The 56,169-nt window shown below is 64.2% G+C and carries 56 protein-coding genes (1 of these 56 only partly in view); 40 read left to right on the top strand and 16 right to left on the bottom strand.

Features of this window, described 5'->3' with window-relative positions; all coding sequences use genetic code 11:
* The 5 genes in view from atpD to OCL88_RS07745 are tightly spaced (at most 10 nt apart) and all read left to right on the top strand, a layout consistent with a single transcriptional unit that may run on beyond the window.
* On the top strand, window positions 1-878 hold the 3' portion of the coding sequence (gene atpD / locus OCL88_RS07765) for a F0F1 ATP synthase subunit beta (protein ID WP_264962128.1). 574 nt of this gene lie to the left of the window's left edge; 878 of the gene's 1,452 nt are visible here — the last part of the coding sequence; the start codon falls outside the window, past its left edge; the stop codon is at window positions 876-878.
* 1 nt (window position 879) lies between these two features.
* Window positions 880-1,164, top strand: a complete 285-nt coding sequence (locus OCL88_RS07760; RefSeq protein WP_021470992.1) for a F0F1 ATP synthase subunit epsilon — start codon at window positions 880-882, stop codon at window positions 1,162-1,164.
* Window positions 1,165-1,174: 10 nt separating this feature from the next.
* Window positions 1,175-1,606, top strand: a complete 432-nt coding sequence (locus OCL88_RS07755; RefSeq protein WP_071416302.1) for a DUF2550 domain-containing protein — start codon at window positions 1,175-1,177, stop codon at window positions 1,604-1,606.
* A gap of 4 nt (window positions 1,607-1,610) precedes the next feature.
* Window positions 1,611-2,909, top strand: coding sequence for an alpha/beta hydrolase (locus OCL88_RS07750; protein WP_264962127.1), 1,299 nt, complete (start codon window positions 1,611-1,613; stop codon window positions 2,907-2,909).
* Entirely contained in the window at window positions 2,891-5,407 is a 2,517-nt protein-coding gene (locus OCL88_RS07745; RefSeq protein ID WP_264962220.1) for a bifunctional lysylphosphatidylglycerol flippase/synthetase MprF, read from the top strand. Before OCL88_RS07750 ends, OCL88_RS07745 begins: the two co-directional genes overlap by 19 nt.
* 192 nt (window positions 5,408-5,599) lie before the next feature.
* Here the strand turns inward: OCL88_RS07745 and OCL88_RS07740 are convergent, their stop codons facing one another.
* The 3 genes from OCL88_RS07740 to nucS form a co-directional block, all read right to left on the bottom strand.
* A complete protein-coding gene (locus tag OCL88_RS07740; RefSeq protein WP_017199737.1) occupies window positions 5,600-5,803 on the bottom strand; it encodes a cold-shock protein in 204 nt (67 codons plus the stop codon).
* A gap of 274 nt (window positions 5,804-6,077) precedes the next feature.
* Window positions 6,078-7,322: an N-acetylglucosamine-6-phosphate deacetylase gene (locus OCL88_RS07735; RefSeq protein ID WP_264962126.1), complete on the bottom strand. Its 1,245-nt coding sequence runs from the start codon at window positions 7,320-7,322 to the stop codon at window positions 6,078-6,080.
* Between the two features lie 45 nt (window positions 7,323-7,367).
* Entirely contained in the window at window positions 7,368-8,063 is a 696-nt protein-coding gene (nucS, locus tag OCL88_RS07730; protein WP_062097160.1) for an endonuclease NucS, read from the bottom strand.
* A gap of 48 nt (window positions 8,064-8,111) precedes the next feature.
* Here nucS and OCL88_RS07725 point away from each other — a divergent pair, with 48 nt between their 5' ends.
* Entirely contained in the window at window positions 8,112-8,444 is a 333-nt protein-coding gene (locus tag OCL88_RS07725; protein WP_021470986.1) for a hypothetical protein, read from the top strand.
* 19 nt (window positions 8,445-8,463) lie between these two features.
* The gene (locus tag OCL88_RS07720; RefSeq protein WP_264962125.1) at window positions 8,464-9,258 is read left to right on the top strand and encodes an alpha/beta hydrolase; all 795 of its coding nucleotides are present in this window, start codon (window positions 8,464-8,466) and stop codon (window positions 9,256-9,258) included.
* A 90-nt stretch (window positions 9,259-9,348) separates the two neighbouring features.
* On the opposite strand, the gene OCL88_RS07715 is transcribed toward OCL88_RS07720, so the two are convergent.
* Entirely contained in the window at window positions 9,349-10,641 is a 1,293-nt protein-coding gene (locus OCL88_RS07715) for an AI-2E family transporter (protein ID WP_264962124.1), read from the bottom strand.
* Window positions 10,642-10,859: 218 nt separating this feature from the next.
* On the opposite strand from OCL88_RS07715, the gene OCL88_RS07710 reads away from it, so the two are divergent.
* From OCL88_RS07710 to OCL88_RS07675, 8 genes are all read left to right on the top strand, one after another.
* Window positions 10,860-12,611: a hypothetical protein gene (locus OCL88_RS07710; protein WP_264962123.1), complete on the top strand. Its 1,752-nt coding sequence runs from the start codon at window positions 10,860-10,862 to the stop codon at window positions 12,609-12,611.
* Between the two features lie 36 nt (window positions 12,612-12,647).
* A complete protein-coding gene (locus tag OCL88_RS07705; protein ID WP_264962122.1) occupies window positions 12,648-13,634 on the top strand; it encodes a tetratricopeptide repeat protein in 987 nt (328 codons plus the stop codon).
* Entirely contained in the window at window positions 13,634-14,734 is a 1,101-nt protein-coding gene (locus tag OCL88_RS07700) for an NADH:flavin oxidoreductase/NADH oxidase (RefSeq protein ID WP_264962121.1), read from the top strand. The genes OCL88_RS07705 and OCL88_RS07700 overlap by 1 nt, the downstream gene beginning before the upstream one ends.
* Window positions 14,735-14,773: 39 nt before the next feature.
* Entirely contained in the window at window positions 14,774-15,640 is an 867-nt protein-coding gene (locus tag OCL88_RS07695; RefSeq protein ID WP_264962120.1) for an ABC transporter ATP-binding protein, read from the top strand.
* Window positions 15,622-17,193, top strand: a complete 1,572-nt coding sequence (locus tag OCL88_RS07690; protein ID WP_264962119.1) for a transporter — start codon at window positions 15,622-15,624, stop codon at window positions 17,191-17,193. The genes OCL88_RS07695 and OCL88_RS07690 overlap by 19 nt, the downstream gene beginning before the upstream one ends.
* A gap of 99 nt (window positions 17,194-17,292) precedes the next feature.
* Window positions 17,293-18,075: a glucosamine-6-phosphate deaminase gene (gene nagB, locus OCL88_RS07685; RefSeq protein ID WP_264962118.1), complete on the top strand. Its 783-nt coding sequence runs from the start codon at window positions 17,293-17,295 to the stop codon at window positions 18,073-18,075.
* Window positions 18,076-18,083: 8 nt separating this feature from the next.
* A complete protein-coding gene (locus OCL88_RS07680; RefSeq protein WP_031216063.1) occupies window positions 18,084-18,410 on the top strand; it encodes a DUF3039 domain-containing protein in 327 nt (108 codons plus the stop codon).
* 115 nt (window positions 18,411-18,525) lie between these two features.
* Entirely contained in the window at window positions 18,526-20,298 is a 1,773-nt protein-coding gene (locus OCL88_RS07675; RefSeq protein ID WP_071416313.1) for a DEAD/DEAH box helicase, read from the top strand.
* 172 nt (window positions 20,299-20,470) lie between these two features.
* On the opposite strand, the gene OCL88_RS07670 is transcribed toward OCL88_RS07675, so the two are convergent.
* Both OCL88_RS07670 and OCL88_RS07665 read right to left on the bottom strand, forming a co-directional pair.
* Complete coding sequence (locus OCL88_RS07670; protein WP_264962117.1) at window positions 20,471-21,097, bottom strand: isochorismatase family protein; 627 nt, start codon at window positions 21,095-21,097, stop codon at window positions 20,471-20,473.
* Window positions 21,097-22,452, bottom strand: coding sequence for a nicotinate phosphoribosyltransferase (locus tag OCL88_RS07665; protein WP_410868064.1), 1,356 nt, complete (start codon window positions 22,450-22,452; stop codon window positions 21,097-21,099). Before OCL88_RS07665 ends, OCL88_RS07670 begins: the two co-directional genes overlap by 1 nt.
* 11 nt (window positions 22,453-22,463) lie before the next feature.
* Between OCL88_RS07665 and clpS the strand changes: the two genes are divergently transcribed.
* From clpS to rdgB, 6 genes are all read left to right on the top strand, one after another.
* On the top strand, window positions 22,464-22,826 hold the full coding sequence (gene clpS, locus OCL88_RS07660; protein ID WP_021470973.1) for an ATP-dependent Clp protease adapter ClpS: 363 nt from the start codon (window positions 22,464-22,466) through the stop codon (window positions 22,824-22,826).
* The gene (locus tag OCL88_RS07655; RefSeq protein ID WP_264962115.1) at window positions 22,819-23,385 is read left to right on the top strand and encodes a DUF2017 domain-containing protein; all 567 of its coding nucleotides are present in this window, start codon (window positions 22,819-22,821) and stop codon (window positions 23,383-23,385) included. The genes clpS and OCL88_RS07655 overlap by 8 nt, the downstream gene beginning before the upstream one ends.
* Before the next feature lie 106 nt (window positions 23,386-23,491).
* Window positions 23,492-24,487 carry a glutamate racemase gene (murI, locus tag OCL88_RS07650; protein WP_264962114.1) on the top strand — a complete coding sequence of 332 codons (996 nt, stop codon included), beginning with the start codon at window positions 23,492-23,494 and terminating at the stop codon, window positions 24,485-24,487.
* Window positions 24,484-25,281, top strand: a complete 798-nt coding sequence (locus OCL88_RS07645; RefSeq protein WP_021470970.1) for an MBL fold metallo-hydrolase — start codon at window positions 24,484-24,486, stop codon at window positions 25,279-25,281. Before murI ends, OCL88_RS07645 begins: the two co-directional genes overlap by 4 nt.
* 42 nt (window positions 25,282-25,323) lie before the next feature.
* Entirely contained in the window at window positions 25,324-26,082 is a 759-nt protein-coding gene (gene rph, locus OCL88_RS07640; protein ID WP_021470969.1) for a ribonuclease PH, read from the top strand.
* On the top strand, window positions 26,079-26,741 hold the full coding sequence (rdgB, locus tag OCL88_RS07635; RefSeq protein ID WP_264962113.1) for an RdgB/HAM1 family non-canonical purine NTP pyrophosphatase: 663 nt from the start codon (window positions 26,079-26,081) through the stop codon (window positions 26,739-26,741). Before rph ends, rdgB begins: the two co-directional genes overlap by 4 nt.
* A gap of 44 nt (window positions 26,742-26,785) precedes the next feature.
* On the opposite strand, the gene OCL88_RS07630 is transcribed toward rdgB, so the two are convergent.
* Window positions 26,786-27,550 (bottom strand): DedA family protein, encoded by a 765-nt coding sequence (locus OCL88_RS07630; protein WP_264962219.1) that lies wholly within the window; start codon window positions 27,548-27,550, stop codon window positions 26,786-26,788.
* Window positions 27,551-27,678: 128 nt separating this feature from the next.
* On the opposite strand from OCL88_RS07630, the gene OCL88_RS07625 reads away from it, so the two are divergent.
* From OCL88_RS07625 to OCL88_RS07605, 5 genes are all read left to right on the top strand, one after another.
* Window positions 27,679-28,080, top strand: a complete 402-nt coding sequence (locus OCL88_RS07625) for a GntR family transcriptional regulator (RefSeq protein WP_031216060.1) — start codon at window positions 27,679-27,681, stop codon at window positions 28,078-28,080.
* 5 nt (window positions 28,081-28,085) lie between these two features.
* A complete protein-coding gene (locus OCL88_RS07620) occupies window positions 28,086-29,012 on the top strand; it encodes an ABC transporter ATP-binding protein (RefSeq protein ID WP_410868067.1) in 927 nt (308 codons plus the stop codon).
* Complete coding sequence (locus OCL88_RS07615; protein WP_264962111.1) at window positions 29,009-29,695, top strand: hypothetical protein; 687 nt, start codon at window positions 29,009-29,011, stop codon at window positions 29,693-29,695. The genes OCL88_RS07620 and OCL88_RS07615 overlap by 4 nt, the downstream gene beginning before the upstream one ends.
* 108 nt (window positions 29,696-29,803) lie before the next feature.
* Entirely contained in the window at window positions 29,804-30,817 is a 1,014-nt protein-coding gene (locus tag OCL88_RS07610; RefSeq protein WP_264962110.1) for an exonuclease domain-containing protein, read from the top strand.
* Window positions 30,818-30,893: 76 nt separating this feature from the next.
* Window positions 30,894-31,463 (top strand): DUF4395 domain-containing protein, encoded by a 570-nt coding sequence (locus tag OCL88_RS07605; protein ID WP_264962109.1) that lies wholly within the window; start codon window positions 30,894-30,896, stop codon window positions 31,461-31,463.
* On the opposite strand, the gene OCL88_RS07600 is transcribed toward OCL88_RS07605, so the two are convergent.
* Window positions 31,453-32,511 carry an ADP-ribosylglycohydrolase family protein gene (locus OCL88_RS07600; protein ID WP_264962108.1) on the bottom strand — a complete coding sequence of 353 codons (1,059 nt, stop codon included), beginning with the start codon at window positions 32,509-32,511 and terminating at the stop codon, window positions 31,453-31,455. The genes OCL88_RS07605 and OCL88_RS07600 overlap by 11 nt on opposite strands.
* An 80-nt stretch (window positions 32,512-32,591) precedes the next feature.
* Between OCL88_RS07600 and OCL88_RS07595 the strand changes: the two genes are divergently transcribed.
* From OCL88_RS07595 to OCL88_RS07570, 6 genes are all read left to right on the top strand, one after another.
* Window positions 32,592-32,948 carry a YidH family protein gene (locus OCL88_RS07595; RefSeq protein ID WP_264962107.1) on the top strand — a complete coding sequence of 119 codons (357 nt, stop codon included), beginning with the start codon at window positions 32,592-32,594 and terminating at the stop codon, window positions 32,946-32,948.
* Between the two features lie 2 nt (window positions 32,949-32,950).
* Window positions 32,951-33,310 carry a DUF202 domain-containing protein gene (locus OCL88_RS07590; protein ID WP_264962106.1) on the top strand — a complete coding sequence of 120 codons (360 nt, stop codon included), beginning with the start codon at window positions 32,951-32,953 and terminating at the stop codon, window positions 33,308-33,310.
* A gap of 104 nt (window positions 33,311-33,414) precedes the next feature.
* Window positions 33,415-34,320, top strand: coding sequence for an MIP/aquaporin family protein (locus OCL88_RS07585; protein WP_264962105.1), 906 nt, complete (start codon window positions 33,415-33,417; stop codon window positions 34,318-34,320).
* 68 nt (window positions 34,321-34,388) lie between these two features.
* Window positions 34,389-35,561, top strand: coding sequence for an exonuclease SbcCD subunit D (locus tag OCL88_RS07580; RefSeq protein WP_264962104.1), 1,173 nt, complete (start codon window positions 34,389-34,391; stop codon window positions 35,559-35,561).
* Window positions 35,558-38,647 carry an AAA family ATPase gene (locus tag OCL88_RS07575; RefSeq protein ID WP_264962103.1) on the top strand — a complete coding sequence of 1,030 codons (3,090 nt, stop codon included), beginning with the start codon at window positions 35,558-35,560 and terminating at the stop codon, window positions 38,645-38,647. Before OCL88_RS07580 ends, OCL88_RS07575 begins: the two co-directional genes overlap by 4 nt.
* Window positions 38,648-38,733: 86 nt before the next feature.
* A complete protein-coding gene (locus OCL88_RS07570) occupies window positions 38,734-40,098 on the top strand; it encodes an MFS transporter (protein ID WP_264962102.1) in 1,365 nt (454 codons plus the stop codon).
* A 21-nt stretch (window positions 40,099-40,119) separates the two neighbouring features.
* On the opposite strand, the gene OCL88_RS07565 is transcribed toward OCL88_RS07570, so the two are convergent.
* Complete coding sequence (locus OCL88_RS07565; protein WP_264962101.1) at window positions 40,120-40,857, bottom strand: IclR family transcriptional regulator; 738 nt, start codon at window positions 40,855-40,857, stop codon at window positions 40,120-40,122.
* A 126-nt stretch (window positions 40,858-40,983) separates the two neighbouring features.
* Between OCL88_RS07565 and OCL88_RS07560 the strand changes: the two genes are divergently transcribed.
* On the top strand, window positions 40,984-42,318 hold the full coding sequence (locus tag OCL88_RS07560) for an MFS transporter (RefSeq protein ID WP_021470953.1): 1,335 nt from the start codon (window positions 40,984-40,986) through the stop codon (window positions 42,316-42,318).
* A 76-nt stretch (window positions 42,319-42,394) separates the two neighbouring features.
* Here OCL88_RS07560 and OCL88_RS07555 read toward each other — a convergent pair whose 3' ends face one another.
* Window positions 42,395-43,051: a phosphoribosyltransferase gene (locus OCL88_RS07555; RefSeq protein WP_264962100.1), complete on the bottom strand. Its 657-nt coding sequence runs from the start codon at window positions 43,049-43,051 to the stop codon at window positions 42,395-42,397.
* A gap of 88 nt (window positions 43,052-43,139) precedes the next feature.
* Here OCL88_RS07555 and OCL88_RS07550 point away from each other — a divergent pair, with 88 nt between their 5' ends.
* On the top strand, window positions 43,140-43,553 hold the full coding sequence (locus OCL88_RS07550; protein WP_264962099.1) for a MarR family transcriptional regulator: 414 nt from the start codon (window positions 43,140-43,142) through the stop codon (window positions 43,551-43,553).
* Between the two features lie 22 nt (window positions 43,554-43,575).
* Here OCL88_RS07550 and OCL88_RS07545 read toward each other — a convergent pair whose 3' ends face one another.
* The 5 genes from OCL88_RS07545 to OCL88_RS07525 all read right to left on the bottom strand — a co-directional run bounded on the left by OCL88_RS07545 (window position 43,576) and on the right by OCL88_RS07525 (window position 48,385).
* Window positions 43,576-44,406 (bottom strand): alpha/beta fold hydrolase, encoded by an 831-nt coding sequence (locus tag OCL88_RS07545; protein WP_236593325.1) that lies wholly within the window; start codon window positions 44,404-44,406, stop codon window positions 43,576-43,578.
* Window position 44,407: 1 nt separating this feature from the next.
* Complete coding sequence (locus OCL88_RS07540; RefSeq protein ID WP_062097124.1) at window positions 44,408-44,737, bottom strand: biotin/lipoyl-containing protein; 330 nt, start codon at window positions 44,735-44,737, stop codon at window positions 44,408-44,410.
* Window positions 44,730-45,785: an alpha-ketoacid dehydrogenase subunit beta gene (locus tag OCL88_RS07535; protein WP_264962098.1), complete on the bottom strand. Its 1,056-nt coding sequence runs from the start codon at window positions 45,783-45,785 to the stop codon at window positions 44,730-44,732. Before OCL88_RS07535 ends, OCL88_RS07540 begins: the two co-directional genes overlap by 8 nt.
* Complete coding sequence (locus OCL88_RS07530) at window positions 45,778-46,815, bottom strand: thiamine pyrophosphate-dependent enzyme (RefSeq protein ID WP_264962097.1); 1,038 nt, start codon at window positions 46,813-46,815, stop codon at window positions 45,778-45,780. Before OCL88_RS07530 ends, OCL88_RS07535 begins: the two co-directional genes overlap by 8 nt.
* Window positions 46,816-46,987: 172 nt before the next feature.
* Window positions 46,988-48,385, bottom strand: coding sequence for an amino acid permease (locus tag OCL88_RS07525; protein ID WP_264962096.1), 1,398 nt, complete (start codon window positions 48,383-48,385; stop codon window positions 46,988-46,990).
* A 173-nt stretch (window positions 48,386-48,558) separates the two neighbouring features.
* Here OCL88_RS07525 and OCL88_RS07520 point away from each other — a divergent pair, with 173 nt between their 5' ends.
* The 6 genes from OCL88_RS07520 to OCL88_RS07495 all read left to right on the top strand — a co-directional run bounded on the left by OCL88_RS07520 (window position 48,559) and on the right by OCL88_RS07495 (window position 54,918).
* Window positions 48,559-49,032, top strand: a complete 474-nt coding sequence (locus OCL88_RS07520; protein ID WP_021470945.1) for an Lrp/AsnC family transcriptional regulator — start codon at window positions 48,559-48,561, stop codon at window positions 49,030-49,032.
* Window positions 49,033-49,133: 101 nt separating this feature from the next.
* Window positions 49,134-49,853: an NUDIX hydrolase gene (locus OCL88_RS07515; protein WP_021470944.1), complete on the top strand. Its 720-nt coding sequence runs from the start codon at window positions 49,134-49,136 to the stop codon at window positions 49,851-49,853.
* The gene (nadA, locus tag OCL88_RS07510; RefSeq protein ID WP_264962095.1) at window positions 49,850-51,157 is read left to right on the top strand and encodes a quinolinate synthase NadA; all 1,308 of its coding nucleotides are present in this window, start codon (window positions 49,850-49,852) and stop codon (window positions 51,155-51,157) included. Before OCL88_RS07515 ends, nadA begins: the two co-directional genes overlap by 4 nt.
* A 47-nt stretch (window positions 51,158-51,204) precedes the next feature.
* Entirely contained in the window at window positions 51,205-52,869 is a 1,665-nt protein-coding gene (nadB, locus tag OCL88_RS07505; RefSeq protein ID WP_264962094.1) for an L-aspartate oxidase, read from the top strand.
* Complete coding sequence (gene nadC, locus OCL88_RS07500) at window positions 52,862-53,758, top strand: carboxylating nicotinate-nucleotide diphosphorylase (RefSeq protein WP_264962093.1); 897 nt, start codon at window positions 52,862-52,864, stop codon at window positions 53,756-53,758. Before nadB ends, nadC begins: the two co-directional genes overlap by 8 nt.
* On the top strand, window positions 53,755-54,918 hold the full coding sequence (locus tag OCL88_RS07495) for a cysteine desulfurase family protein (protein WP_264962092.1): 1,164 nt from the start codon (window positions 53,755-53,757) through the stop codon (window positions 54,916-54,918). Before nadC ends, OCL88_RS07495 begins: the two co-directional genes overlap by 4 nt.
* A gap of 40 nt (window positions 54,919-54,958) precedes the next feature.
* Here OCL88_RS07495 and OCL88_RS07490 read toward each other — a convergent pair whose 3' ends face one another.
* A complete protein-coding gene (locus tag OCL88_RS07490; protein WP_372512818.1) occupies window positions 54,959-55,987 on the bottom strand; it encodes an IS30 family transposase in 1,029 nt (342 codons plus the stop codon).
* Window positions 55,988-56,169 lie beyond the last annotated feature (182 nt).

The raw sequence follows: 56,169 nt of genomic DNA, 5'->3' as shown, positions 1-56,169 counted from the left end.
CGGTATTCGCCGGTGTTGGCGAGCGTACCCGTGAAGGTAACGACCTCTGGGTTGAAATGGAAGAGGCAGGCGTTCTCAAGGACACCGCCCTTGTCTTCGGCCAGATGGATGAGCCGCCGGGAACGCGCTTGAGGGTCGCACTGTCTGCGCTCACGATGGCGGAGTACTTCCGCGATGTCCAGAACCAGGACGTGCTGCTCTTCATCGACAATATCTTCCGCTTCACGCAGGCAGGTTCGGAAGTTTCCACGTTGCTCGGCCGTATGCCGTCCGCCGTGGGCTACCAGCCCAACCTTGCTGACGAGATGGGTCTGCTCCAGGAGCGCATTACGTCCACCAAGGGCCACTCGATCACGTCCATGCAGGCAATCTACGTGCCCGCTGACGACTACACCGACCCGGCGCCGGCAACCACGTTCGCCCACTTGGATGCCACCACGGAACTTTCCCGTGAAATCGCATCCCGTGGCCTGTACCCGGCTGTTGATCCGCTGACGTCCACGTCCCGTATTCTGGACCCGCAGTACATCGGCAAGGACCACTACAACACGGCTGTTCGTGTTAAGCAGATCCTGCAGAAGAACAAGGAACTCCAGGACATCATCGCCATCCTCGGTGTTGACGAATTGTCCGAAGAGGACAAGATCGTCGTGTCGCGTGCACGCCGTATCCAGCAGTTCCTCTCCCAGAACACCTACACCGCCAAGCAGTTCACCGGCGTCGAGGGCTCCACCGTTTCCATCAAGGACACGGTCGAAGGCTTCACCGCTATCTGCGACGGCGAGCTGGACCACATCGCAGAGCAGGCGTTCTTCAACGTCGGCGGCCTGGATGACGTCGAGCGCAACTGGGCCAAGATCCAGGAACAGACCAAGTAATATGGCTGAGCTTGAGGTTGAGATTGTCGCGGAGGACCACTTCGTGTGGTCCGGCGCGGCCAAGATGGTGAAGGCCCGCACCAGCGATGGTGAAATCGGAATCCTGCCGGGCCACTCGCCCCTTCTGGCCATTTTGGCTGAGGGTGAGTTGGCAATCCAGCCGGTTTCCGGTGACCGGATTGCGGTAGTGGTCGATGGCGGGTTCTTCTCCGTCGACAACGATCGTGTGGTCATTGTTGCTGACAACGCCAACTTGGGCGAAGCGGCTACAGCGGGGATCCGATAGCTAGACCTTGATGGACGATTCCCTTATTCCGTTCATCGCCTTGGCAGCGGCGTTTGCGTTGCTTGTTTTTTCACTGTGCCTTTTCGGGGTGCGCCGCTTCAATCTGCGGCGCGCCCTGGGCACGGTCGACGCCTCCATTTGCATGGCTGGAAACAGCTGGCAGATGGGGGTTTGTCGTTATCAGGACATGGAACTCGAGTGGTTCCGTTTAATGTCCCTCAGCGTGGTACCTAAGTACCGTTTCAAGCGCAGCTCGCTTGAGCTTCTTGGCAGGCGCAAGCCCACTGAAGAAGAGCTTGTCCAAGTACAACCCGATGTGGTGGTGGTCGAGCTTCAGTACGAGGGCAAGAAGTTCCTGCTGGCCATGAAGTTCGAAGCCTACGCGGGGCTTTCTTCCTGGCTGGAGGCCGGTCCGGTTATCGGCGTCGGCACCTGGCGATAAAAGCATGGACTTCCTGTCCGACCTCCGCCTCGTGGATGGTCCGTTCTTCTGGTTTGCATGGATGTGCGGCCTGGCCGGTGGAATAGTCCTCCTGTGGCGCCGGCAACGTACGTGGCCCGTCGTCGTGCTCGGAGCAGCCGTCCTGGCTGTCGTTATCCTGGCCCTGGTGCACTGGGTTCTTGTCGACCTCCTGGCAACGTTCTCGGAAAATCTTCCCTTTGAGGTGCTGGCGTGGTCCGCGCCCGGAGTGGCGGCCGTCTTGCTGTGTGCGGTACGGCTTCGGCATTCTTCGTGGAAAGGACGCGCGGGCAGTGTCACGGCTGCCTTGGGCGTGATTCTCCTGAGCGCGGTCCAAGTGAATCAATACTTCGGACTCAACAACACGGTGGCCGACCTTTTGGGCACGGCTGTCGCCCGGATCCAGCCGCTGGACGCCGGCCTGCAACGAGCGCCCGGCAGCGCACCGGGTCCGTCCGTCACATCGTGGAAGGCCCCCGACGGCATGCCGGAGGGCGGCATACTTCGTCGCGCGAGCATTCCGGGCGCCGAGTCAGGCTTCACCGCGCGCGAGGCCTACATCTATCTACCGCCTGCCTACCTGGCGTCACCCCGCCCAAGCCTTCCTGTACTGGTCCTGTTTTCCGGCCAGCCGGGTGGTCCCTCGGATTGGCTGACGGGCGGGCAGCTACGTGCTCAACTGGACAGGTTTGCGGAGCATCATGACGGTATCGCGCCGGTGACCATAGTTGTTGATCCCAACGGCTCCGGCAATGCCAACACCATGTGCATGGACAGCCGTATTGCCCAAGCCGATACCTACCTTTCCAAGGATGTCCCTGCATGGATCAGTAAAACCTTGGATGTCTCCACGGCTCCCGGGCAGTGGGCTGTGGGAGGCTTCTCCTTCGGCGGAACCTGCGCTGTCCAAATGGGTACAGCCCATCCGGAGCTCTTCACCTCCGTCCTCGGTTTTTCAGCCGAGCAGGAACCTGCCCTTGCCAAGGACCGGAACAAGACGATCGCTGACTCGTTCGACGGCGACGCCGCAGCTTTCGAATCCCGGACGCCTTTGGTACTCATGCAGGAGCGACAGTACCAAGGCAGCGGTATGTACCTCACCGCCGGTGCCACTGACAACGAATTCCTCGGCTACATGCATGTGCTTGCGGAAGCTGCCCGTTCCGCGGGCTTCGACGTGGAGGACCACTCCATTGACCACGCCGGGCATTCCTGGGACAGTGTTGTCCGCGGGATGCCAGGTGCCCTCGATTTCCTTGCCGGCCGCTGGGGACTCACCCCGTGAGCCTGGCCGTCCAGGGTGTCCTTCAACCGGTGATCCGTCAAGCGGTGAGGCATGTGCAGTCCACACCGTTTACGTTGTTCGTCGTGGCTGTCTTCCTCACAGTCGCCGCGTTGTCGGGGAGCATCCTTTCCGGGCCGCCGGAGTCCTTGCTGCCGATAGCCGGAGTCACCCTGGAGGGTTTGAAAGCGGGGGAGTGGTGGTCCATCTGGACCTCCCTGCTGTTCACGACGAACGTTCCCGCGTTCATCGTGGCGGTGCTCATGGTGTTGATTTTTCTCGGCTTCTCGGAACGCCATCTAGGCTCCCTGCGGACCGCGGGCCTGTTTCTTGGGTGCCAGTTCGCGTGTGTCACGGCCTTCCTGCTGGTGACCCAGGTGGCGCAGTACGTCAACGACGGTTGGCTCTCGGCCATGGTGGATCATCGGCTCATTGGTCCGTACGGGGCGGTCCTGGCCACCGGCCTCGCCGCCAGTGCCAAGCTCACGGCGCTCTGGCAGCGCCGTTTTCGCACGGTTGCTTTGTCCTTGACGTTGCTGTTGGTCCTGTACGTGGGGCATCCGGAAACTGTGGTCGGGTTCCTGGGCGCGCTGGTGGGCTTGGTGGTTGCCTGGTGGGCCCAAAGCAATGAGGGCAGCCTCCATTTGCACCGTTCCACCGCACGCGAGGTCAGGACCCTGCTCTCGCTGACCACTGCCATCTTCGCTGTCGGGCCCCTTCTGACGACGGTAGCGAAGGGTCCTTCCGGTCCTCTGGCGTTGCTGCGGGACGTTATCCTCAACCCTTTGCCCACGCTGAGCCAATTGGAGACCAATTGTGGAGGCAGCATCGATGTTGCCTGCCTTGAACTGGCCCGGCAGGGGTACACGGGGCCTTTTGGGCTGGCTTTGGCGGTGGTGCCCATGGCCTTGCTGCTCATCTGTGCCGATGGCATGCGCAGGGGACGTCGGCTGGCCCTGGGCATAGCCATAGGCGTCCAAGTGGTGGTGGTGGCGCTGTCCACGGTCTACCTCGCACTGTTTGCGAGCATGCCGTTGAACATCGCCCGTCCCCGGACCGGGCTGCTGGGGTCAGCGGTGGCGCACATCGTCCCGCTGGTGTTGGTGCCGTTGATCCTCGCTGTCCTGCTCTTTGCCTACCGTGGCCACTTCCGCGTGGACTCTTCCGTGCGGCTCCGCCGCAGGATCTTCTGGGTGGTGGGGCTCACCGGAGGGGTACTTTTGCTTCTCTACGTCGCGGTATGGTTCGCATCCGGCGGGATGACGCGCGACGGCGGCCTGCTGGGTCTGGGTGCCGAGCTCGCACGTCAGTACCTGCCGGTTCCGCTGCCCGGGGTCTACCGAAGGGTTTTTGCCGAGCGCGATGCCCTGGAAGCTTTCTTGTTCTCGTACTCCGGAACGGTCTTTTGGCTGGTGGCCTTGCTGGGGGTGTGGGTCTTGCTGGTCCGGGGACACCACGCCGGTGGCCTGGACCGGGAGTCCCGGGAACGCGCCAGGAAACTGGTGAAGGCAGGCGGCGACTCCCTGTCATGGATGACCCTGTGGGAGCCCAGGAAGTACTGGTTCACTGACGACGGCCATGGGGCTGTGGCCTTCCAGCAACACGGCAATGTGGCTTTGACCCTGGCTGGGCCCATCGGACGGTCGGAGCACCACAGGGATACAGCCCTCGGTTTCCTGGATTATTGCGCGCAGCACGCGTTGGTCCCTTGCCTCTATTCGTGCACGGAGGAGTTGTGGCCTGTGCTGCGGACGAGAGGTTTCCGGCGTGTGGCGGTAGCCCAGGAGACAAGGTTGAGGATCCGGGGCCTGGAGTTCCGCGGCAAGGAATGGCAGAACGTCCGCACGGCCCTCAACAGGGCGGCCAAGATGGGAATTACTGCGGTATGGGGCAGCTACCCGACCCTGCCGCACGGATTGCGGGCGCAGATCGGCGAAGTCTCCGAAGAATGGGCTGCACAGAAGCGGGTGCCTGAAATGGGCTTCACGCTGGGCAGCCTTGACGAGCTGGACGACCCCGAGGTCCTGTGTTGCGTGGCCGTGGATGAAAACGGCCTGGTGTACGGAGTCACCAGCTGGCTGCCCGTGTACGACGACGGAAAGGTGGTGAGCTGGACCCTGGACTTCATGAGGCGCCGTGGCGATGCCTTCCCGGGAGTCATGGAATTCCTTATCGCCTCGGCCGTGCTGCATCTCAGGGATTCCGTGGAAGTTATTTCGCTGTCAGGTTCTCCACTGGCAAGGGAGAAGGAAGAGATGGACCAGCGGCCGGAAGGGCTGGCCGGAATCCTGGACTTGGTGGGACAGGCTTTGGAGCCGGTTTATGGCTTCCGTTCCCTGGCTTCCTTCAAATCACGCTTCCAGCCGGACTATCGCACGCTCTACATGTATTACCAGGACCCGTTGCACCTCCCGGCCATGGGAAGGGCACTAAGTCGCGCTTACCTTCCGGGTTTATCAGTGCGGCACACTGCAAGGCTGTTGCGTACTTTGGTTGGTTGAATTGTCAACACCCATTCCCGGTGCGCATGCTATTCCACGCAGTTTGTGACCAGGTTTGTTGAGATCGGACATATCCGGCATTAAAGGTGCTGCCTTAAAACAGCTTGGCCCCGGTGCGAAACCGGGGCCAAGCTGGTGTGAAACTGCGTTCGGCCTGTCCTAAAACGGGCCCTGGCAGATTTCGGTGGCTAATTAGACAACGGTAACGCCGGTTGCCTGCGGGCCCTTTGCGCCCTGGCCGATCTCGAACTGAACGCGCTGGTTCTCATCGAGGGTCTTGAAACCGCCGGTCTGGATCTCGGAGTAGTGAACGAAAACGTCGCCATCCGCGTCATCCGGGGTAATGAAGCCGAAGCCCTTTTCAGCGTTGAACCACTTAACGGTTCCCAGTGCCATGTATTTCTCCTCATTATGGAACTTCAGTCCGATACACCTCGTACCGGCTTTGTTACTCCGCGAGAAGATCCGCAAACCGACTGGGGCACAGTTGGATTTGCAGGAGCTTCACGCTCGCAACCCGTCTTGCGAGCATGAAAACCACCTACACAAAGACTGCTACAACACTTTCATGAGCGCTGCCGGAGGTCAACGGTCTTTTAGGCAATTTGGCGAAAATTTTCGGTAAAAAGGAGGTAACGCGACACCCTAATTCGCGGGGCGTCGTATGGCGTCACGACAACCATTCACCATTACGCATCACGCCGGTCAGGCCCAGTTCCTGGTCTGTCGTCACAACGTCCGCACGGAGCCCCCGCCGGAGACCCCCGATCTCGTCGGAAAGGCCCAGGACGGCGGCAGGTACCGAGGTGGCTGAGCACACGGCTTCGGGCAAGCCGACCCCGGCGGCGACGGTCCTTCGCACTACATCCAGCAGGGTAGAGGTTCCGCCGGCGATGGACCCGGTGGCATCCAGCGTGGCAACGCCGTTGGTGACGGTCACCGGGGACGGGCCCAGCATGTAGTTGCCGTCCGCCAGCCCCGCAGCGGCCATGGAGTCGGTGACCAGGAGGATGTTCGGAGCGCCGACCAACTGGAAGACGGTCGCCACCATGGCGGGGTCAAGGTGGGTGTCGTCGGCAATGAGTTCCACCACCGCTTTGCCTTCCTGCGCCATCCGCAGGCAGGCGGCCACAGGACCCGGCGCACGGTGGTGCATCGGAGGCATGCCGTTGAAAAGGTGGGTGACGGTGGGCAGCGAGCTGACGCCGTCGAACCCTGCCGACTCCAGGCCTTCCCTGGCCGCGGCGAGGGAGGCGGCCGCAACGGCGTAATCGCAGTCGGTGTGACCCAGGGACGGGGTCACGCCGTGGGACGTCATCAGGTCAACCAAGGCAGCAGCGTCGGGGAGTTCCGGCGCGTAGGTCATGGTGGCGAGCTTGCCGGCGGCAGCGAACACCAGCTCCTCCATCAGTTCCAGGTCCGGATCCAACAGGTAATCCGGGTTCTGCGCGCCGCACCTGGCATGCGACAGGAAGGGTCCCTCGAGGTGGATGCCGCCAACAACACCTTCGTCCGCAAGCTTCACGTAAAGCTCTATGCCGCGCAGTAGATCCTCCCGCGGGGCGGTGACCATGCTGGCCAGGAATGTGGTGGTTCCCGAACGGTGGAGGAAAGCGGCTGCCTTCCGGGCGGACACTTCCTCGCCCGTGGGAAAGTCCCCGCCGTCTCCGCCATGGCAATGGACATCCACCAGGCCTGGAAGGATCAGGTGGCCGGTTGGCACTCCGTGCCGGATCGCGGTGGCGAAGCCGGGGAAATCCTCGGCGTCGAAGTCGGCGGCCGGTCCGGCGTAAGCGATGCGGTCGCCGTCGATGGCCAGGAGGCCGTCCTCGATGACGGAGCCGTCCGTGACCAAAGTTCCCGCGAGGATCTGGAGGCTGGGCGCGGAAGGGGCAGTGTGCTCTGCGGCAGTCATGGTTTCGATTCTAGTGGCCTGCGGCACAGCACCCGGGAAGGGGCGTCAGAAGAGCCGGGACTCACTGTCATCCACGCCTCGCATGGCGTCATAATCCAAGGTGACGCAATCAATGCCGCGGTCGTTGGCCAGAACCTTGGCTTGGGGCTTGATCTGCTGGGCGGCAAAGATGCCCCGTACGGGAGCAAGAAGCGGATCGCGGTTGAGCAGTTCCAGGTAACGGGTCAACTGTTCCACGCCGTCAATATCGCCGCGGCGCTTCAACTCGATGGCTACCGTGCCTCCGTTTGCGTCCCTGGCAAGGATGTCTACAGGCCCGATTGCCGTGAAGTATTCCCGCCGTATCAACGAATAGCCCGGTCCCAACGTCTCGATCTGCTCGGCGAGCAGGCGCTGGAGGTCGGCTTCGACGCCGTCCTTAATGAGGCCCGGGTCCACTCCCAATTCATGGGAGGTGTCATGGAGGTGTTCATAGATGTTGATGATGAGGCGGTCATCGGTTTTGGCGGACTGGACTGTCCACTGCTCCACCACGCCTTCCTCCACCTCGGTCTCTTCCGGGGAGATAACCCGGAGGGTGGCCGGTGGGCTCATCCAGTTCAAGGGCTTGTAGGAGCCGCCATCGGAATGCACCAGGACGGAACCGTCAGCCTTCACCAGCAGGAGCCTTGTGGCCAGCGGCAGATGGGCCTTAAGGCGGCCAACATAATCAACAGAACAACGGGCTATGACAAGTCGCACCCGCCCCACATTACCGCTTGGGTGCCGGCGGCAGGGCAGAATGGATGCATGCCCCGCTCCAACAGGCCCCGTCGCAACGCGTCCGGCATGCGTTCCAGCAAATGGGCCGGCGAGCCTCCTGATCTGGACCTTGAAAGAGCACGGGCAGGTATCGCGAGGCGGGAAAGCGCACCCGACGGCGACTGGATGGTCCGGACCATGACCGCCCGGAAAGCGGAGAAGCAATACATCTGCCCGGGTTGCTCCACCGCCATCATGCCCGGCATTGCGCACCTGGTAGTGTGGTCGGACAGCCACCTGTTCGGTGAAGCCGCGGGCCTGGCCGAGCGGAGGCATTGGCACACCAATTGCTGGACTACCCGGACCTACCGCTACCGCTGATTCGCTTAGGCTGGATGCCATGACTTTCGATCCCGCCAGCTTCGTCTTCACGCCCCAGGATGCTCCATCGGAAATCCGTGCTTCCACTGTGCTTCCCGCCCGGCGGGAGAATGTGGAGTTCACCACAGAGGACGGAAAAGTCCTGGTAGGGGAGTTGGCTCTGCCGGAGTCCGGGGAGATTTCGGCCACGCTCATTACCCTCCACCCGCTGCCCACCCATGGCGGATTCATGGACTCGCACGTGTACCGCAAAGCCTCCTACCGCTTGCCGGCGCTCTCCGGGGTTGCGGTCCTGCGGTTCAATACGCGCGGGACCAGTTCCCCGCGGGGTACCAGCGACGGCGGGTTCGAAGAGGGGATCGGGGAGCGCTACGACGTCGAAGCCGCCGTCCGCTTCGCCGTGGAGCGCGGGCTGCCGAACCGCTGGTTGGTGGGGTGGTCCTTCGGAACCGAGCTGGCGCTGATGTATGGGGCCGTGGAGCCGGTTGCTTCACAGGTGGAAGGGGCAATCCTGTTGTCGCCGCCCCTGCACCGTGCCACCGATGTGCATCTGAAGGAGTGGGCTGCAGCCGGCAAACCGCTGACAGTGCTTGTCCCGGAGCATGACGACTACCTCCAGCCTGCCGAGGCCGCCCAGCGCTTCAGTCTGGTGCCGCAAGCGCGGCTGGTGGGAGTCGACGGCGCCAAGCACCTCTGGGTCGGCGAGAAGTACGCCGCGCGCGTCTTGGATGAAATCGTCGACGACGTTACGGAAGCGGGTGCGGGCGCGGACGGATTGCCGCGGACCTGGGCGGGGCCGGTAGCACAGGGTTAGGGGCCGGTAGCGCAGGGTTAGGGCCCGGTAGCGCAGGGTTAGGGCCCGGTAGCGCAGGGTTAGGGCCCGGTGGCTCAGGGCTAGTGCCCGTCAGTGCCGGTCTTGCCGGACGATGAACACTTCCTTGATCAGCAGCATGATGGCTGCCGCCGTCGGGATGGCGATCAGGGCTCCCAGGACGCCCAGGAGGCTGCCGCCGGCGATGACGGAGATCACCGCAACGGCCCCCGGCACGGCTACCGCCCGCTGCATGATGCGCGGGGAGATGAAGTATGCCTCGAACTGCAGGTAGGCAAAGTAGGCGATCGCGTAAATCACGGCCGTCTGCCATCCGGCCGTGAGTGCCACCAGGATGACCACGACGGCGGCGATCATGCCGCCGACCAGCGGAATGAACGCCAGCAATGCCACCACAAAGGCCAGCAGGACGCTGAAGGGGATGCCCAGGATAGTCATCACGATGAACGCGAACAGTGCATTCAGGAGTGCCACGCAGGCCTGGCCTATGACGTAGTTGCCCACGGAATCGGTGATGGCCTCTGACAGGGCTTCGACCCGCGGCCGGCGTGAACGAGGAGCCAGGCGGTAGGCCCACCTCTTCATGGAGGGAAGAGCTGCCAGGAAGTAGAGGCTGAGTACCAGGACGATCAGCGTGCCGAACAGGCCGTTGGCCACGGACGAGCCGAAGCCCACTACGCCGCCGAAGATTCCGCCGACTGCCTCGGAGTTTTGGCCGAACTTGTCCAGTTCAGTAGTGATCCTCTCCCGGAGGCCAAACTGGTTGTCCACCGTCCGGAAGAAGTCGGAGTTGAGGAAATCGCGGATCCAGTCGGGAGCCTGGCGCACAATTTCCGATACCTGGCCCACGATGGTGGGGATCAGGGTGGCGAAGAAACCGGCGACGGCGAGGACCAGCACGGATACAGAGATGAGGATTCCGGCAGGGCGGGGAATCTTGCGGGATTCGAGCCAGCGCACCACGGGGTCGAGCCCCAGGGCTATGAACAGTGCGGTGACGATCCACAACAACAACTGCGTCGTATTGCTGGCGATGTAGTACACCAGCAATGCCACCCCGACGCCGGCAGTACCCATGAACCCGACGTACAAGGGATGCTGCGAGGACATCCTGGGGCCGGGGGCCCCGAAGTTGCCTTCGTCCTCTCCCTTTAAGCGCTCCGCGTACTCATTGGATTCGTCCTCGGGCGGCATTTCGAACCGGACCCGCGTCCGGGCGCCGGGTATGGGCTGGCGCAGCTTACGGCCCAAAGCCGCCCAGCGTCCCGTCCGCACCGGGACCGTCACGGAGGTCCCCTCGGCGGGGGCGTCCACGCCGGGCGTACCGGATCCGTCGACGGGCCGGGGGTCCAAGTGGTCTTTCACGCGGGTCGGGTTCCTTTGCTCGCTATCGACGGTTATGTCATCTCGGAGGCATTTCCCGGCCTAAAAGCAGCCCGGGTACCATGATGATCGCCACACTATCAGGAGCCTGTATTTGCGCTTTGGCAGCGCCGTTACGGGGATTCGGGTGTGTCCGGGCCCGAGGCCCGATCTGACTCTTTGATAACAAAACGGTTACCCTTGAAGTTCAACGACCGCTGATGATAGGTGATCCTGTGCGTTTGAAGACTGCAGCCTCGCTGGTGCTGCTGGGCCTGCTGACGATGCTGGCCGGCATTGGCCAGCTGACTTTCTGGGCCCCCTCCGAGACCGTGACGGCCTCGGTACCCAGCGACACAAAAGCTGCCCCGTTGACGGTAATCGACCAGAAGTTGATTGCCCTCCACGAGGGTCCGGTGAAGATTAAGATCCAAGGTGAAGGAAACTTCATCGTCGCCACGGGACGGCCCGACGACGTCGAAGCCTGGGTGGGCGAAACCGCCCACAACACCCTCACCGGGGTTTCGCAGGACCAGAAGTCGCTGGAAGTCACCGCGGAGGATGGCGAGGCTACGGCCCCCACCCCGGTAGGTTCGGATCTTTGGGTCAACACCGAAGAAGGCAGCGGCGAGCTCGACTACACGTGGAACCCGCCGGCCGGCGGCGAGTGGTCGCTGCTGGTAGCCAGCGACGGAACCAAGCCCGCGCCGTCGTCGATCTCCATGACGTTCCCGAACAACGCCACCACACCGTGGGCTGTTCCGCTCATCGTCCTGGGCATCATCATCATCCTTGTCGGCGCGGCACTGCCGTTTGTCGCCAGGGCACTGGCCGCACGCCGCAAGGACAACGACGACGACGCCCCCCGTGATGGCGGAAAGACCACCGCCCTTCCGGTGCAGTCGCCCGCAGACAGCGCCGACCGCCGTCGTACGCCAGGTACAGAAGGGTCCGCCCTCCGCATCACTGCCGTTGCCGGTGCCCTCGTGGCCACGCTGGTGGGCGGGACGGCCGTCGCGGCTCAGGCCGTGCCGGCATCGAACCCGGGTTCCCCGAGCGCCCCGGCAGCCGAAGGCGGCGACGCGCAACCCGTCATGCTCGAGTCCCAGCTCCAGCGCATCCTCGAGCAGGTTGCCAGCACTGTGGATGCAGCCGATGCCGCCAAGGACGCCGCCAAGCTGGCACCGCGCGTGGATAAGATGGAACTCCAGGTCCGCACGGCCAACTACAAGATCCGCTCCGCGGTGTCGGCCTACGAGGCACGCATGCCTGTCCGGGCCACCAAGCTGCAAAGCAGCGTTATCAGCACCAAGCGCGACTGGCCGCGTACGGTCTTCGCACTGACCCAGGGCGACGGCAACGTGGTCCCGCAGGTGCTGACCTTGGTCCAGCTCTCGCCGCGCGAGAACTACAAGCTATGGGGAACGGCTCCCCTTCAGCCCGGCACCAACTTCCCCTCCTTCCCGGTGCCCCGTGAAGGAACCGCCCCTGCCGCTGCCGATGACAAGACAGGCCTTGCCTACAGCGGCAACGAAGCTCTGGGCATCCTTGGTGAGATGCTGACCACGCCGGACTCGCCCAACCGCAGCAAGCTTGCTGACGGGCAGTCCTCGCCTTACATCGCCGGTGCCCTGACGTACCAGGCGGAGACGGTCAAGAACGGCACCAGCGCCAACTTCAAATTCACCCACACCCCGGTCACCAACCAGACGGTAGTGCTTCGCACGGCCGACGGCGGTGCCCTGGTAGTCGGCCGCCTGGACTTCTCCTTCGAGGGAACTCCCAAGGCCGCCGGTGACAAGCTGATCCTTGAAGACGATTCAGCCGTCTTTGCCGGAGGCAAGGAAACCACGACGGGTATGTCGCTGAACTTCGCAGAGTCGGTGGCGGTCTACATTCCGCCGGCCGGTTCCTCGGATCCGATGAAGCTCGTGGCTGCGACCCGTGGCCTTGTGGGAGCCAGCTTCAAGTAGCCTTCCCACGGCATGGCAGCGGCTAGAGTGGTCGGTATGAGTTCGCCCGGATACCGTCCCACTCCAGCCGCTGCCAGTCAGCTCAACCTTCGTGGCGCCGTCGACCTCTCGTCGTTGCGCCGGCCTCCCGCACCGCCGCAGCCGCCTGTCGCGTCCGCCTCTCCGGAGGCCGCGGACAACGGTGAAGCTGCGGCCGGAGGCCCGTCGCTGCGCGTCGACGCCACGGAAACAAATTTCCAGGACTTGGTGCAGCTGTCCGCCCAAGTGCCTGTGCTCTTCCTTCTGTGGTCGCGGTACGCGGCCGATTCGCCCGGCGTGCTTGCCGCAGCGCAGCGCGTCGTGGAAAGCTTCGGGGGCAGGCTGGTCCTCGCTGCTGCGGACGTAGACACCTTCCCGCAGCTTGCCCAGGCATTTCAGGTACAGGCCGTTCCCACGGCCGTTGCCGTGGTCAAAGGCCAGCCGGTTCCCCTCTTCCAAGGGCCTGCCGACGACGCCCAAATCAAGAGCCTTGTGGAGGAACTCCTCCAGGTGGCAGCCGCCAACGGCGTGACCGGAAGCATCGGCGACGGCACGCAGGGTGCTGAAGCAGAGCCGGAGCCCCTTCCGCCGCTGCACCAGGCAGCCATCCACGCGGTTGAAGCCGGCGACTACGCCGGTGCAGCCGCTGCGTACAAGCAGGCGCTCCTCGAACAACCGGCCGATGCTGATGCGAAGGCGGGACTGGCCCAGGTCGAGCTGATGGCCAGACTGGAAAAACTGAGCGCGGCAGATGCCGAAAGCCTCAGGGAGCTTGCCGCACAGGAGCCTGACAACGTCCACGCCCAGCTGGGCGTCGCCGATCTGGATGTGTCCGGCGGGCACGTCGAGGACGGCTTCAACCGCATCATTGCTTTCATTGGCCGGAACTTTGGGCAGGAAAGGGAAGCAGCCCGTGTTCGGCTCCTTGAGCTGTTCGAGGTAGTGGGTGTTACCGACGAACGTGTTGCCAAGGCGCGGCAAGGATTGGCGAGGGTGTTGTTCTAGTGCCGTCCGCGCTGTTCAGCCCGCTCCAGCTGCGTTCCCTCACCATCGCGCATCGCGGCTGGGTTTCTCCCATGTGCCAGTACAGCTGCATGCCGGAGACGGGGGAGGGGGTGCCCAACGACTGGCACCTGATGCATCTTGGTTCATTTGCGGCCGGAGGTGCGGCCCTGATCATGAGCGAGGCGGCAGCGGTCAACGCCGCCGGACGGATCAGCCCGCGCGATGCCGGCCTGTACTCCGATCAACAGGCGGCCGCGTGGGAGCGCATCGTCGGGTTTGTCCATGCCCACGGGGCCGTGGACTGCAAGATCGGCGCACAGCTGGCCCACGCCGGGCGGAAGGCCTCTACCTATTGGCCCTTCTCCGGGAAATCCGGGACCGTTCCTGCTGCTGACGGTGGTTGGCCAACGGTGGGGCCCACAGCGGATGCTTTTGACGGCTACGCAGCGCCGGCGGCGATGACGGAAGAAGAGATTCTTGGCGTTGTGGCGGACTTTGCAGCTGCAGCGCAACGAGCGGTGTCGATCGGTTTCGACACCGTTGAGATCCATGGCGCCCACGGCTACCTCCTGCACCAGTTCCAGAGCCCCCTGATCAATACCCGCTCGGACGCGTGGGGCGGGGACGAAGCCGGCCGCAACCGCCTCATGCTCGCCGTGGTGGACGCAGTACGCGCTGTGATCCCCGATTCGATGCCGTTGCTCCTGCGGATCTCCGCATCGGATTGGGCCGACGGGGGAGTCGACGTGGAGGCCTCCGTCCGCCTCGCCCGTGCCGCCGCAGAGCGCGGCGTGGACCTTGTTGACGTTTCCAGCGGCGGGGCGGTGGCCCACCAGTCCATTAAGGCCGTGCCCGGCTACCAGGCCGGCTTCGCCGAGCGGGTAAAGCACGACGCCGGTGTTCCCACCGGAGCTGTGGGGCTGCTGACCAGCCCCACCCAAGCAGAAGACATCGTCGCCAACGGGCGGGCCGACGCCGTTTTCATGGCCCGCGCTGCACTACGGGACCCGCACTGGTGGTTGCGCGCTGCATACGAGTTCGGGCACGGAATTTCATGGGTTCCACAATACGAACGGGCCATTCCGCGCCACGGCTTTTAGCTCTGACGGAGGCGGACAGTGCCCGGCTAGGCTGGAGGCATGAGGGAACCAGACCATGAAAACAGCAGCCAGTCCCTGCCCGCTCAGGAGCCGTCGGTAACGGCCCACCCGCAGGAGGTATACGGGGCGACACAAACTCCCGGGGTCCAGCAGCCTTCTGCGTTGTCCATCCGCGGACTCGCCAAGCGCTTTGGTGACAAAATCGCCGTCGACGGTGTGAGCCTCGAAGTTCCGGCCGGGTCGTTTTATGGAATGGTTGGCCCCAACGGGGCCGGCAAAACCACCACGTTGTCCATGGCCACCGGACTGCTCCGTCCGGATTTCGGCACCGCACTGGTACACGGGGTGGACGTGTGGGCACGTCCCTTGGAAGCCAAGAAGCTCATGGGAGTGCTGCCGGACGGTGTCCGCTTGTTTGACCGGCTCACCGGCGAACAATTGGTGACCTACGCAGGTCTGCTGCGGGGTATGGACCGGGACGTGGTTAAGTCCCGGGTGGGTGAGCTGCTGGCAGCCTTCGACCTGCAAGCTGATGCGGGTTCGCTGGTGGTGGACTATTCAGCGGGCATGACCAAGAAGATTGCGCTGGCCTCTGCCTTGATCCATGCGCCCCGGCTCCTCGTCTTGGACGAGCCCTTCGAGTCCGTGGACCCTGTTTCCGCGGCCAACATCAGGGGAATCCTGGACGGCTACGTAGCCTCCGGGGGAACCGTCATCGTCTCCAGCCACGTCATGGACCTCGTGCAGCGCATGTGCAGCCACGTAGCCGTGGTTGCCGGTGGCCGGGTCCTGGCTGCCGGTTCCGTGGACGAGGTCCGCGCAGGCTCCACCCTGGAAGAACGCTTTGTCCAGCTTGTGGGTGGCGGTCACCGGACGGAGGGGCTCGAATGGTTGCGCACCTTCTGAGGCTCAAGTGGCGGCTGCTGCTGAACGGCTTTAGACGCAGCCCGCTTCAATTGATTGGTATGGGCCTTGGCCTGCTTTATGCCCTCGGCATGCTAACGCTCCTTGTCGGGGGCCTGATTGCGCTTCGCTGGGCTGATGCCGGGATTGCCCACACCGTGGTGGTGTTGGGAGGTGCGGCGGCCATCCTTGGGTGGGGAATCATCCCGCTGGTGGCTTCCGCTGCGGACATGACGCTGGATCCGGCGCGGTTCAGCAGTTACGCCATTCCGCCAAGGCAATTGCTCGCGGGCCTGGCATTGGCCGGGTTCATCGGCATCCCGGGACTGGCAACACTGCTGGCAGCCCTGGGCACGGTAGGGACATGGTCCCGGAGTTTTCCGGCTGCCGTGGGAGCCTTGATCGGTGCTCTCCTGGGTGCCTTGACGTGCATAGTGCTGTCCAAGGTCGTCACGACGGCGACGGCCGGGCTGGCGTCTTCGCGCCGGTTCAAGGATGTTAGCAGCATCATCGTCTTCATTCCCTTGGTGCTTCTGGGGCCCATCATGATGGGGATCGTGGAGGGCATCCGGGGCAGTGGGGATTACCTGCAGGCACTTGCCCGCTCCGTGTCCTGGACGCCGTTGGGTGCGGCCTGGTCCCTTGGTGGCGACCTGGAAGCCGGGAACTTCGCGGCTGCAGGACTTAAGGCGGTCGTTGCCCTGTCCACCCTTGCGTTGTTGCTGTGGTGCTGGCACGTCCTGTTGCAACGGGCCCTGGTCACGCCGCCGTATTCCGGCGGCTCCGCAAAGAAGGGCGGCAAACTCGGCCTGTTCGGGGTGCTTCCCGGCACGCCCGCCGGAGCGGTGGCCGCGAGGGCACTGGTGTACTGGCTGAAGGACCCGCGATACGCCGGCTCCTTGGTGGTAATACCGCTGCTTCCGGTGATCTTCTTCTTCAGCGGAAGCCAGACGGGCAGCTATGGAATGCTGATGATCCTCGGCCCGCTGACGGCGTTCATGATGGCTTGGTCCATTTCCGCCGATGTCTCCTACGACAACACGGCTTTCGCTTTGCACCTGGCTTCCGGTGTCCGTGGCGTGGATGACCGACTGGGCCGCGCGCTGGCTTGCCTTGTAATTTCCTTGCCCGTGGTCCTGGTCTTCACCATTGGCCCTATCGCCGTCACCGGAGACTGGATCTGGCTCCCGAATCTTCTGGGGCTCGCTTTGGGAACGTTGTTCACCGGCCTTGGATTGTCGTCGGTCATTTCTGCCCGCTACAACGTCGCTGTTCCTCTGCCCGGCGACAGCCCGTTCAAGAAGCCGCCTGGCAATGTGGCCCAGACACTCGCGGTGCAGGGCGTGGGCATGCTGGTCCTTACCGTCCTGTTGCTGCCCGAGTTGGCATTGGTGCTGGTTCAAGTCATCGCAGGCGGGCCGGAGGCAGGATGGATCAACCTTGCCGTAGGACCGTTGCTGGGGATCGCCCTCCTCGTAACAGGTGTGCGGCTGGGCGGGAGATGGCTGGACGTCCGTGGTCCTGAACTATTCGCGCAATTGAGCGTGAACCGGTGAGCGCATGTCACAACCCTGCCAGCATCATGATTAGTTATAGGACATGGGATATCCTCGAGAGTAGTTTGTAAGCATCCGCAACCGTTGAAAGGCCCGACGATGGAAGTTGTCATTCTCCCCGGCACCAAACAGATAGGCGCTTTGGCTGCCGACGCCATTGAGGCGCTCGTCAGGAGGAAGCCCAACGCGGTGCTGGGCTTGGCCACGGGCTCTTCGCCGCTGCCCATCTACGACGAACTCGCCCGACGCTACGAAGCCGGCAACCTGGACTTCAGCCAGGCCCATGGATTTGCGTTGGACGAATACGTCGGGCTTGAGGCTGGCCACCCGGAGTCATACCGCGAGGTTATTCGGCGCGAGTTCACCAGCCGGGTGAACATCAAGCCTGAGAATGTCCACAGCCCGGACGGTACCGCGGCGGATCTGGTAGCCGCCTGCCAGGCCTACGAGGATGCCATCAAAGCAGCCGGTGGGGTGGATCTGCAGATATTGGGCGTGGGGACTGACGGCCACATCGGGTTCAACGAACCCGGCTCCTCGCTTGCCTCGCGCACTCGTATCAAGACCCTCATTGAGCAAACCCGCAAGGACAACGCCAGGTTCTTCAGGAACATCGATGAAGTTCCGCACCATGTGGTCACCCAGGGCCTTGGCACCATCATGGACGCCAAGCATGTGATCCTGGTGGCAACGGGTGCGCAAAAAGCCCAGGCCGTGCGGGATTTCGTCGAGGGGCCGGTGGCGGCGATCTGTGCCGCATCCGTGCTTCAGATGCACCCCCATGCCACCATCCTGGTTGACGAAGCCGCGGCGTCCTCGCTGAAGTTGGCCGATTACTACCGCCACACCTACGACAACAAGCCGGAGTGGCAGGGGCTTTAGCCGGTAGGATGGATGGCATGACTACGCTTCCTCCGGATCCATTCGAGAACGACCCCATGCGAGAGCTTTCCGGAGCCGGAACGTCCACTGCCACCATTGAGCGCGAGGAAACGCGCCAGGAAGTGGAACCCGGCGATCGTGAGCGGTTTGCGCACTACGTGCGGAAAGAAAAGATCATGGAGTCAGCAATGACCGGCGAGCCCGTCATTGCCCTCTGCGGCAAGGTATGGACGCCCGGGCGTGATCCCAAGAAGTTCCCTGTCTGCCCGGAATGCAAGGAGATCTATGAAGGCCTCCGTCCGGGCAATGACGGCGGCCCGGGCGACTCCAAGTAGTGGCCGGGAAGTCACACCAAGCCCTCTTTGATCACTGCCGCTTAGCGGCTTGCCGCCCCGTTTCCGCCGTGAGGCCGGAAATGACGGGCGCTGCCATTTGCCTGGGGGACCTCGCATGACAGAAACACTCTTTGGTGGCCCATCCCTGCCTCCCGCCTATCCGGAACGCGCTGCGTGGGGCACCGCCCCGAAGCTGCGCGCCTGGCAGCAGGAGGCCCTGGACCTCTACATGACCCGCAGCCCCAAGGACTTCCTTGCCGTTGCTACGCCGGGTGCAGGTAAGACGACCTTCGCGCTGCGGATTGCCACCACTTTGCTCGACAGCGGCGTGGTCAACCGCGTGACCATCGTCGCGCCGACCGACCACTTGAAGAGGCAGTGGGCAGATGCCGCCGCCCGTGTCGGAATTGCCATTGATCCCAACTTCAAGAATTCCGATGGCCAGCACGGCCGCGGATTCGTTGGTGTTGCCGTGACCTACGCCCAAGTGGCCAGCAAGCCCATGCTGCATCGGGCCAAGACCGAAGCCGCACGCACGCTCGTGATCCTGGACGAGATCCACCACGGCGGCGAGGCGCTGTCCTGGGGTGACGGGCTGCGCGAAGCCTTTGACCCGGCCGCGCGCCGCTTGTCCCTGACGGGTACGCCCTTCCGCTCGGATACCTCTCCCATTCCGTTCGTGGAGTACGCGGAGGACCGGGACGGAATCAGGCGTTCCAAGGCCGATTACACCTACGGGTACGGTGACGCACTCCGCGACCACGTGGTGCGTCCCGTGCTCTTCATGGCCTACTCGGGCCAGATGCGCTGGCGCACCAGTGCCGGTGATGAGATGGCGGCCTCGCTCGGCGAAGCGGCGGTCACCAAGGACATCACGTCCCAGGCATGGCGAACAGCACTGAACCCGGCAGGTGAATGGATTCCTGCTGTACTCGCTGCGGCTGACAAACGCTTGAGCGAGGTCCGTCGGACCGTTCCCGACGCCGGTGCACTGGTCATTGCCACGGACCACGAGGATGCGCGTGCCTACGCCGGGCAGTTGAAGAAAATCACCGGCGAATCGCCCACGGTGATCCTTTCAGATGACTCCAAGGCATCGAGCAAGATCGAGGAATTCTCCGCAGGAAACCAGCGATGGATGGTTGCGGTCCGCATGGTGTCGGAAGGCGTCGACGTTCCCCGCCTGGCGGTGGGTGTCTATGCGACGTCAACGTCCACGCCGCTCTTTTTCGCCCAGGCAGTAGGTCGCTTCGTGCGTGCCCGCAAGAGGGGAGAGACGGCGTCGGTCTTCCTGCCGTCCGTACCGCCGCTGATGGTCCTCGCGAACTCGATGGAGGCCGAACGCGACCACGCGCTTGACCGGCCGGAGAAGGACGACGACGGCCTCTTCAACCCTGAGGAAAACCTCATGGCGGAGGCCAACCGTGAGGACAAGGCCTCTGACGAACTCACCAAGGGGAAGTTCGAGGCCCTGGACTCCCAGGCCTCGTTTGACCGGGTCCTGTTCGACGGCGGCGAGTTCGGCACCGGGGGAGACATCGGTTCGGACGAGGAGCTCGACTTTCTGGGCATCCCGGGGCTCCTTGACGCGGACCAGGTGGGCATGCTGCTCCGCCAGCGCCAGCACGAACAGCAGTCGCGCAGGAATCGGAAGGCGCCGGCAGCGGAAGCAGCCCCCGCCATACCGGATCACCGCATGCTGATGGATCTGCGGAACGAGTTGGCCAAGAACGTCTCCGCCTGGTCCGCGCGGACTGGAACGCCCCATGGCGTGGTCCACACCAAACTGCGCGAACTGTGCGGTGGCCCGGCCGTGGCGCAAGCGAACGAGGAGCAGCTGCAGGCGCGCCTGCGCAAGCTCCAGGACTGGTTCATCGGACGCAAGTAGCCCGCCCCCGCGCTTCCTCTATCACGTCCCGACGTGTTGGGGCGCTTCCTCTCTCCCTGGTGCCTTCAAGAAAATGACGAAACGCTCCCCAAAACGGGAGCGTTTCGTCGTCTCACAGCTAATACGCCTGTGATAGAGCGTTGGGGGAGGTGGGGTGGGATGTGATAGAGCGTCAGGGGCGTGCGACTTCGACCCCGGAGGCTTCCAACTCCTCGAAGACCTCCTCCGGGTCCTCGGTTATCCCCGCCGTAAGCTCGGCAATGACCGTGGTGTTGTACCCCGCCTGCACGGCATCCAAGGCAGTGGCCCGGACGCAGTAATCGGTGGCCAGGCCTACCACCACGACGTCTTCCACATCGTGGCTTTGCAACCAGTCATCCAGGCCGATCGCGTCCTCATCCAGCACTTCAGTGACCGCCTGTCCCGCTTTCAAGTCACCGGAAGGAACGTCGTCTTCCGGGGCGAGCACACCCTCGAATCCGGAATAAGCGGCGGTGTACTGCCCCTTCCGGAAATACGCCTGGATGAATTCGGGGTCGAGGTCCTCGTGGATTTCGGCGCCCTTGGTCCGCGCGCGGCAGTGCGGTGGCCAGGAGTCCACCATGTCCGGAGTCTCGGAGAAATGGTCGCCGGGCTCGATGTGCCAATCCTGCGTTGCCACAATGTGGTCGTACTGCTGCTGGTTCGCGTCAAGGTATTCGCTGATAGCGGCCGCCACTGCGGCTCCGCCCTGAACAGCCAGTGAGCCGCCCTCGCAGAAGTCGTTCTGGACGTCGACGATGATCAGTGCCTTGGACATCAGTTCTCCTCGTACACGGTGGGGATCGCTGCTTCGCCACGCTGCAGCCGGTTCACGACGGCGGGCAGTTCAGCCATGCTGGCGGCGTGGCGCTCCTTGGCCCGGATGACGCCTTCGGGGCCTGTCCATCCCGGGAGGACCTCGCCGTTTTTCACGAACTGCTGCAGGAGCGAACGGTCGTTTCCGTCATCCTCGGGCCGGTGTCCGATGCCCACGATCTCCTGCGTTGCCTTGCCGCGTTCATTGAGTTTGCGCAGTGCATACTTGCGTCCGCCCACGCTGGTCTTGTTCTTGGCGGCTTTCGCAACCGAAATGAACTCGCCGGCGTCGTTGGTGCGGCTGACCAGTTTGTAGACCATGCTGGCCGTGGGTGCTCCGGAACCGGTGACCAGCGAGGTGCCCACGCCGTAGGAGTCCACGGGTGCGGACTGGAGGGCGGCAATGGCGTACTCGTCCAGATCGGAGGTCACCACGATCCGGGTGTTGACGTTCCCCAGGTCATCCAGCAGTTGCCGGACCCACTGGGCCTGTGCCACAAGGTCTCCGGAGTCCAGGCGCACGGCGCCCAGTTTGTCGCCCGCGAGCTCGACGGCGGTGCGGACCGCCGTCTCGACGTCGTAGGTATCCACCAGCAGGGATGTTCCCGGGCCGAAAGCCGCGATCTGGGCCTCGAAGGCCTCCCGCTCTGTGTCGTGGAGGAGCGTGAAGGAGTGGGCCGCCGTGCCCACGGTCTTGATCCCGTAGCGCCTGCCGGCTTCCAGGTTCGAGGTGCTGGCAAAGCCGGCGATGACAGCGGCACGTGCTGCCGCCGTCGCCGATTCCTCCTGGGTGCGCCGGGAGCCCATCTCGATGCACGGGCGGTTCCCGGCCGCCGACGTCATCCTCGAGGCGGCCGAGGCGATGGCGCTGTCGTGGTTGAGGACCGAGAGTATGTAGGTCTCCAGGATGCAGGCTTCGGCGAACGTGGATTCAACAATGAGGATGGGGGAGTTGGGGAAATAGGCGTCCCCCTCCGCATAACCCCAGATGTCTCCGCTGAATTTGTAGTTGCCGAGGTAATCCAGTGTTTCCGGGTTGACCACCTTGTTCTTCGCCAGGAATTCAAGCTCGGCGTCCCCGAACCGGAAATCGGCGATCCCCTCAAGCAGGCGTCCGGTCCCGCCGACCACGCCGTACCGGCGTCCGTCGGGGAGGCGGCGGGCGAAAGCCTCGAATACCGAACGGCGGTGCGCGGCCCCCGAGTGGAGTGCCGCCTGCAGCATCGTCAGTTCGTAATGGTCTGTGTACAAGGAAGTTGCGGGGTGGTCCCACGACGTGGCTCTACTCACGAAATTCACTCTAGTGCGAGCCGCCATAGAATGGACAGATGAGCCCTAGCGTTGCGTTTGGTACGGATATTGATGAACGGACGGAAGCTTCAGAGTTGGCTGCCACTGATGTCCTGACCGCCCCGGACATCCCCTGGAACCTTGTGATCTGGAACGACCCCGTCAACCTCATGAGCTACGTCAGCTATGTTTTCCAGAGCTACTTTGGCTATTCCGAGTCCAAGGCACACAAACTCATGATGGAAGTCCACCGGAAAGGCCGGTCCATTGTGGCCCACGGGAGCAAGGAGCAGGTTGAGCAGCACGCTGTAGCCATGCATGGCTTCGGATTGTGGGCCACCGTGGAAAAGGCCGCCAGCGGCAACGAAACACCCGGAAAGGGCGGCCGCCAGAGTGGCTAAGGCATTCAAATACGGACTCAAGGGCATCACCGGCTACCTCGAACCGGCCGAACGGGACCTTCTTCGCGGACTCCTGGACGACGTCATTTCCATGCTCGAGACCGAGGCCAAGGAGAATGAAGATCCGTTGGCGGCCATGATCGGCCTGGACATGGACGTGAAGCAGCCAGCCGACCGTGCCCTCCTGCGGTTGCTGCCCAACGTGATGAAGGACGACGACGCCGGCTCGCTCGAGTTCCGGCAACTCACCGAGCGCTCGGTGCGGGAAAGCAAAATCGGGGCCCTGCGGGCCACGGCGATGGGGTTGGACAAGGACGACCTCGTCCTGACGCCGGCCGATGCCCAGCGTTGGTCCATGGCGCTGAACGATATCCGCCTTGTCCTGGCCGAGCGCCTCGACATCCGGGACGAGGCTGACGCCGACCATGTCCACAGCATGCAGGACTGGAGCCAGGCGGAGGATGTCGAGAGCTACCTGGCCTTGGTCTACAACTTCACCACGTGGCTCCAGGAGTCGTTGGTTCAGTCGATGTTGGCCGCACGGCAGGCGAAGCCCTGAGCCGCGCGGACGGACGCTGCCGCCGCTCTCGTGTGACAAATCAGACACGGGCGGGGAGACGCAGCTAATGGCCGCGCACCAAGGGAAGCCTTATTCTCGAATAATCATGACTTCACCATCGGGCAACTCAACAGGCGTTTCCACTGAGCTTATGGGCGCGCGTCCGATCGGTGTTTTCGATTCCGGTGTTGGTGGCCTGACGGTGGCCCGCTCCATCATCGACCAGCTCCCCAACGAGTCAATCCTGTACGTGGGGGACACCGCCCATGGACCCTACGGGCCGTTGCCTATTGCCGAGGTCCGGGCCAATGCCCTCGGCGTCATGGACGAACTGGTGGATTCCGGCGTCAAGCTGCTCACCATCGCCTGCAATTCCGCCTCGGCGGCCGTGCTTCGGGACGCCCGGGAGCGCTATACGGCCCGTTACGGAATTCCGGTCATCGAGGTGATCCAACCGGCGGTCCGGCGCGCAGTGTCCGCCACCCGGACCGGGCGCATCGGAGTCATAGGGACATCTGCCACTGTGGGTTCCAGAGCCTACGAGGACACCTTTGCCGCGGCTCCGGACCTTTCGATTACGTCCGTGGCCTGCCCCTCGTTCGTAAACTTCGTCGAGGCGGGAATCACCACCGGCCCGGAGCTCCTGGCGGCAGCAAACGAATATCTCGAGCCGCTCAAGCAGTCCAACGTGGACACCGTAGTCCTGGGCTGCACGCACTATCCCTTGCTCACCGGCGTGATCTCGTTCGTGATGGGTGAGGACGTCACCCTCGTCTCCAGTGCGGAGGAGACCGCCAAGGACGTCTACCGGGCCCTGGCGAACGGCGGCATCCAGCGGACGGAGGCAAGTGCGCCCAGCCATGAGTTCATTGCCACCGGTGACGCAGCCCAATTCGAGACCCTTGCCCGCAGGTTCCTTGGGCCGGAAGTTCTCTCGGTCAAGCATGTAGACCATGTCTCCGCCCAATATCCAACAGGTAGCCTTGCCCGCATCACGCCGGAGATGCTTGCAGCGGCCAGAGCCGGGGCGGGCTTGGCGCGCCGGTCCTATTTCGTCCAGCCGGACAACGGTACGCGGGCTGCGACGGAGAGTGGACTATGAAGCTGACGATCGTGGGCTGCACGGGCTCATTCCCGGGACCCGGCTCGCCGGCGTCGTGCTATTTGGTGACCGCCCACGACGGTGAGCGCGAGTGGAAAATTGTCATGGACCTTGGCAGTGGCGCTCTGGGGGCCATCCAGCGGTACACCGACCTTGAGGACATCGACGCCATTTTCCTGACCCACCTGCACCCGGACCACTGCATGGACCTCTGTGGCCTGCATGTTGCTGTCCGATGGAAGCCGGGCGGTTGGGGCCGTGACCGTCTTCCCGTGTGGGGTCCTGCTGCGACGGCGGACCGGATGGCAACCGCGTACGGGCTCGACCTCGATCCCGGCATGCACGAGGAATTCGACTTCACCAACTGGGCGGAGCAAAAGCCCGTGACGGTCGGACCCTTCACCGTGACCCCGTACGGCGTCAACCATCCGGTGGAAGAGTGCTACGCATTGCGTGTCACCGCAACAGAGCCGGGCAAGGACGGCACGCCGGTGACCCGGGTGTTGACGTATTCCGGAGACACCGATTCCTGCCAAGGCCTGGAAGACGCGGCGCAGGGGGCAGACCTTTTCCTCTGCGAAGCGGCCTTCGAGGAAGGCCGCGATGACGCCATCAAGGACGTCCACCTCACCGGGAAGCGTGCCGCGGAGGCTGCGGTGAACGCCGGAGCCAAGCGGCTGCTGCTGACCCACATCCCCGTCTGGACGTCCCAGACGAAAGTGATGGCTGAGGCCAAGCCGGTGTTCAGCGGCGACGTCGCTGTGGCTGTGGCAGGGGTCCACTACACGGTCTAGCCCAACTGGGCCGCAGCCCTGCATCCTCGATAGGCTGGGGGCATGACTTCAGAAGCAACAGCCGCCCCCGTCATCCGTGCCGATGGCAGGACCCCCGATCAACTCCGCCCCATCAGCATCACCAGGGGATGGTCAAAGCAGGCCGAAGGGTCCGCGCTCATCGAGTTCGGCAACACGCGTGTGCTGTGCACTGCTTCCCTCACGGAAGGCGTCCCGCGGTGGCTCAAAGGCGAAGGCCGCGGCTGGGTCACCGCCGAGTACGCGATGCTGCCCCGGGCTACGAACACCCGGTCGGACCGTGAATCCGTCAAGGGCAAGATCGGCGGCCGCACCCATGAGATCTCCCGCCTGATCGGGCGGTCGTTGCGCTCCATCATCGACACCAAGGCCTTGGGCGAGAACACCATTGTCCTTGACTGCGATGTCCTCCAAGCCGACGGCGGAACCCGCACCGCGGCGATCACCGGTGCCTACGTTGCGCTTGCCGAAGCCATCCGCTTCGCCCGGGAGAACAAGCTCATCTCCCGGCACGCAGAACCCCTGGTGGACACTATTGCAGCTGTTTCCGTGGGGATCATCGACGGCGTTCCAATGTTGGACCTTCCCTATGTGGAGGATGTCCGGGCAGAGACGGACATGAACGTGGTGGTCACCGGTTCCGGTAAGTTCGTGGAAGTCCAGGGCACTGCCGAAGGCGCTCCTTTTGACCGTGATGAACTCAATGCCCTTTTGGACCTTGCCTTGATCGGGACGGGCCAGCTGGCAGCCATCCAGCGCGAAACCCTGGCTGAGGCGCCGTGAGCGGCACCAACCCGCAGGACGGTGGCCCGGTGCTGGTTTTGGCCACGCACAACAAGGGCAAACTGAGGGAGCTCAGGGAGTTGCTCCGCGGGCAGGTGCCCGGCGTGGATGTGGACACCCAAGTGGTGGATGCAGCCGCCGTAGGTGCCCCTGACGTTGCCGAGACGGGCGTTACCTTCGCGGAGAACTCACTCCTGAAGGCCCGGGCGGTTGCCGAAGCCACCGGACTGGTTGCCATTGCTGACGATTCCGGCCTTGCCGTGGACGTCCTGGGAGGGGCTCCGGGGATCTTCTCTGCGCGCTGGTCGGGCAAGCACGGTGATGACGCTGCGAACCTGCAATTGCTGCTTGCCCAACTCTCCGATGTTCCTGATGCCTCCAGGGGCGCTGCGTTTGTGTGTGCGGCAGCGTTGGCAGTGCCCGGCCCGGCAGGGATCTCCCGTGAGACGGTTGAGTACGGCCAGCTTGAAGGTACCCTGCTTCGCGAACCACGCGGGGACGGCGGTTTTGGTTACGATCCCATCCTGCAGCCCAAGGGCATGGACCGCAGTTGCGCAGAGCTGGGCTTCGAGGAGAAGAACGCGATCAGCCACAGGGGACAGGCGTTCCGCGCCCTTCTTCCTGCGATCGTTGAGGCCCTCTCCAAACCCCGCGGTTAGTTTCAGGGCATAGACAAGAAAGGCGCCCCTCGGGGCGCCTTTCTTTAGTGCTCGCCGTGCTTTTCGGGTTCGTGTTCTTCGATGAATTCTTCCACCGGGTCCGTGCCCTCGGCTTCTGCCTTGCGCTTTGCGATGAAGCCACGGCCTACTTCGATGAAGACCGGAATCACCGAAATCAGGACGATGACAATGAAGATGATGTCCAGGTTGTCACTGACCCACGGCACGCGGTCGCCGAGGAGGTAGCCCAGGAGCGTCACGCCACCGCCCCAGAGGACGGCGCCAATGACGTTGAAAAGGAAGAACTTCCGCTTGTCCATCTGGGCCACGCCGACGATCACGGGGACGAAGGTCCGGATGATGGGGACGAAACGGGCCAGGATCAGTGCTTTGCCGCCATGCTTTTCGAAGAAGGCATGGGCGCTTTCGACGTTCTCCTTCTTGAAGAGGCGGGAGTCCGGCCGGTTGAAGATTGCCGGGCCCGCTTTGGAGCCTATGAGATAACCGGTCTGGTTGCCGACGATCGCGGCCACGATGATCAGACCGGCCAGTGCCCAGATATTGAACTTGATAGTGTCCGTTGCCACGAGGAGACCCGCCGTGAAGAGCAAGGAGTCCCCGGGCAGGAAAAACCCGACCAGCAGCCCGGTCTCGGCAAAGACGATGCCGCACACCAGCAGCACAACCCACGGGGCAAGTGCGGGGTCGGCAAGGAAGACCTGGGGGTTCAGCCAGTCCGGCAGGAATGACGCCATGGGTGGCCGTACCGGTCCCGCGCCTCCAAAAGTGGATACGGCAAAGTCGCTCATCGCAGTAAAGATCACCCATCAAGCCTACTGGAACTGCGGTGGGCCGTTTTTCGGGAAGACCTTGACGTGTGGTGTCTTGCTTGTATGGTTAGTTACATGAGTAATGAACCAATGATGGTGTGCCGCCGGTGATTGACGACAGCAAACCGATCTTCCTGCAGATTGCGGAACTCATTGAGAACGGGATCGTGGACGGAACCATGCCGGAGGAGTCGCAAGTGCCCTCCACCAACGAGTTCGCGGCCTTCCATCGCATCAACCCGGCCACAGCCGCCAAAGGAGTGAATGTGCTGGTGGACTCCGGGATTCTTTACAAACGCAGGGGGATCGGGATGTTCGTTGCCACAGGGGCCCGCGCGCAACTCATAGCGCGGCGGACCGAAGAGTTCTTTGAGCAGTACGTCAGGCCGCTGACCGTTGAGGCCCGCAAATTGGGGATTTCGGCCGAACAGTTGAACCACATGATTGAACGCGGCGCCAGGCTGGCTCCTGATGCCGGAAACGACAAGGAAAGGAGCGCGGCCCTGTGAACGAGATGATCGTCGAGGCCCGTAACCTGAGCAAGCGCTATAAGGACGTCAACGCGTTGGAGGACGTCAACCTAAGCCTCGCCGCCAACCGGATCTACGGTCTCCTGGGCCGCAACGGCGCTGGGAAGACCACGCTGATGTCCATCCTGACGGCCCAGGCCTTCGCCACTTCCGGGGATGCGCTGGTTTTTGGAAAAGCGGCTTATGAGAACGACGCCGTACTTTCCCGGATCTGCTTCATCCGCGAGTCGCAGAAGTACCCTGATGATTTTCAACCCCGCCATGCGTTCCGTTCCGCTGCCCTGTTCTACAAGAACTGGGACCAAGGCTTTGCGGAACTGCTGGCCGAAGAGTTCCAACTCCCGATGAAGCGCCGGATCAAGAAGCTGTCCCGCGGCCAGCTCTCTGCCGTGGGGGTCATCATAGGCCTGGCATCACGGGCGGAGCTCACGTTCTTCGATGAGCCCTACCTCGGCCTCGATGCTGTTGCGCGCCAGCTGTTCTACGACCGGCTGGTACAGGATTACGCGGAATTTCCCCGCACGATCATCCTCTCCTCGCATCTGATTGACGAGGTGGCAAACCTCTTGGAGCACGTGGTGGTCATCGACCGCGGACGGATCATCATGGATGCCGACGCCGACGACATCCGTGGTTCGGCCGTCACCGTGTCCGGATCCGCGGATAAAGTGGACGCTTTCCTTGCCGGCCGCCCCGTCCTCCACAGGGAAACCTTGGGATCCCTCGCCTCGGTCACCGTGGACCAGGCGCTGGACAGGCAGGCGAGGGCAGAAGCGGAGGAATTGGGGCTCGAGTTGTCCCCGGTTTCGCTGCAGCAACTGGTGGTACGCAAGACCATGGCCCGCACGGGATCAACGGCTTCACAGCCCCAATCCGAATTCGCAGATGGCACGATGGAGGCAACCCGATGAGCCGGTCAATGGCAGTTGCACGAATGCAGCTGATCAACAGATGGACGTTTGTCGGCTGGCCCCTGGTGATCCTCGTCGCCTCGTTCCTGATGTCGTTGGCCATCTTTGCCCTGATTCCCGTCGACGAGGCAAAGTACGGCGGCGGGAGCCAGGCACCACTGTGGTACTTCATGGTCCTTGGAATCCAGAGCATGACGCTGGTGTTCCCCTTCTCCCAGGGCCTCAGCATCAGCCGCAAGGCCTTCTACGCCGGTTCCTTGGGCTTGTTTGCAGTGATCGCCCTGGGCATGTCGGTGCTGTACCTCCTTGGCGGGGTTATCGAGAAGGCAACCAACGGCTGGGGTGTCTCCGGATACTTCTTCAACATCCCGTGGATCACTGACGGACCGTGGTACTCCACCGCCGCGTTCTTCTTCGTCGTGATGATGCTGATGTTCATCGTCGGTTTCTGGTTCGCCACGATCTTCAAGCGCTGGGGGACCGCCGGAGTGCTGATCTCCACCTTGGGGACGGCCATGGTACTCGTGGGCTTCGTGGCACTGGCTACCGTCCAACAATGGTGGGGCTCGGTTGGTGCGTGGTTCGCCCAGCAAAGTCCGTTGAGCATCAGCGGGTGGACGGCCCTGCTGTGTGTAGTCCTGGCCGCCGGTTCCTACTCCACGCTTCGGCGTGCAACGCCCTAAGCCTCCATCGCGCGCTTGATGTAGCGTTCGCCACACTCGCAGGCTGGAAGGGCCGCCCCGCCGGGAAATCGGCGAAAGGGCGGCCCTTCCGGCCTGTACCCTTGTCCAGTGGCATTGGACTTTACGGCGATCGACTTTGAAACGGCCAACGGCTTCAGGGGCTCGCCCTGTTCGGTCGGGCTCAGCAAAGTCCGCAACGGCGTGGTGGTGGAAGAAGCCTCCTGGTTGATGCGGCCGCCGGAGAACCATGACCACTTCGAGTACCACAACACGCGGATCCACGGCATCCGCGCCGAAGACGTAGCCGGCATGCCCAGGTTCGGTGAGTTGTTCCCGGAGATCGGTGCCTTCATCGGCGATGACATCCTTGCAGCGCATAACGCAGCATTTGATCTGGGTGTCATCCGCTCCGGCCTGGAAGTCTCCGGATTGCCCGGACCAGCGTACGAGTACGTCTGCACGGTGATGTTGTCCCGCCGGTGCTACTCGCTGGTTTCCAACTCCCTGCCCTACGCTGCCGAAGAGGCCGGCGTTCCATTGGTCAACCACCACGACGCCACCGAGGATGCCCGCGCGTGCGCTGGAATCCTCGTTGACATTGCCCGGCGCAACAGTGCCAACAGCATCGCCGAACTCTACCTCTCCCTGGGCCTGGCACTCCCGCGGCAACCGGCCTTTGACCCGGCCTTCGGACTGTCCAAAGCCACTGCGTCCGCGCTCGCCGCACGCCTGGTAGGAACCGCGGTGTCAGGGCCGGGCTCGCCAAACCCGCCGGCCAAGCGTGCGTGGTCGCCCTGGCCCGAGGAAGGTCCCAACCCGCTGCCCAACCCCGGTGCTGAACCCGGCCACCCGTTGTTCGGCCAGACAGTGGTCTTCACCGGCGACCTCGCAATGCCCCGCCCCGAGGCGAAGGCGCGTGCCGCGGACCTGGGTGCCAGCCCCGAGAGCAGGGTGACTGCCCGCACTACGGTGTTGGTGGTGGGGGACGGTTTCGTCGCCGGGGACCTTCGTGCCGGCAGGCTCACGGGCAAGGCAAAGCGCGTCCTGGAACTCCACGCAAAAGGGCAGCAGATCGAAGTGGTGTCCGAGGGTGAATTCCTCCAAATGGTGGGCGGCAACTAGGCGGCAGGCCCGGGAGGGCATTCATACTGCGCAACATTGCTTCCGGCCCGGCAACCGGCGCTCGTAGCCTTGGGGCATGACCTCCAAGCTACCCGTTGCCGCACCCGATGCGCCCCGTGCTTCCACAAAGTCCGGGCAGGGCACTGTTCCAAGGCGGCTCTTCGACTTTCCGAATCCGGTGAACGAGTACGCGGCCCGTATCACTGCCGGGCTGGTGGTGGTGCTGGCCGTCGTGACCCTAGTGACCGGATGGGGGTGGGGCCTGGTTGCGTTGGCCGTCGGTTTCTGGCTCCGGGTCCTGTTTGGTCCCCGTGTCTCTCCGCTGGCACTGCTCTCCGTGAAGGTCCTCGCGCCGCGCCTGGGCCGAACCAAGCTGGTGCCGGGTCCGCCCAAGCGCTTCGCCCAAGGCATCGGAGCGGCGTTGACGACTGCCGCCGTCGTGCTTTTCTTCCTCGGCGCGCAACCGGCTGCCTGGGTCCTGCTGGCGTTGCTGATTGTTGCGGCATCGCTGGAAGCCTTTGCGGGATTCTGCCTCGGGTGCGCCATTTTCGGCTTCCTGCAGCGCCGGGGCCTCATCCCCGAGGACGTGTGCGAGGCGTGCAATAACATCGCCCTTCGGCCCGCGGCGGACGCAGTCAGCCGGTAGTAACCGCCAACAGGCGCTCCGCCATGCCCCGGATAACGTCGGGGGCTTCGAGAGCGTGCATCCAATCGGCCGGCAGGCAGCGTTCGCCGTAGAAGGCACCCAGGAGGTTGCCGGCAATGGAGCCGGTGGAGTCGCTGTCGCCGCTGTGGTTGACAGCCACGGCAACTGCCTCGCGGAAGTGCTCTTCCGGATCGCCGCCCGCAGTGGACAGGACCGCATAGAGCCCGACGGCGAGGGCTTCTTCTGCGACCCATCCCTCGCCAAGGGCGGTGGTCAGTTCTTCCGGGCCGAGGCCGGGGGCTTCCGTGGAAAGACGGAGGGCGTCCTGGAGCCTGTCTACGAGCTCGGGCGCCTTGAGCGGCAGGCCTTCCACATGACCCAGGGCGTTGGCGGCGGCGTCACGGAGTTCCTGTCCGGCCACGAGGTTGTGAATCATGAGGCTGAAGGCTGCGGCGCTCAAGCGGGCAGATGGGTGGCCGTGGGTCAGGGATGCCGCGTCCATGCTGAGCTTGGCCACGGCTTCGGGTGCAATGTGGGGTACCAGGCCAAACGGTGCCGAGCGCATGACTGTCCCGCACCCTTTCGATTCCGGGTTGACGGGCCGGGCCGCAGTTCCCATTTCACCGGTGGCAAGGCCGCTCAGGCAGGCATTGCCCGGAGCGCGGCGTTGGTGCAGGACGTCCTGCAGGTCGATCCAGCGCGGCTGGGGGACCGGCGCAGAAGGGGAGGCAGCAACCTCCTGAGTCGCCAGCCAGCGCAAGTAGGCGAGCCACAAGCAGGCGACCTCATCGGCGGCGACTCCGTCATTGGCCCATTCCAAGGCTTCCACGAGGCCGTCGACCGTGTAGAGCGTCATTTGGGTGTCGTCCGAAAAGTGCGTGCCGCCGTCGAGCTGTCCGAAAGTCTTCAGGCCGCCCTCGCCAAAGCGCGCGCGGATTGCTCCTATGGAATCGAATTCCACTGCATAGCCAAGGGAATCGCCCAAGGCTCCCCCCAACAGGGTGGCGTGGACGCGGGACTCGAACGAAGGGCCGGCTGCAACACTCATGCCAGTAACTTACCGTGCCCCGTGGTGGCGCGTTGGTATGGTGGGGAGGCTGTGCAGCCCAAGAAACCCTGGAGTACAACGTGCGTGAACCGGATTGGCGACGAACAGGCAAGACACCTGACTACAGGTTTTCCCTCGCCAATGAACGCACCTTCCTGGCATGGATCCGGACATCCCTGGCCCTCTTGGCGGGTGCGGTGGCTATCGACCAACTGGCGCCCAACATCGCACCGCAACCTGTGCGTTTGGCCCTTTGCGTCCTGCTCGCGCTTATTGGCGCCGGCCTGGCGGTCCTTTCCTACCGCCGCTGGGGCCAGATGGAAGCTGCGATGCGCAACGACCAGGCGCTCCCTTTCTCACGCGTCCTCTTGTTCATGACCATCGTGGTGGCCGTTGCAGCGTTCGGCTTCGCCGTCTTGATCCTGGTAGTGCGCTGAACATGGACGCGGAGGCCGCAGATGTTCGGGACCCCGGACTGCAGCCGGAACGCACGACTCTTGCCTGGCGGCGGACCTTGCTGTCGCTGGTGGTGGTGGATCTCTTCATCTGGCGGAGCTGGCTGACCAGCGAACCGACGTCCGCCCAGCTTATGCCCGGCCTGCCCGGGCTCGACTATCAAGGCGTGTGCGCCTTGATGGCCGCCGCGGCCACCATCATCCTGGCGTGCGTCGTGTGGATCCGCTCACGCCAACTCCACGCGGGAAATGCCGCCGTGTCTGTGTATTTGCTTGCGGTGTGCACCGCAGCGGTGGTGGGCCTCGGCGGTACGGCGATCGCGGCCATTGCCGTAGGCGGCTAAGCTCGGAGGTAGGCCCCGGACGCCCTTTACGCCCAGCAACTCCCCAGACTGCGTTGGCAAGATACAGAGCGTCTTCATTCCCACAGCTTAAGGACCCTTCAGCCATGACCTCTTCCCCGCAAGATACCGCCGAGCACCCGCCGGGATTGATCGCGCGGCTCGGAGCTGAGGCTTTGGGAACGATGTTCCTGGTCCTCGTGGCAGTGGGGGTCAAGATCTTCTCCACGCAGCAAGGCGGACCGGCCACCGCGCTGGCCATCGGCCTTTCGGTGACCGCAGGCATGATCGCCTTCGGTTATGTTTCGGGCGGCCACTTCAATCCGGCCATTACGCTGGGCAACCTCATAGCCGGCCGTATCCGGGCGGCTGCCGCCCTGGCTTACGTTGTGGCCCAGGTTATCGGCGCCGTGGTTGGTGCAGCCCTGATCTACTTCGTGGTCCTTGCCTCGCCGGTGCTGGCCGACGCCCGGGCTGCTCTGGGCACGGCCGCGGCCGGCTACGGGGAGCACTCCGCTGCCCAGACCCAGCTGGCCGGCGTGCTGCTGGCGGAAGTAATCGGCACAGCCATCCTGGTGGGCGTCTTCCTGGGAGCAACTGCGGGACGCCGCGCTATTGCAGCCCTTGCACCCATCGCTGTGGGGCTGGCCACCGCGGTGTTGCTGCAGTTCGGCGAGATCGTGGGCAATCTGCCGTTCAACCCGGCCCGTGCCACAGGCCAGGCCTTCTTCAGTCCGTCCTGGGCCCTGGAGGGGCTGTGGCTGTTCTGGGTGGGGCCGTTGCTGGGCGCAGCCCTGGCCGGTTTTGTCTTCCGTGGTTTCAGTAACTTTCCGGCGGCCGCTCCGGTAGCCGGTGATGTGCCGGAGGCCGGCAACGACGGCGGAGCTGCCGCAGTCGGTGCCGTTCAGGCCCCCGCCGTCCCGGCTACTGCCGAGGCGCCCGTTGACAGGGGCCGCACGGCAGACAAGGAAGACGAAGCCCGCGACTTTTTTGACGGGAAGAAGGGCCAGTAACGTAACGGGAACGACGACGGGCGGCCCACCTGCCCTTTTTTGTCGGTGCCCGCCGTTAGCTTGAAGATATGCGGTTACTCCATACCTCGGATTGGCATCTCGGCCGGTCCTTCCACGGCGTTGGGATGCTCGATGCCCAGCGCAGCTTCATTGACCAACTCGTCTCCTGCGTTGGCTCGGAGGCCGTGGATGTCGTCCTGATCGCAGGCGACGTCTATGACCGCGCCTTGCCCGGACTGGACGTCGTGAAGTTGCTTGACGAGGCCTTGGTCCGCATCACGCAGGCCGGTGCGTCGGTGGTCCTCACCAGCGGCAACCATGACTCCGCCATACGCTTGGGATTTGCCTCGCGGCTCATGGAACAAGGCGGCGTCCATCTCCGGACGCGCATCGAAGACCTCGATGTTCCCCTGCTGCTTCCCGCCGGGACCAGCGAGGGGAGCGGGCACGTCGCCATTTATGGCATTCCCTATCTGGAACCGCGGCTGGTGGCCGAACGGATGGGGGTCGAAACGGCAAGCCATTTTGCCGTGACCAAGGAGGCCACGGACCGGATCCGGCGGGACGTCGAACGTCGCCGTGAATCCGGACCCGTTCATCCGGTGGTCCTCGCCCACACCTTTGCCAGCGGCGGCATCACCTCGGACAGCGAACGGGACCTGAGCATCGGTGGATTGGGCGCCGTTCCGCTGGACCTCTTTGGGGACTTCACCTACACGGCTTTGGGCCACCTGCATGGCCGCCAGGAACTTGCCCCGAACGTCCGGTACTCGGGCTCCCCTTTGGCATATTCCTTCTCTGAAGCCAAGCACCGCAAGGGAGCCTGGCTGGTTGAGCTGGACAACGCCGGCATGTGTGAGGTTCGCGAGGTGCTGTGGGAAGCGCCGAGGTCCTTGGCGGTCCTGCGGGGCACCCTGAGCGAGCTCCTGGAATCCCGGGATCATGCCTGGGCTGAATCGTCGTTCTGCCAGATCACACTGACCGATGCCCAGCGTCCGGCCCAGGCCATGGAGCAGCTACGTACCCGGTTCCCGGACACCCTGGTACTGACCTTTGACCCGCAGGGCGCGGCTGCCCAGGAGAAATCCACCTACAGCAGCCGTCTTGCCGCGGCCGCGGATGATCTTGGCGTGTGCTGCGGGTTCCTCGAGCACGTTCGCGGCCGTGGACCGGAAGGCACCGAGGAAGCTGCCCTCCGGGAGGCCCTCGAAGCTGTCCGGTTGGAGGAGGCGGAACTGTGAGAATCCACCGCTTGGAAATCGAGGCCTTCGGTCCGTTCGCCCAGCCGCAGCACATCGATTTCGACCAACTCGGCGCCCAGGGGCTTTTCCTGCTCAACGGTGCCACGGGGGCAGGCAAAACCAGCGTGTTGGACGCCATCTGTTTTGCCCTCTACGGGTCTGTTCCCGGAGCCCGGCAGGACGGCAAACGGCTGCGCAGCGACCACGCAGCGCCCACAGCCGAGCCCCGGGTGGTCTGTGAGTTCTCCGCCCGCGGCCGCAGGTTCGAAGTCACCCGGTCTCCCGCGTGGGACCGGCCGAGCGCGCGTGGACGCAAGGGCTTCACCACCCAGCAGGCCAAGACGCTCCTCCGGGAACGGGTGGCCGGTGAGTGGGTGGAGAAGTCGTCGCGGAACGACGAAGTCGGCGCCGAGCTTTCAGAGGTCCTGGGAATGGACCGCGAACAGTTCACCCGGGTTGTCATGCTGCCGCAGGGCGACTTTGCGGCCTTCCTGCGTTCCAAAGCGTCAGACCGCTTGGACCTCCTTCAGAAGCTCTTTGGTACCCACCGCTTTGAGTCCGTCGAGCGGCAGATCCAGCTTCAAGCGGCGGAAGCCGGCCGGGCAGTCGAGGACAATGCCGCTGAGCTGAAGATGTTGCTGGACCGCGTGTCCGCCGAGGCCGCGCACCTGGGGCTGGAAAGCACCGGGCCTGCTGCCACGGGATCCACCGGCACGTCAGGATCCACCGGCACGCCAGGATCCATCGGAACCCCTGGATCAAGCGTTGCGGTGCCATTGGAGGAGGCCGGACTGGCGCCCGAGGAGTGGCTCGAGGCAATAGGTGATGCCATTGCCACGGAGTGTCGTCGACGCAGGGAACAAGCTGACGCAGTCGAGGCCCGCTCGGCCAGGCTGGCAGCCGCGTTGCAGGAAGACCAGGACAAAGCGCAGCGCCACGCGCGGTTGGCTGCTGCCACGCAGCGCAGGGTGCTCCTCGAACTGGCAGCCCCGCGCGCACTGGAGGACCGGGACAGGCTCGGCCGGCATCGTCGTGCATCAGTCCTTGGCGGACACCTGGACGCCGTTGAGAATACCGCGCGGAAACACCGGGCCGCGGTCGCGGCCATGGAGTCCCTCCGCGAAAAACTCGCCTCTGCAGGATTTTCCGAAGCCACGCTTGCCGAGGACCTGGAAAAGGTGAAGAAGAACGTGGCCGTGCTGGAAGCCCGGCTTCCGGACGAGCGACGCTTGGAAGATCTTGGAGTCCGGATTCAGGAGAAACTCCGGGAACAGGCTGCCGCAGGGCTGGCCGTGGATTCCTTGGCACGCTCCTTGGAAACCCTTCGCGCCGAAGATGCCTCCCTCCTGGCGGACATGGAGCCGTTGGAGCCCCTCGCCGGCCGGAGGGAGGTTGCTGAGCGTGAAGCGGCAGCCGCGGCGGAGGTAGTGGACCTCGTCGCCCGGTACCAGGCCGCAGCCCGTGACCGGGATGGCTTGGAAGCCCTTCACGCGGACGCGCGAACAAAGACCCAGGATCTCCGCCAGGCATGGCTGGACCTTCGGGAAGAACGGCTCGCCAATGCCGCAGGAGAACTCGCCGCAGCGCTGGCTGACGGTGACCCATGTCCTGTCTGCGGCAGCCAGGACCACCCGCATCCCGCTGAAGCCGCGCGGAGCGCACTCTCCCTTGCCCAGGATGAAGAGACTGCGGCCCTGCACTTCGAAACGAGCGAGAAAGAACTCACCGGCATTTCGGCGAAGCTGACATCCGCCGGGCAATTACTGGCCGGTTTGGCTGCCCAAGGCGGAGCGGTGGACCCTGCGCTCGCGGAGGAAGAAGCGGCGAACGCAGCGATGGAGCTCGCAAAAGCACGGGATGCGGCCGCCCGCCTTGATTCCCTGCGTTACCGGCACGCCGGGCTCACGGCGAGGATGGAGAAGCTGCAGGAAGAACACAATGCTGCTGCGGCAACGGCCGGCGAGGCCGCCACGCTGTCGGGTGCTCTTGGGGAACAGCACGCCGGACTCGAAGCGGACTTGTCCGGTCTTCGGGCCGGTTTCACCAGCCTGAAAGCGCGCCTCGAAGAGTTGACCGGACAGCATGGGCTGCTGCAGACGGCAGCAGCCGCCGCACGTGAGGTGGACGGGACAGAGCGGGCCGCGAAGGAGGCCGTGGCTGCTTTGGAGAGGGCCTTGCCGGAAGCAGGGTTCAGCACCGCTGATGAAGCCCGCCGGGACGTGCTGTCAGCGTCGGATGTGGTGGGACTGGAGAAGAGTCTTTCGGATTACGACACCGAGGCTGCACGGCTGGATGAGTTGTTTGCCGCCGAAGACCTTGTCCTCGCTGCCAAGGAAGCCACTATCGGAGAACTGCCGAAGGACCAGGACCAACTCAAGGACTCGACGGCTGAAGTGCTGGCCGCTGCAAAGTCCGCCAAGGATCTTGCCCTTGCGGCCGGCCTGGCGGATAAAGCTGCGCAAACGGTGACCAGTCTGCGCGAACGTTACCTCAATCTCGCCGCGGACGGCAGGGAACCGCGGGAGCGTGCCAGGTTGCTCAGCGGATTGGCCGATGCCCTCCGCGGCGCCGGTGACAACAACTACCGGATGAGCCTCAACAGTTATGTCCTGGCCGCACGCCTGGAGCAGGTTGCCGCTGCAGCTTCGGAACGGCTCGTTGCCATGAGCGATGGCCGCTACACCCTCCGGCACACTGACGCGAAAGCCGCCCGGGGGGCCAAGTCCGGCTTGGGGCTCGAAGTCGTTGATCAGTGGACGGGCCAGCGACGCGACACCTCCACATTGTCTGGTGGCGAATCGTTCATGGCCTCGTTGTCATTGGCTCTCGGTCTGGCAGATGTGGTTCAACACGAGGCCGGCGGCGTGGACATCGAAACGTTGTTCGTGGACGAAGGCTTTGGAAGCTTGGACGAGCAGGCCCTGGAACAAGTGATGGATGCTCTGGAGGGCCTGCGTGACGGCGGCAGGGTAGTGGGTTTGGTCAGTCACGTTGCCGAGATGAAGCAGCGCATCAGCAGCCAATTGCAGGTGGTGAAGGGCCGAAGTGGCTCCACCGTGCGGGTGGTCGAAGCGATGCCTGCCTGAGGTCCCATCCTATAGAATTGAAAAGTTATACCGGGTCGCGCGCATCGGGAGGAGGGACGATGCGCACACTTAGCGAACCCGGAATAATGAAAGAAACTTTTTTGGCCTCCCAGCCCACGCCTGTCGCGTCGCCCCAATCTAACCCACGGCCCAACCCACGGCGGTCCCGGCTCCCCGGGCGTTTCGCCCGTTTGCCCGAACTGGCAGGCGCCGGATTCCTGCCGATCGGCCTCTTTGCCCGCCTCCCGTTGGCAATGCTCACGGTAGGCACCCTGACCCTGGTCACAGCTGTCAGCCACTCCTACGCCATCGGCGGCATGGCAGCCGGGGCGGTCGGCATCGGATCGGCCCTCGGCGCTCCCGTAGTGGGGTCCCTCGCCGACCGCGCAGGTCAGCGCATCGTCCTGCTGACGGCTGCCGTGGTGAATGCACTCGCGGTGGCAGCGGTGATCGCGGCCGCGTATTGGACCCCCTCTTACACTTCGGGCCTTGACGCCCTGGGCGTGCTGGTTGCCGCCTTCGTCGCAGGAGCCAGCTCACCGCAAGTGGGGCCCATGGCCCGCGTTCGCTGGATGGCCCTCACCACGCACAACCTGCGGGCGGGGCAGGGTGGCAGCCGGAGCGTAGCGGCCAACCGGGCCGATCTGGATACGGCATTGTCTTATGAGGGGACCGCGGACGAGATCACGTTCGTACTGGGCCCGGCCCTGGTGGGTCTGTTGGCCAGCCTCATCACTCCCTGGCTTCCGCTGGCGTTGGCGGCGCTGTTGACCTGCATCCTGGTCCCTGCGTTCGCTGTCCATCCCAGCCACCTCGCTGTGGTCCCTGCGCCGCGGAAGCCTGCAACCGGCGTCGTACGTCCCGAAGACTCCGGAGGCCGGAATCGCTGGGCCGCGGCCGTGGTGGCCGTCCCGGTGGTGGCGATGGTTTGCATGGGGACCTTCTTCGGCGCCACCCAAAATGCCCTGAGTGCCTTCTCGGCTGACTACGCCACCGCCGAGCTGGCCGGTCTGCTGTATGCGGTGATGGGCCTCAGTTCCGCGGTGGCGGCGTTGTCCGTTGCTTTCTGGCCGCAGAGGTTTGGTCTGGCGGCCCGCTGGGTGGTGGCAGCCTTTGCCATGTCGGCGTTGTCGCTGTTGCTGGTGGTTCCGGCCGGCATTTGGCCCATGGTGGCTGTCCTTCTGATCCTGGGCATTCCGGTGGGACCGGTGATGGTGACAGTGTTCAGCATCGGAGGCGTGGTGGCTCCCGCAGGACGCATGGCTACTGTCATGACGGCCTTGGCCAGCGGGATCGTTGCCGGTACGGCCTTGGGCGCGTACCTCGCCGGCCAGCTGGCTCAAACCCAAGGGGCGGCAGCTGCCTTCACCGTGGCGATGGGGGCAGCCGCCGGCCTGCTCGTTCTCGGACTGGTGACGTGGCTCGTCATGCGCGGACGGCAGCAGGGCTAGCAGGCCACATCGGGGAAGGTCTCAGGCCAGCTGGCTTTCGATCCGTGCGGCGCTTGCTGCCAGCGCCTGGCCTACCTGGTCTGCGTCCTGGTCCATCCGGATGTAAACCACGGCGATGGCTGCGGGCCTGCCCCCGGGGATGTGGATGGGTGCAGCAAGGGACGACACTCCGGCGATGACTTCGTCATGGCTTGCGGCGTAACCCAGTCGCCTGGCTTCCAGCGCTTCAGGACGGTAGGGGACCCCCGGGCCCAGTTGCTGCCAGCGTTCCTCCGTCATGGCGGACTGGATGGCTATCCCGGGTGCTCCCGAAGTGATGGGATGCCGGGTGCCGGGATGCTGGGCTACCGCGGGTCCTGAGTGCCGTGGTTCCACCGTCAGGAGGGTGACGCATTCCTGGTGGTCCCATACGGCGATGAAGGCCGTCATGTGCAGGGTGTTGGCCAGTTGAGTGAGTTCAGGCAAGGCGGCACCCTGCAGGTTCCGGGAGACTCCCCGCGCCAGGACGGCCAGTCCCGCGCCCGGTTGGACCCTGCCCGATTCGTCACGGACCACCAGCGAATGGTCTTCCAGGGTCCTAAGGATCCGGTAGGCGATGGAGCGGTGCACGCCCAGCGCCTCGGCCAGTTCGGCAATGCTCAGGGGGCGATCGGCAGCCGCCAGAATCTCCAGTGCGCGGATGCCCCGGGACAGAGTTTGCGACGGCGGGGCCTGGGTGGGTGCCTCCAAAGGGCCTTTGACACCGCTGCTGGAATTCATGGCTCCAATCCTATGTCCACGGGGGGGCTGTGCTTTTGATCACAGCGTGTAGTACGCTTTCCTAACTGACCGTTCTGTCGGTAAAGGATGCCGCGCCGAACAGACACCCGCACCTTTGGAGTTTCAATGACCGCAACTTCCTCTGTCGATTCCCTGTCCGGGCCCAGCAGCAAGCGCGAAGAGCGCCGGGTACTGGCGGGAACCCTGGTGGGCACCACCATCGAGTGGTACGACTTCTTCATCTTCGCCCAGCTGACGGCGACGCTGTTGTCGCCGTTGTTCCTGACGCCGCTCGAACAGTCAAACCCCGGCGTTGCGCAGATCCTCTCCTTCGCCACCATTGGCATCAGCTTCCTGTTCCGCCCCTTGGGAGCCACCATTGCCGGCCACCTGGGCGACCGCGTTGGCCGTAAGGCAGTCCTGGTGATGACCTTGGTGATGATGGGAGCCGCTACGGCCCTGATCGGTCTCCTGCCGACCTACGAAACCATCGGATTGTGGGCTCCGATCCTCCTGATCACCCTCCGCGTGGTGCAGGGCTTCTCGGCCGGTGGCGAATGGGGCGGTGCGGCGTTGATGGCTGTTGAGCACGCTCCCATCAACAAGCGCGGCCTCTTTGGCGCCTACCCGCAGATCGGTGTGCCGATCGGCATGATCCTGGCAACCGGCCTGCTGTTCTTCCTGCAGTCGGGAATGTCCAAGCAAGACTTCGCGGCGTGGGGCTGGCGTGTACCTTTCCTGCTCTCCGTCGTCCTGATCGTTGTGGGCTACCTGATCCGTCGGGCTGTCGGCGAAAGCCCCGTCTTCAAGGAAATCGCCCAGCGCAAGGCCGAAAGCAAGGCTCCCCTTGGTGAGCTGTTCCGCCACAACACCAAGGAAGTTGTCTTCGCCGCACTGATCTTCATTGCCAACAACGCTGCAGGCTACCTGCTGATCGCCTTCTTCATCTCTTACGCAACCAAGGCACTGAAGATGCCTGCGCCGCAGATCCTGCTCGCAACCACCGTCGCGTCCTTTGGCTGGCTGATTTTCACCATGGTCGGCGGATGGCTTTCGGACAAGATCGGCCGCGTGAAGACATTCCTGTTTGGCTATGCCCTGGTCTTCGTATGGATGATCCCGCTGTTCGCGCTCATCGATTCCAAGGACATCATTCTCTACGGCGTGGCCCTGTTCGTCCTGACCATCGGCCTTGGCCTGTCCTACGGCCCGATGTCGGCCATGTACGCCGAGATGTTCCCTCCGCAGGTGCGCTACTCCGGTATCTCCATCGGCTACGCACTGGGCGCCATCCTCGGTGGAGCTTTCGCCCCCACCATTGCGCAGGCCTTGCTGGACCAGACCAAGTGGTCCGGTTCCGTGGGCATCTACATTATGGTGCTGTGCGTCATCTCCGCCGTGGGCGTCATCCTCGCCAAGGAAACCAAGGGACGTCCGCTCGGTTTCAGCACCCACCACTAAAGAACTCACGCGCACGCCCGGCGGCGCACTGCAGAAGGCTTACGGGTCCGGGGTCCAACCCCGGGCCCGTGGGTCTTTAAGCCCGTGGGTCTTTAAGCAGGTCCATGACGTCGGCGTCCGTCAATTGATCGAAGTGCTCGTAGAAGGCCCCGACGGCGTGGAACTTGCCCGGTATGTGCAGGCAGAAGACCCAATCACAAACACGGCCCAGCGATGTTGAGGCCTCAAGCGAGGCCACTGGAGCGGCGGCGATGACGGTGGTGGCGCCTGCGGCCCGTACACTCTCGACGGCGGCACGCATGGTTGCGCCGGTGGCCCAGCCGTCGTCCACCAGGATGACGGTCTTGCCCCGCAGATCGTGGTCGACCCCCGGGTATTCCATGGCCCGCCTGCGCAGTTCGGCCCTTTCCGCAGCCTCCACGTCATCCATGGCAGCCGCACTGATGCCGCGGGACAGAAGAAGCTCCCTCAGGGGCTTGTTGAGGATCCGGACTACCTCGCCCCGGCACCACGCGAGTGCGCCGAAAGCGGTTTCGGCCCGGCCCGGGATGCCCAGTTTGCGGACAAGCACGGCACCGAACGGCACGTAGAGAACAGCTGCAGCTGCGGCGGCCAAGGGGACTCCGCCACGGGCCAGTCCAAGGATGATGGTGTCAGGCCGTTCCCTGAACTGGGGAAGGCCCTCGGCCAGGCGTCGCCCGGCTTCCTCCCTGTCCTTGAAACGCATGCCCATCCGACCCCGTTCCTCCTCATTCCGGCGCTGGTTCCAACCCTACAGTTCAAAGCTTGCCCGGTGGTGCCTCCGCTGCAAGCATTGCCTTGTGAGCAAACCGATCGGGTACTGGGTCAAACGCCTGGATGCAGCACTGGAAGCGCAGTTTGACCACACCCTGGCCAGGGTCCGCTTGAGCCGCCGGCAGTGGCAGGCGCTTAACACGCTTGCGGGAGATCCCCTGCTGCCCGCTGAACTCGAAGAAGCCCTGCTGCCCTTGTGGGGCGGGGATGTACGGCTGCGGGAGCGCGAACTGGCGGCCTTGGTGGGGCACGGGATGATCACCATGGTCGATGACCGGCTCACGCTCAGCGGCAAGGGCAGGGAGACCTACCACCAAGCGCTCCGTTTGGTGGAAGAGACCCGCATTGACCTTTCCATGGGCATCGGCCTGGATGAATACGCCATGGCCGTCAGCGTCCTGGAGCGCATGAGCCGCAACGCGGAGCGCCTGTCCAGGTAGCCGTGCCTATCCGGGTAGCCGATTACACCGCGAGGAACTCGACGGCGGCTTCCTTGAACGCCCGGCTGGTGACCACGTTCGTGTGCGTGCGCCCGGGAACAACCAGGGTCTCCACCATTGCACCGCGTTTGCCCGCGATCTCCGCCAGCGCCGGCATGGTGCCCGCGCGTTCGTCCTTCTCTCCTGCCACCAGGAGCAGCGGCATGTGGGGCGCGGCCTCGGCGGGGTCGAAGGGCTCGCCCTTGATGGCCTCGATGAGGGACAGCATGGCGAAGAGGTTGTTGCTCGGGATGAGTTGCGCCATTTTCAGCAGCCCGGCCGTCGACTCGTCCTGGATCGGAGTGCCGTCGGCAAGGTATCGCTGCGCGGCAGCAAGATCGAAGGTTGCCAGCGGGTCGGCAGCACTGGGTCCGCCGAGCACTACGCGGTGCACCAGGTCCGGCTGCGTGGCGGCGAACTCCCAGGCCAGCCGCGAACCCAGTGAATACCCGATGATGTCCAGGCCGGAGGCCGGGTTGCCGTCCTGCAGGGGCCGCGCACCGGCGTCGTAGACCATCTGCAGGAGGTCGGCGCGGATCCTGCTGGGCGTGTAGGAATCAAGGTCCTCGGGGGCGTGGCTCCGGCCATGGCCGGGGAGGTCAACGGTGATGACCCGGCGGCCGGCGCCCTGCAGCGTGGCAATCCAGCCGCTGTCCACCCAGTTCAGCTTGCTGGAGGAGGAAAAGCCGTGGATCAGGAGGACCGGACGCAGTCCGGCGTCATTGGCAGGCTCATGGACTTCCACGAACAATCCGGGATCGGTGCCTTCCACGGTGTGTCTCTGCTGTTCCACGGTGTGCCTGCCGGTCATCATGTCAGTCCTCATCGAGTACGGCGCTCAGGCGGACCCGGCGCTTGGGTGCTTCGTCTTTTGGAACAGTGCCCACGATCCCGGCGGTTTCATCCGGTACCTCGAACACGATCAGCGGTTCGCCGACGTTGATGGTCCCGCCCGGCTCGCCGTGAATACGCACCACTCTACCCGCCTGCGGGCTGGGCAATTCGAGGGAAGACTTCGTCGTTTCGAGCTCCACCAAGGGCTGGTTCCGTTCCACTTGCTGCCCCGGTTCCACCAGCCACTCCAGCACGGTTGCCTCGATGAGGCCTTCGCCCAGATCGGGGAGGGGGAAGGAAATTTCAGCCACGGCGGTACTCCAGTACTCGTTGGATCCCATAGAGGATGCGATCAATGTTGGGAATGTATTCGTCCTCCAGGTCTCCGGAGGGGTAGGGCACGTCAAAGCCGGTGACGCGTTCCACGGGCGCTTTCAACGTGTCGAAGCACTGCTGCGTGATGAGTTGCGCGACTTCGGCGCCCAGGCCTGAGGTCAGCGGCGCTTCATGGACGACGACGGCGCGACGCGTCTTGGCAACCGAGGCCGCCAACGCCCCGGCGTCGATGGGCTTGAGCCACCGCAGGTCCAGGACTTCGACGTCGATCCCGTCTTCGGCGGCGAGCTCGGCTACCTGCAGGCACCGGGCAACCATGGCGCCCCACGCGGCGAGGGTCAGGTGCCTGCCTTCGCGGGCCACCCGCGCTCCGGTGAGGCTGCCGCCGTCGTCGTCAGTTCCTTGTGCCGGGACCGCGGTGGTGACGTCCACCGGGCCTTTTTGCCAGTAGCGCGCCTTCGGCTCCATGAAGATGACCGGGTCCGGACGGGAGGCCGCGTATGTGAGGAGGTGGTAGGCCTCGTGGGGCGTGGAGGGGGACACCACTTTGAGCCCGGGCACGTGGGCGAACAGGGCCTCAAGGCTTTCCCCGTGATGCTCGGGAGCCCGGATCCCGCCGAAGCTGGGAACCCGCAGGGTGATCGGCATGGGCAGCGTTCCGCGGCTGCGGTAGTTCATCCGGCCGATCTGGCAGACGATCTGGTTGATGGCGGGGTAGGCGAAACCGTCGAACTGGACCTCGGGAATCGGGTGGAAACCGGCCATTGCCAACCCCACGGACATGCCGAGGATGCCGGACTCGGCCAGCGGGGTATCGAAGACGCGGTCTTCGCCATGACGGGCTTGCAGCCCGTCGGTGACCCGGAATACTCCGCCCAGCCGGCCGCAGTCTTCGCCGAAGACAACGGCTTTGGGGTTTTCCGCCAGGATACGGTCCAATGCCCGGTTGAGGGCTTGCTGCATGGACAGGTGCTCCACGGTGGTTGCCGTTTCGGGGCTTGTTTCCATCAGCGTCTCAGACATGGTCGGACTCCTTGCGCCAGGCGGCAGCTTGGGATTGAAGGGCGGGGGTGGGCTCCTGGAACACGTAGCTGAACATCTCCGCACCGGGACGCGGCCCCAACGCTTCGATGCCGGCCCGGATGGTTTCCCCTTCCCGTTCAGCGTTACGCTGCGCCTCGGTAAAGAAGGGTTCATCGGCCGTGCCGTCAGCCAGCAGGCGCATGCGGAACCGGACCAGGGGATCCTCCCCGGCGTCGGTGCGTTCCTCGTCCAGGGTGCGGTAGCGGCCGGGATCGTCGGCCGTGGAATGCGGTCCGCGGCGGTAGGTCATGGCTTCGATGAGGACCGGGCCGTTTCCTGCGCGGCAGTGGGCAAGTGCCCACTGCGTGGCATGCAACACGGCCTCGACGTCGTTGCCGTCCACCTGGCGGGACGCCATGCCGTAGCCGGCGGCCCGCGCAGCTACTGAACCTCCGGCTACCTGCCGCTCCGTGGGAACGGAGATGGCCCAGCCGTTGTTCTGCACGAAGAACACCACCGGCGCTTTCATGACGGCGGCGAAATTCATGGCTTCATGGACATCACCTTGCGACGATGCGCCATCCCCGAAGTAGGTAAGCGCTACGCCGCTCTCGCCGGACAGGGTTTGCCCATGCGCCCAGCCGACCGCGTGCAGCACGGAGCCGGCCACCACGGCCTGGATGGGGGCGAACCGCGATTCCATGGGGTTGTACATTCCGCCGTGCCACGTGGCCTTATGGGTGGCCATGTAGTCCACCATGTCCAGGCCCATGGTGCGGGCCACTCCTATTTCGCGGTACGTGGGGAAGACGAAGTCCCGGCTGCGGTCAACGGCGTAGGCGCTGCCGACCTGTGCTGCTTCCTGGCCGAGCTGAGGGGCATAGCCAGGGATGATGCCTTGCCTCTGCCAGGCTATGGCGGCGGTATCAAGGTGGCGGACGGCGGCCATGAGTGTGTACAGCTCGCGCAGCTGCTCAGGCGTGGTTGGGCCTGCGTCAGCGTCGGCGGGGAGAACCGAAATGGATGTCATGGCTGTGACACTAATCACCAGCGCTGCCCATGCGCAATCAGCAACGTCCCAGCCAAACACTTTGTACAAATTGGCAAGAAAAAGAGGCTCCTTGCAATACAAACTGCAAGGAGCCTCCCTGATGTGCTGAGCAAGCAGCTACACGGCCCTGTCGGCTACACCGCCGGTCGGGTTACACGGCGCCGTCAGTTTCTTTGGCCCGGGCTTTTCCCGCCTTGGAGCGGGCATTGAGGTAACAGCCCAGCGCAATGACCAGGATCAGCGCGGCAGTGCCGAAGAGCTGGCCCGCGCTCTCCGGGTTGGCAAAGCCGACGGCGAAGATGATGCCCAGGAGTACCAGGCCCACGATGGTCAGGACCGGGAAGCCCTTCATGCGCAAAGGCAGCTCAGTTCCCTCACGGTCCGCCCTGCGGCGCAGGATCAGTTGCGAGACGAGGGCAATGCCCCAGACCACCAGGCAGGTGGAACCAACCAGGTTCAGCAACGCGGGCAGGACCAGGTCGGGGAAGAGCAACTCCAGGACGGTGGCAATGAAGCCGAAAGCGACGGAAACTCCGACGGCGGCCACCGGCACCTTGGCCGGGCTAAGCCGGGACAGGAAGCGCGGAGCCTCGCCTCGCCTGGACAGTGAGAACACCATCCGGGACGCGCCGTAGAGGTTGGCGTTCAATGCTGAGAGCAGCGCGACGACTGCCACCAGGGTGATGGCTGCACCTGCCCCGGGAATGCCGGCCAGGTCCAGTACGCCGGCGAACGGGGACTTCAGGCCCTCGGAGCCAACGGGCAGGATGGCGGCGATGACGAACACGGAGCCGATGTAGAACACCAGGATCCGCCAGACCACCGTGCGGATGGCCTTGCCTACGCTGTGGGCCGGATCTTCGGTTTCTGCTGCAGCCACACTGACGATTTCCGTGCCGCCAAAAGCGAAGATCACCACGAACAATGCCGCCGCAATGCCGCCGATGCCGTTCGGAGCGAAGTCACCGAATGCTGACAGTCCGGGGGAGGGGGCGCTTGGGAGCAAACCGAGCAGGAGTGCTGCGCCAATGAGCAGGAAGATCACGATCGCGGCCACCTTGAGGATGGCGAACCAGAATTCGAACTCGCCAAAGTTGCGTACGCCCACAAGGTTGATGCCGGTAAAGACCACCATGAAGATCAGGGCCAAGGCCCAGACCGGCACCACCGGCCATACGGAGAACAGCAGCCCCGCGGCGCCGAGCGCCTCGGCTGCGATCACCACTACAAGCTGCAGCCACCAGAGCCAGCCGATGGTGCCGCCGGCGGTCTTGCCGAGGGCTTTCTCCGCATACACCGAGAACGCGCCGCTGTTGGGATTCGCGGCCGCCATCTCGCCCAGGGCCCACATGACCAGGATGATCAGTGTTCCGGCAACAAGGTAGGAGATCAGGACGGCCGGACCTGCCGCTTGGACGCCCGCTCCCGAGCCGAGGAAGAGGCCTGCGCCGATCGCGCTGCCCAGGCCCATCATGGTGAGCTGGCGGGGCTTGAGTGAATGGCCGAGGCCGGAAGTTGGAGCAGGAGCCGTCATGGACTTCATTGTCATACGTGTCTACCTTCTATGGGTTTCATCAGGTTTGGCGTGCTTTCCTCTTGGGATGGCACGCAGGCGTCGACGACGCGGCAAGAGCCGTGGAATAATTCTCGCAGTTTGTAAGATACATCACTTTTTGCCGTAGCGAAGTGATGGGTAATGATTCCCCGGGGAAAGGAACTTTGATGCTGGTCGATGATCTTGATGCAAAAATTGTACGTTTCTTCACTGACTCGCCGCGATCTTCCGTGCTGGAAGCGTCAAGGGTTCTGAAGGTGGCGAGGGCCACCGTACAGTCCCGGATCGACCGGATGATCGAGAACGGCGTCATTGGTTCCTGGGTGCCGCAGCCCGATCCGGCCAACTTCGGCTTCCCCGTGGTGGCCTTTTGTTCAGTGACCATCACCCAGGAAATCGGCCATGACGCGATCATCGAGAGCCTCAGTGCCATTCCGGAGATCATCGAGGTCCATACCGTGACCGGAAACTCGGACCTCATGGTGCGCATAGCGGCCCGTTCCAACCCGGACATGCAGCGGGTGCTCGATGCCATGATCGCCACCAAGTCGGTGGTCCGCTGCTCCTCGGTCATCGTGCTGAACAGCCACATCCAAGGCCGGACCCTGCCGCTGATGGAGGCTGCGGCGAAAGCTATGTGACGCAAGGCATTTTGAGCCTGGGCCGGCGAGTCGTACCATTAGTTCTAGTCATTCTGACTTTAACTAATCGGGAGCCCGGCTCCGTACGGCGATGAAGCGAGGTGAACGCCGTGAACGTCAACTCCGCGAACGTCGCCGAACGGCGCCTCGCACCGCCGTCGTTGGCTATTTCAACGGTGATTTTTGCGCTGCGGCCCAGCGAAAAGTCCGGGCGGCCCACCCTCTGGCTGCCCCTGGTGCGCCGGATCCGCGAACCGTACAAAGGCCAGTGGGCGCTCCCCGGCGGACCCCTCGCCCACGACGAATCCCTCCAGGATGCAGCCTCGCGGAACCTGCGCGAGACCACAGGTCTGGTCCCGCAATACCTGGAACAGTTGTACGCGTTCGGGGGGCTGCACCGGTCTCCGAGCCAACGCGTCGTCTCAATCGTCTACTGGGCGCTGGTCCGCCCGACCGAAGCTGCGCTCGCCGACGAATCGGAAAACGTGCGGTGGTTCCGGGCGGACAGGCTCGGGGAACTGGCCTTCGACCACAACGCGATCGTGGACTACGCCCTGTGGCGCCTTCGCAACAAAATGGCCTACGGCTCCATCGCCTACCACCTTCTGGGCGAGTTCTTCACGCTTGCACAAGTCCGCGAGGTCTACGAGGCCGTCCTGGACCGCCAACTTGATCCGGCCAACTTCCGCCGGCAAATCAAAAGCACACCGGACATTGAAGAGACCGGTGAATACCTGCAGGGCGGGAAACACCGCCCACCCCGCCTCTACCGCTTCACCGGAACGCCCGGCCTTGGGCCAGATAACAGGAGTACACCATGAGCAGCGTCAACACTGCCGTCCAGCTGATCACGCGCGAGGAAGCCGAAAAGGGCTCATCGGGCGCAGGAGCCACTTGCAGCCCGGCGTTGGCGAAGGGTCCCTGGGAGTACGACCTCGCCGAATCCCTGGCCGGTGTCCCCGCCTACGGCCCGGGCGCCTCCAGTGCCGACGTCGCCCCCTTGGCAACCCCGCGCCAGGGACAGCTGCCCGAAGAGTACAAGCTGGCCTCCGAGGCCGAACTGGACCGGCGGATCCGTGCCGCCAAGGAAGCGCTGGGGGACAGGGCAGTGATCCTGGGCCACTTCTACCAGCGCGACGAAGTGGTTCAGTACGCCGACTTCGTGGGCGACTCCTTCCAGCTGGCCAACGCGGCACTCACCAAGCCGGATGCAGAAGCCATCATCTTCTGTGGCGTCCACTTCATGGCCGAGACCGCGGACATCCTCTCCACGCCTGAACAGGCCGTCATCCTGCCCAATCTCGCCGCCGGTTGCTCAATGGCGGACATGGCGGACGAAGATTCCGTGGAGGAATGCTGGGAACAGCTGGAGGAAATCTTCGGCACCGACACCGACGAACACGGCCGGGTCCCGGTCATCCCTGTGACCTACATGAATTCCTCGGCTGCGCTTAAAGCCTTCTGCGGCCGCAACGGGGGCATCGTCTGCACGTCCTCCAACGCCAAAATCGTGCTGGAGTGGGCCTTCGAGCGGGGCCAGCGTGTCCTGTTCTTCCCGGACCAGCACCTGGGCAGGAACACAGCGAAGGCCCTGGGCGTGCCGCTGGAACAGATGCCCATGTGGAACCCCCGCAAGGAGCTGGGCGGTAACGACGCACAGGCGCTCCTGGACTCCCGGGTGATCCTCTGGCACGGTTTCTGCTCCGTGCACAAGCGCTTCAATGTGGCCCAGATCGAGAAGGCGCGCCAGGACTTTCCGGGCGTCAACGTGATCGTCCACCCGGAGTGCCCCATGGAAGTGGTCGACGCCGCCGATTCGGCAGGTTCCACCGACTTCATCAAGAAGGCCATCGCTGCCGCGACCGAACCCACCACCTTCGCGATCGGTACCGAGATCAACATGGTGAACCGGCTCGCAGCGGAAAACCCCCAGCACACCATTTTCTGCCTCGACCCCGTTATCTGCCCGTGCTCCACCATGTACCGCATCCACCCCGGCTACCTCGCCTGGGTACTTGAGGAACTCGTGGCCGGGCGGATCGTCAACCGCATCACGGTGGACGACGCTGTGCAGGACAACGCCAAGATCGCGCTTGAGCGCATGCTGGCAGCCAAGCCGGCCTGACCAGGTGCAGACCACCGGATTCCCGGACTAGCCGAATCGAGACCCGCATGACTTCGAACCCCATCGCCGCCGCGCATCCCGCGGACGCCCGGACGTTGATCGTCCTCGGCAGCGGCATCGCCGGACTCTACGCAGCCCTCCTCGGAGCCGAGGCCGGAGCCCAGGTGACGCTGCTGACCAAAGGCGAGCTGGAGGAAAGCAATACCTGGTTTGCCCAGGGCGGCATCTCAGCCGTCCTGGAGGAGCCTGCCCCCGGAGATACCGTGGCAGCCCATATCGAGGACACCCTCAAGGCCGGTGCCGGGCACTGCGACCCCGAAGCGGTCCGGGTGTTGTGCACCGAGGCGCGGGAAGATATTGCCGGTTTGGTCCGGTTCGGCGTGCGCTTCGACTGCGGCGACGACGGCGACCCCGCCTTGGGGCTCGAAGCCGCCCACTCCGCGCCGCGCATCCTGCATGCCGGTGGCGATGCGACAGGCGCCCGGGTGGCGGCTGCGCTGATTGGCAGCGTGCTCGAATCCCGGACTGCCGGGCGGATCCGTGTAGTGAGCCGTGCCCACGCCACCTCCCTGCTCCAAACTGATGGCCGGATCTCCGGTGTGGCTTACGTGCAGGACGGTCAGCCGTTCACTGTCCAAGCCGATGCCGTCCTGCTTGCTACCGGGGGAGCCGGGCAAATGTTCGCCCAGACCACGAATCCGTCCGTGGCTACTGCCGACGGACTTGCGTTGGCGTGGCGGGCCGGAGCAGCCGTGTCCGACCTGGAATTCTTCCAGTTCCACCCCACCTGCCTGGTCCGTCCAGCCGGAGCACCGGGTGGGACGGAGCCGTTGCTGATCTCGGAAGCCGTGCGGGGCGAGGGGGCGCCCCTGCTGGACGCCTTCGGTCAGCGGTTCATGCCCGACTACCACCCCGACGCCGAACTTGCTCCCCGTGACGTTGTCTCCCGCAGCATCGCCCTGCACCTTGCCGCCCTGGGGGACCCCAACGGGCACGTGTTCCTTGACGCCACAGTCATCGAGGCGAAACGCGGCAGCGGCTTCCTCGAGCAGCGCTTCCCCACCATCTCCCAACGCACCCGTGAAGCGGGCTTCGATTGGACCAGGGAACCCGTTCCCGTGGCGCCCGCGGCCCACTACTGGATGGGCGGCGTGGTGACGGACCTGCACGGGCAGACCTCTGTTCCCGGTTTGTACGCCGCCGGTGAAGTTGCCTGTACCGGTGTGCAGGGGGCCAACCGTTTGGCCAGCAATTCCTTGCTTGAGGGGTTGGTGTTCGCGCGTCGGGCTGTTCGGGCTTTTGTGGGCACGGTTGGCGCCGTTCCTCTGCGTGCTGGCTCGGCCGCTGGCGGGGCTCGGCCGCCGTCGGAATATGCGGGGACCGGGCCGTTTTCCCGGGGCGCCCTGCAGCGGCTCATGACGGCCAAGGCCGGGGTTCTTCGCAGTGGGGTCCTGCTGGCCGAGGCGGAGGCCGCCCTGGATGCCTGGGCCGACGGCCTGCTTCCCACAGCCGGTGCCGCTTCGACCGATGTCCGCGCGCACGAGGATGCCAACCTCCTGTTGGCCGCCCAACTGCTGGTGCGGGCGGCGCGGGCACGGCGGCGATCCTTGGGCGCGCACTACCGAAGCGACACAGCGGCCGCAGCGGCCGTCGTCGACGATCCTGACAAGCCACACTCCATGAGCCCGAAAGCGAGCCTCGTCCATGACTAACCTCACCCTCCCCGCGGCGGCCGTCCGGGACATCCTGGAGCGTGCCTTCGCCGAGGACGCGCCCAACGGAGACATCACCTCACAGCTGTTGATCCCCGCGGACGCCCGCGCAACCGCAGTCCTCAACGCCCGTGTCCCCGGAGTCTTGAGCGGTGGAACCGTCTTCCGCGACGCGATGAAACTCATCGACCCGGACACTGACATTCAGCTCCTGCTCGGGGACGGTGAGACGTTCGACGCCGGCACCCACCTGGCGCGGGTCAGCGGCAGCGCCCGTTCGGTCCTGATGGCCGAACGGGTGGGACTCAACCTGGTCCAGCGCATGAGCGCAATTGCCACGAAAACCGCCGAATTCGTCCGTCTTGTGGAGGGAACCCGGGCGCGGATCACCGATACCCGCAAGACCACCCCCGGACTTCGTGTCCTGGAACGGTACGCCGTCCGCTGCGGCGGGGGAGCGAACCACCGTTACAGCCTCTCCGATGCCGTCCTGGCCAAGGACAACCACCTCGCCGTCATGACGGGCGGGGATCCGGAGAAGCTCACCGCACTGCTATCGGCAGCGAAAGCACAGCTGGGCCACACCACCCACTTCGAAGTGGAGGTGGACCGGGCAGACCAGATCGAGCCGGTCCTGGCAGCGGGTGTGGACACCATCATGCTGGACAACTTCACTCCCGAGGAACTTCGTGCCGGGGTGAAGCAAGTGGACGGACGGGCGATCGTCGAAGCAAGCGGCAACGTCAACCTCCACACCGTCGCGGAAATCGCAGCGACGGGAGTTGACGTCATCTCTGTCGGTGGACTCACGCACAGCGTGGCCGCGCTGGACCTGGGGCTGGATGTCGAGCTGGACATCGCGCCGGGAACCGACCCCGTCCGGCCATGATCTTCCTGGACGCAGCCTCCACCACTCCGGTCCGCCGTGAAGTGTTGGAAGCCATGTGGCCCTATCTCAGCGGCGAATTCGGCAACCCATCCAGCCACCACAGCCTGGGTGAAGCCGCTGCCTCCGCGCTCGCAGACGCCAGGTCCGCCGTTGCGAAGGTCCTTGACTGCCGCGCCGGTGAAATCACCTTCACGTCCGGCGGCACTGAAGCGGACAACCTTGCCGTCAAAGGCATCGCTCTGGCACGGCAGGCAGCAGACCCGTCCCTGAACCGCGTGGTCATCAGCGCCGTCGAACATCCGGCAGTGGAGGAATCGGCGCGCTACTTGGAACGCGTCCACGGTTTCACCGTTGACGTGGTCCCGGTGGACGGCGACGGGCTGGTGACCGTGGAAGCCCTCGGAGCGGTCCTCCGCCGGGAGACGGCTTTGGTCAGCATCATGTACGCCAACAACGAGGTGGGCACTGTCCAACCCGTGGCGGACCTTGCCCGGGCGGCTCGCGCGTTACATATCCCGTTCCACACGGACGCCGTCCAGGCCGCGGGCTGGTTGCCCCTCGATGTGAAAGCCCTCGGTGTGGATGCCCTCAGCCTGTCCGGACATAAGCTCGGTGCGCCCAAGGGGTCGGGCGTCCTTTTCACCAAGGGGCGCTTGCGCCTGGAACCGTTGATCCACGGGGGAGGGCAGGAACGGGGCCGGCGTTCGGGGACCGAGAACGTTGCCGGTGCCGTTGCGGTCGCGACGGCACTGAACCTGAGCCACGCCGAAGCCGCTGCCGCATCTGCGGACGTGGCTGCCCTGCGCGACAACTTCATCGCCGCGGTACGGGAAGCAGTGCCCGGAGCCGTCCTCACCGGCCATCCGTCCCGGCGCCTGCCCTCGGTTGCGTCGTTCTGCTTCCCGGGAACCAGCGGGGAGTCCGTGCTCCTGGAGCTTGACCGGCTCGGGGTGGTGTGCTCCAGCGGCTCGGCCTGCGCGGCTGGTTCCGACGCTCCGTCACCGGTGTTGCTGGCACTGGGCATCAGCCCTGAAACGGCACAAACTGCCGTGCGCTTCAGTTTTACCTCTGCCGTCACCGCTGCCGAACTGGAGCAGGCAGCCGCAGCGGTGGCTGCCGCCGTCGGGCGTGTCCGCAACCTGGTAAACCACCCCAAGTAGGTCGCAATTGTGCACGTTTTGACCCGGCGGTTTCTAGCGGTTATCGCAACAGGAAGGTTCTGATCATCTCATTTGGGGTGCAGAAGTCGAATCGTTGGCGGGGTCTGTCGTTGAGTTCGTGGGCGACGTAATCGAGGTCTGTTTGGCTGTAGATGCTTAGGTCTGTGCCTTTGGGAAAGTATTGGCGCAGGAGCCCGTTGATGTTCTCGTTCGAGCCGCGTTGCCAGGGTGAGTGGGGATCGCAGAAGTAAATGTCGATATCGGCTGCGATCTTCACTTCCTTGTGCCTGCTCATTTCGATCCCTTGGTCCCAGGTCAGTGAGCGCCTCAGCTCGTCGGGTAGGGCGCCCATTTTGCTGATCAGCCCGTCCCGGACGGCCTCGGCGCGGTTCTGATCTGCAGGTACATGGACGAGCATCAGGAACCCGGTGGTGCGTTCCACAACGGTGCCGATGGCCGTTTTGCCATCCTTACCGACGATGAGGTCACCTTCCCAATGCCCTGGTACCGCACGGTCCTCGACTTCAGCGGGGCGGTCAGCGATCATGACCATTCCCTGGATCCTGCCACGGCGTTCGTCAGGGCGGCGCTGGGGTTTGCGCAAAGTCCGGCCGGTGCGCAGGTTCTTCACCAATTCCCGCTTCAGCCCGCCCCGGGACTCAAGATAAAGGGACTGGTAGATGGTCTCGTGTGACACCCACATCTCCGGGTTGTTCGGGTGGTTCTTGCGGAGCCGGCCGGCGATCTGGACCGGTGAGTCTTTCTTACCCAGTCGCTTTTCGACTTCCTTGCGCAACGCTTCGTTGCTTTTGAGCTTAGCGGTCTTGGGCCGGGCCGCCCTCGCATGTGCCCGGGCATGGGCAGTGGTGGCCCGGTAGTAGTAGACCTCATCGGCGTTCCGACGCAATTCCCGAGAGATCGTCGAGGGCGCCCTGCCCAACCGCCTGGCGATCTCGCGGACGGATTCCTTACCCCTGAGCAAAGCGATTTGTTCGCGTTCATCAAAGGACAGCGAACGCCCGGTAAGGGTCCGACCCCTGCGGGGCCGGACCCCTCCCGAGGATCTCAGCTCACGCCGAACGGTCGTAACGGACCATCCGACAGACTCTCCCGCTTCTTCAAAACGGGAACCGTCCGCTACCTGCTGCCAGAACGACTGAACAACCCCAGCAACCAAACGACTCGAGAACTTCACCACGGCAATCGACACCCTTCAATAATCAGGTGTTGCGATCACCGCATGATTCGAAG

The sequence above is a fragment of the Paenarthrobacter sp. PAE-2 genome (genome assembly GCF_026013155.1).
GTDB lineage: Bacteria > Actinomycetota > Actinomycetes > Actinomycetales > Micrococcaceae > Arthrobacter > Arthrobacter ureafaciens.
This window is presented reverse-complemented; position numbering and strand designations above follow the sequence as displayed.

What these genes read in the sequence shown, in the direction of transcription:
- clpS (WP_021470973.1), top strand. Translation starts at nt 22,464, where the DNA reads ATGAGCCCTAGCGTTGCGTTTGGTACGGATATTGATGAACGGACGGAA.
- nadC (WP_264962093.1), top strand. Translation starts at nt 52,862, where the DNA reads ATGACTAACCTCACCCTCCCCGCGGCGGCCGTCCGGGACATCCTGGAG.
- OCL88_RS07695 (WP_264962120.1), top strand. Translation starts at nt 14,774, where the DNA reads ATGAGGGAACCAGACCATGAAAACAGCAGCCAGTCCCTGCCCGCTCAG.
- OCL88_RS07740 (WP_017199737.1), bottom strand. Translation starts at nt 5,803, where the DNA reads ATGGCACTGGGAACCGTTAAGTGGTTCAACGCTGAAAAGGGCTTCGGC.
- OCL88_RS07580 (WP_264962104.1), top strand. Translation starts at nt 34,389, where the DNA reads ATGCGGTTACTCCATACCTCGGATTGGCATCTCGGCCGGTCCTTCCAC.
- nadB (WP_264962094.1), top strand. Translation starts at nt 51,205, where the DNA reads ATGACTTCGAACCCCATCGCCGCCGCGCATCCCGCGGACGCCCGGACG.
- OCL88_RS07530 (WP_264962097.1), bottom strand. Translation starts at nt 46,815, where the DNA reads ATGACATCCATTTCGGTTCTCCCCGCCGACGCTGACGCAGGCCCAACC.
- OCL88_RS07725 (WP_021470986.1), top strand. Translation starts at nt 8,112, where the DNA reads ATGCCCCGCTCCAACAGGCCCCGTCGCAACGCGTCCGGCATGCGTTCC.
- OCL88_RS07670 (WP_264962117.1), bottom strand. Translation starts at nt 21,097, where the DNA reads ATGTCCAAGGCACTGATCATCGTCGACGTCCAGAACGACTTCTGCGAG.
- nagB (WP_264962118.1), top strand. Translation starts at nt 17,293, where the DNA reads ATGGAAGTTGTCATTCTCCCCGGCACCAAACAGATAGGCGCTTTGGCT.
- OCL88_RS07675 (WP_071416313.1), top strand. Translation starts at nt 18,526, where the DNA reads ATGACAGAAACACTCTTTGGTGGCCCATCCCTGCCTCCCGCCTATCCG.
- murI (WP_264962114.1), top strand. Translation starts at nt 23,492, where the DNA reads ATGACTTCACCATCGGGCAACTCAACAGGCGTTTCCACTGAGCTTATG.
- OCL88_RS07620 (WP_410868067.1), top strand. Translation starts at nt 28,086, where the DNA reads ATGATCGTCGAGGCCCGTAACCTGAGCAAGCGCTATAAGGACGTCAAC.
- OCL88_RS07720 (WP_264962125.1), top strand. Translation starts at nt 8,464, where the DNA reads ATGACTTTCGATCCCGCCAGCTTCGTCTTCACGCCCCAGGATGCTCCA.
- OCL88_RS07680 (WP_031216063.1), top strand. Translation starts at nt 18,084, where the DNA reads ATGGATGGCATGACTACGCTTCCTCCGGATCCATTCGAGAACGACCCC.
- OCL88_RS07615 (WP_264962111.1), top strand. Translation starts at nt 29,009, where the DNA reads ATGAGCCGGTCAATGGCAGTTGCACGAATGCAGCTGATCAACAGATGG.
- OCL88_RS07600 (WP_264962108.1), bottom strand. Translation starts at nt 32,511, where the DNA reads ATGAGTGTTGCAGCCGGCCCTTCGTTCGAGTCCCGCGTCCACGCCACC.
- OCL88_RS07750 (WP_264962127.1), top strand. Translation starts at nt 1,611, where the DNA reads ATGGACTTCCTGTCCGACCTCCGCCTCGTGGATGGTCCGTTCTTCTGG.
- nadA (WP_264962095.1), top strand. Translation starts at nt 49,850, where the DNA reads ATGAGCAGCGTCAACACTGCCGTCCAGCTGATCACGCGCGAGGAAGCC.
- OCL88_RS07735 (WP_264962126.1), bottom strand. Translation starts at nt 7,322, where the DNA reads ATGACTGCCGCAGAGCACACTGCCCCTTCCGCGCCCAGCCTCCAGATC.
- OCL88_RS07755 (WP_071416302.1), top strand. Translation starts at nt 1,175, where the DNA reads ATGGACGATTCCCTTATTCCGTTCATCGCCTTGGCAGCGGCGTTTGCG.
- OCL88_RS07645 (WP_021470970.1), top strand. Translation starts at nt 24,484, where the DNA reads ATGAAGCTGACGATCGTGGGCTGCACGGGCTCATTCCCGGGACCCGGC.
- OCL88_RS07690 (WP_264962119.1), top strand. Translation starts at nt 15,622, where the DNA reads ATGGTTGCGCACCTTCTGAGGCTCAAGTGGCGGCTGCTGCTGAACGGC.
- OCL88_RS07570 (WP_264962102.1), top strand. Translation starts at nt 38,734, where the DNA reads ATGAAAGAAACTTTTTTGGCCTCCCAGCCCACGCCTGTCGCGTCGCCC.
- OCL88_RS07565 (WP_264962101.1), bottom strand. Translation starts at nt 40,857, where the DNA reads ATGAATTCCAGCAGCGGTGTCAAAGGCCCTTTGGAGGCACCCACCCAG.
- OCL88_RS07585 (WP_264962105.1), top strand. Translation starts at nt 33,415, where the DNA reads ATGACCTCTTCCCCGCAAGATACCGCCGAGCACCCGCCGGGATTGATC.
- rph (WP_021470969.1), top strand. Translation starts at nt 25,324, where the DNA reads ATGACTTCAGAAGCAACAGCCGCCCCCGTCATCCGTGCCGATGGCAGG.
- OCL88_RS07605 (WP_264962109.1), top strand. Translation starts at nt 30,894, where the DNA reads ATGACCTCCAAGCTACCCGTTGCCGCACCCGATGCGCCCCGTGCTTCC.
- OCL88_RS07495 (WP_264962092.1), top strand. Translation starts at nt 53,755, where the DNA reads ATGATCTTCCTGGACGCAGCCTCCACCACTCCGGTCCGCCGTGAAGTG.
- OCL88_RS07710 (WP_264962123.1), top strand. Translation starts at nt 10,860, where the DNA reads ATGATAGGTGATCCTGTGCGTTTGAAGACTGCAGCCTCGCTGGTGCTG.
- OCL88_RS07665 (WP_410868064.1), bottom strand. Translation starts at nt 22,452, where the DNA reads ATGGCGGCTCGCACTAGAGTGAATTTCGTGAGTAGAGCCACGTCGTGG.
- OCL88_RS07705 (WP_264962122.1), top strand. Translation starts at nt 12,648, where the DNA reads ATGAGTTCGCCCGGATACCGTCCCACTCCAGCCGCTGCCAGTCAGCTC.
- OCL88_RS07590 (WP_264962106.1), top strand. Translation starts at nt 32,951, where the DNA reads ATGGACGCGGAGGCCGCAGATGTTCGGGACCCCGGACTGCAGCCGGAA.
- OCL88_RS07525 (WP_264962096.1), bottom strand. Translation starts at nt 48,385, where the DNA reads ATGACAATGAAGTCCATGACGGCTCCTGCTCCAACTTCCGGCCTCGGC.
- OCL88_RS07555 (WP_264962100.1), bottom strand. Translation starts at nt 43,051, where the DNA reads ATGGGCATGCGTTTCAAGGACAGGGAGGAAGCCGGGCGACGCCTGGCC.
- OCL88_RS07760 (WP_021470992.1), top strand. Translation starts at nt 880, where the DNA reads ATGGCTGAGCTTGAGGTTGAGATTGTCGCGGAGGACCACTTCGTGTGG.
- OCL88_RS07545 (WP_236593325.1), bottom strand. Translation starts at nt 44,406, where the DNA reads ATGATGACCGGCAGGCACACCGTGGAACAGCAGAGACACACCGTGGAA.
- OCL88_RS07630 (WP_264962219.1), bottom strand. Translation starts at nt 27,550, where the DNA reads ATGAGCGACTTTGCCGTATCCACTTTTGGAGGCGCGGGACCGGTACGG.
- OCL88_RS07520 (WP_021470945.1), top strand. Translation starts at nt 48,559, where the DNA reads ATGCTGGTCGATGATCTTGATGCAAAAATTGTACGTTTCTTCACTGAC.
- OCL88_RS07560 (WP_021470953.1), top strand. Translation starts at nt 40,984, where the DNA reads ATGACCGCAACTTCCTCTGTCGATTCCCTGTCCGGGCCCAGCAGCAAG.
- OCL88_RS07535 (WP_264962098.1), bottom strand. Translation starts at nt 45,785, where the DNA reads ATGTCTGAGACGCTGATGGAAACAAGCCCCGAAACGGCAACCACCGTG.